General features: G+C 57.2%; 50 protein-coding genes (1 of these 50 running past the window's edge). 26 read left to right on the forward strand and 24 right to left on the reverse strand.

Features of this window, described 5'->3' with window-relative positions:
* Positions 1 to 86 precede the first annotated feature (86 nt).
* Positions 87 to 743, reverse strand: coding sequence for a CoA transferase subunit B (locus RX972_RS16325; protein ID WP_122396582.1), 657 nt, complete (start codon positions 741 to 743; stop codon positions 87 to 89).
* Between the two features lie 67 nt (positions 744 to 810).
* Positions 811 to 1,512, reverse strand: coding sequence for a CoA transferase subunit A (locus RX972_RS16330; protein WP_027902715.1), 702 nt, complete (start codon positions 1,510 to 1,512; stop codon positions 811 to 813).
* A gap of 125 nt (positions 1,513 to 1,637) precedes the next feature.
* On the opposite strand from RX972_RS16330, the gene RX972_RS16335 reads away from it, so the two are divergent.
* The 6 genes from RX972_RS16335 (at position 1,638) to RX972_RS16360 (ending at position 6,109) form a co-directional block, all read left to right on the forward strand.
* A complete protein-coding gene (locus tag RX972_RS16335; RefSeq protein ID WP_316876927.1) occupies positions 1,638 to 2,546 on the forward strand; it encodes a LysR family transcriptional regulator in 909 nt (302 codons plus the stop codon).
* Between the two features lie 160 nt (positions 2,547 to 2,706).
* Positions 2,707 to 4,077 (forward strand): gluconate:H+ symporter, encoded by a 1,371-nt coding sequence (locus tag RX972_RS16340; protein WP_316876929.1) that lies wholly within the window; start codon positions 2,707 to 2,709, stop codon positions 4,075 to 4,077.
* A gap of 214 nt (positions 4,078 to 4,291) precedes the next feature.
* Positions 4,292 to 4,687 carry a RidA family protein gene (locus RX972_RS16345; RefSeq protein WP_099269217.1) on the forward strand — a complete coding sequence of 132 codons (396 nt, stop codon included), beginning with the start codon at positions 4,292 to 4,294 and terminating at the stop codon, positions 4,685 to 4,687.
* Positions 4,688 to 4,779: 92 nt separating this feature from the next.
* Positions 4,780 to 4,956: a hypothetical protein gene (locus tag RX972_RS16350; protein ID WP_164706071.1), complete on the forward strand. Its 177-nt coding sequence runs from the start codon at positions 4,780 to 4,782 to the stop codon at positions 4,954 to 4,956.
* An 8-nt stretch (positions 4,957 to 4,964) separates the two neighbouring features.
* Entirely contained in the window at positions 4,965 to 5,399 is a 435-nt protein-coding gene (locus RX972_RS16355) for a DNA methylase (RefSeq protein WP_257153437.1), read from the forward strand.
* Positions 5,399 to 6,109 carry a DUF72 domain-containing protein gene (locus RX972_RS16360; RefSeq protein ID WP_316877166.1) on the forward strand — a complete coding sequence of 237 codons (711 nt, stop codon included), beginning with the start codon at positions 5,399 to 5,401 and terminating at the stop codon, positions 6,107 to 6,109. Before RX972_RS16355 ends, RX972_RS16360 begins: the two co-directional genes overlap by 1 nt.
* Here the strand turns inward: RX972_RS16360 and RX972_RS16365 are convergent.
* Positions 6,073 to 7,065 carry an alpha/beta hydrolase gene (locus RX972_RS16365; protein WP_164706070.1) on the reverse strand — a complete coding sequence of 331 codons (993 nt, stop codon included), beginning with the start codon at positions 7,063 to 7,065 and terminating at the stop codon, positions 6,073 to 6,075. The genes RX972_RS16360 and RX972_RS16365 overlap by 37 nt on opposite strands.
* Before the next feature lie 107 nt (positions 7,066 to 7,172).
* On the reverse strand, positions 7,173 to 8,039 hold the full coding sequence (locus tag RX972_RS16370; RefSeq protein ID WP_122704951.1) for a LysR substrate-binding domain-containing protein: 867 nt from the start codon (positions 8,037 to 8,039) through the stop codon (positions 7,173 to 7,175).
* Between the two features lie 100 nt (positions 8,040 to 8,139).
* On the opposite strand from RX972_RS16370, the gene RX972_RS16375 reads away from it, so the two are divergent.
* Positions 8,140 to 9,078 (forward strand): DMT family transporter, encoded by a 939-nt coding sequence (locus tag RX972_RS16375; protein ID WP_316876938.1) that lies wholly within the window; start codon positions 8,140 to 8,142, stop codon positions 9,076 to 9,078.
* Positions 9,079 to 9,236: 158 nt separating this feature from the next.
* Here the strand turns inward: RX972_RS16375 and RX972_RS16380 are convergent, their stop codons facing one another.
* Positions 9,237 to 10,175, reverse strand: coding sequence for a hypothetical protein (locus RX972_RS16380; protein ID WP_316876940.1), 939 nt, complete (start codon positions 10,173 to 10,175; stop codon positions 9,237 to 9,239).
* Positions 10,176 to 10,729: 554 nt separating this feature from the next.
* Between RX972_RS16380 and RX972_RS16385 the strand changes: the two genes are divergently transcribed.
* Both RX972_RS16385 and RX972_RS16390 read left to right on the forward strand, forming a co-directional pair.
* Complete coding sequence (locus tag RX972_RS16385; RefSeq protein WP_099269222.1) at positions 10,730 to 11,212, forward strand: GNAT family N-acetyltransferase; 483 nt, start codon at positions 10,730 to 10,732, stop codon at positions 11,210 to 11,212.
* 330 nt (positions 11,213 to 11,542) lie between these two features.
* A complete protein-coding gene (locus RX972_RS16390; RefSeq protein ID WP_027902706.1) occupies positions 11,543 to 11,809 on the forward strand; it encodes a DUF1652 domain-containing protein in 267 nt (88 codons plus the stop codon).
* Between the two features lie 272 nt (positions 11,810 to 12,081).
* Here the strand turns inward: RX972_RS16390 and RX972_RS16395 are convergent, their stop codons facing one another.
* Positions 12,082 to 12,396 carry a hypothetical protein gene (locus RX972_RS16395; RefSeq protein ID WP_141562218.1) on the reverse strand — a complete coding sequence of 105 codons (315 nt, stop codon included), beginning with the start codon at positions 12,394 to 12,396 and terminating at the stop codon, positions 12,082 to 12,084.
* A gap of 619 nt (positions 12,397 to 13,015) precedes the next feature.
* On the opposite strand from RX972_RS16395, the gene RX972_RS16400 reads away from it, so the two are divergent.
* A complete protein-coding gene (locus tag RX972_RS16400; protein ID WP_027898317.1) occupies positions 13,016 to 14,443 on the forward strand; it encodes a hypothetical protein in 1,428 nt (475 codons plus the stop codon).
* A gap of 249 nt (positions 14,444 to 14,692) precedes the next feature.
* Here RX972_RS16400 and RX972_RS16405 read toward each other — a convergent pair whose 3' ends face one another.
* The 3 genes from RX972_RS16405 to RX972_RS16415 form a co-directional block, all read right to left on the reverse strand.
* Positions 14,693 to 17,095 (reverse strand): TonB-dependent siderophore receptor, encoded by a 2,403-nt coding sequence (locus RX972_RS16405; RefSeq protein ID WP_316876945.1) that lies wholly within the window; start codon positions 17,093 to 17,095, stop codon positions 14,693 to 14,695.
* 83 nt (positions 17,096 to 17,178) lie between these two features.
* Positions 17,179 to 18,117: a FecR family protein gene (locus RX972_RS16410; RefSeq protein ID WP_316876947.1), complete on the reverse strand. Its 939-nt coding sequence runs from the start codon at positions 18,115 to 18,117 to the stop codon at positions 17,179 to 17,181.
* Complete coding sequence (locus tag RX972_RS16415) at positions 18,114 to 18,644, reverse strand: sigma-70 family RNA polymerase sigma factor (protein ID WP_099269225.1); 531 nt, start codon at positions 18,642 to 18,644, stop codon at positions 18,114 to 18,116. Before RX972_RS16415 ends, RX972_RS16410 begins: the two co-directional genes overlap by 4 nt.
* Before the next feature lie 201 nt (positions 18,645 to 18,845).
* Here RX972_RS16415 and RX972_RS16420 point away from each other — a divergent pair, with 201 nt between their 5' ends.
* On the forward strand, positions 18,846 to 19,781 hold the full coding sequence (locus RX972_RS16420; RefSeq protein ID WP_255878732.1) for a ketopantoate reductase family protein: 936 nt from the start codon (positions 18,846 to 18,848) through the stop codon (positions 19,779 to 19,781).
* 52 nt (positions 19,782 to 19,833) lie between these two features.
* Positions 19,834 to 20,076: a DUF465 domain-containing protein gene (locus RX972_RS16425; RefSeq protein WP_099269227.1), complete on the forward strand. Its 243-nt coding sequence runs from the start codon at positions 19,834 to 19,836 to the stop codon at positions 20,074 to 20,076.
* A gap of 212 nt (positions 20,077 to 20,288) precedes the next feature.
* On the opposite strand, the gene RX972_RS16430 is transcribed toward RX972_RS16425, so the two are convergent.
* The 6 genes from RX972_RS16430 to RX972_RS16455 form a co-directional block, all read right to left on the reverse strand.
* A complete protein-coding gene (locus RX972_RS16430) occupies positions 20,289 to 21,116 on the reverse strand; it encodes a DUF3618 domain-containing protein (RefSeq protein WP_316876950.1) in 828 nt (275 codons plus the stop codon).
* Positions 21,113 to 21,520, reverse strand: a complete 408-nt coding sequence (locus RX972_RS16435) for a phage holin family protein (RefSeq protein ID WP_099269229.1) — start codon at positions 21,518 to 21,520, stop codon at positions 21,113 to 21,115. Before RX972_RS16435 ends, RX972_RS16430 begins: the two co-directional genes overlap by 4 nt.
* Entirely contained in the window at positions 21,517 to 22,269 is a 753-nt protein-coding gene (locus RX972_RS16440; RefSeq protein WP_316876952.1) for a hypothetical protein, read from the reverse strand. The genes RX972_RS16435 and RX972_RS16440 overlap by 4 nt, the downstream gene beginning before the upstream one ends.
* A 294-nt stretch (positions 22,270 to 22,563) precedes the next feature.
* Positions 22,564 to 22,752 carry a carbon storage regulator CsrA gene (gene csrA, locus RX972_RS16445; protein WP_002554157.1) on the reverse strand — a complete coding sequence of 63 codons (189 nt, stop codon included), beginning with the start codon at positions 22,750 to 22,752 and terminating at the stop codon, positions 22,564 to 22,566.
* A gap of 610 nt (positions 22,753 to 23,362) precedes the next feature.
* A complete protein-coding gene (locus tag RX972_RS16450) occupies positions 23,363 to 24,715 on the reverse strand; it encodes a GntP family permease (protein ID WP_027898327.1) in 1,353 nt (450 codons plus the stop codon).
* Positions 24,716 to 24,826: 111 nt separating this feature from the next.
* Positions 24,827 to 25,321: a gluconokinase gene (locus RX972_RS16455; RefSeq protein WP_316877168.1), complete on the reverse strand. Its 495-nt coding sequence runs from the start codon at positions 25,319 to 25,321 to the stop codon at positions 24,827 to 24,829.
* A gap of 272 nt (positions 25,322 to 25,593) precedes the next feature.
* On the opposite strand from RX972_RS16455, the gene RX972_RS16460 reads away from it, so the two are divergent.
* A complete protein-coding gene (locus tag RX972_RS16460; RefSeq protein ID WP_316877134.1) occupies positions 25,594 to 26,610 on the forward strand; it encodes a LacI family DNA-binding transcriptional regulator in 1,017 nt (338 codons plus the stop codon).
* A gap of 19 nt (positions 26,611 to 26,629) precedes the next feature.
* Here RX972_RS16460 and RX972_RS16465 read toward each other — a convergent pair whose 3' ends face one another.
* Positions 26,630 to 27,784: a glycerophosphodiester phosphodiesterase gene (locus tag RX972_RS16465; RefSeq protein WP_027898330.1), complete on the reverse strand. Its 1,155-nt coding sequence runs from the start codon at positions 27,782 to 27,784 to the stop codon at positions 26,630 to 26,632.
* Between the two features lie 398 nt (positions 27,785 to 28,182).
* Positions 28,183 to 30,111 carry a transglycosylase SLT domain-containing protein gene (locus RX972_RS16470; RefSeq protein WP_122396562.1) on the reverse strand — a complete coding sequence of 643 codons (1,929 nt, stop codon included), beginning with the start codon at positions 30,109 to 30,111 and terminating at the stop codon, positions 28,183 to 28,185.
* Between the two features lie 215 nt (positions 30,112 to 30,326).
* On the opposite strand from RX972_RS16470, the gene RX972_RS16475 reads away from it, so the two are divergent.
* Positions 30,327 to 32,243, forward strand: a complete 1,917-nt coding sequence (locus RX972_RS16475; protein ID WP_099269234.1) for an ATP-binding cassette domain-containing protein — start codon at positions 30,327 to 30,329, stop codon at positions 32,241 to 32,243.
* Between the two features lie 222 nt (positions 32,244 to 32,465).
* Here the strand turns inward: RX972_RS16475 and RX972_RS16480 are convergent, their stop codons facing one another.
* Positions 32,466 to 32,906, reverse strand: a complete 441-nt coding sequence (locus tag RX972_RS16480; protein WP_027900624.1) for a universal stress protein — start codon at positions 32,904 to 32,906, stop codon at positions 32,466 to 32,468.
* Between the two features lie 110 nt (positions 32,907 to 33,016).
* Between RX972_RS16480 and RX972_RS16485 the strand changes: the two genes are divergently transcribed.
* The 7 genes from RX972_RS16485 to RX972_RS16515 all read left to right on the forward strand — a co-directional run bounded on the left by RX972_RS16485 (position 33,017) and on the right by RX972_RS16515 (position 41,589).
* Positions 33,017 to 33,454: a hypothetical protein gene (locus tag RX972_RS16485; protein ID WP_231677423.1), complete on the forward strand. Its 438-nt coding sequence runs from the start codon at positions 33,017 to 33,019 to the stop codon at positions 33,452 to 33,454.
* Between the two features lie 586 nt (positions 33,455 to 34,040).
* Entirely contained in the window at positions 34,041 to 36,188 is a 2,148-nt protein-coding gene (gene fadB / locus RX972_RS16490) for a fatty acid oxidation complex subunit alpha FadB (RefSeq protein ID WP_316877140.1), read from the forward strand.
* A 34-nt stretch (positions 36,189 to 36,222) separates the two neighbouring features.
* Positions 36,223 to 37,398, forward strand: a complete 1,176-nt coding sequence (gene fadA, locus RX972_RS16495; protein WP_027900627.1) for an acetyl-CoA C-acyltransferase FadA — start codon at positions 36,223 to 36,225, stop codon at positions 37,396 to 37,398.
* Between the two features lie 102 nt (positions 37,399 to 37,500).
* Positions 37,501 to 37,737, forward strand: coding sequence for a DUF1653 domain-containing protein (locus RX972_RS16500; protein WP_027900628.1), 237 nt, complete (start codon positions 37,501 to 37,503; stop codon positions 37,735 to 37,737).
* A 114-nt stretch (positions 37,738 to 37,851) separates the two neighbouring features.
* Positions 37,852 to 40,461 carry a type I DNA topoisomerase gene (gene topA / locus RX972_RS16505; protein ID WP_099269237.1) on the forward strand — a complete coding sequence of 870 codons (2,610 nt, stop codon included), beginning with the start codon at positions 37,852 to 37,854 and terminating at the stop codon, positions 40,459 to 40,461.
* A gap of 221 nt (positions 40,462 to 40,682) precedes the next feature.
* Complete coding sequence (locus RX972_RS16510) at positions 40,683 to 41,204, forward strand: DUF6586 family protein (RefSeq protein WP_099269238.1); 522 nt, start codon at positions 40,683 to 40,685, stop codon at positions 41,202 to 41,204.
* Positions 41,205 to 41,355: 151 nt separating this feature from the next.
* Positions 41,356 to 41,589, forward strand: a complete 234-nt coding sequence (locus RX972_RS16515) for a hypothetical protein (protein WP_027900631.1) — start codon at positions 41,356 to 41,358, stop codon at positions 41,587 to 41,589.
* Between the two features lie 21 nt (positions 41,590 to 41,610).
* Here RX972_RS16515 and sulA read toward each other — a convergent pair whose 3' ends face one another.
* Both sulA and lexA read right to left on the reverse strand, forming a co-directional pair.
* The gene (gene sulA / locus RX972_RS16520; protein WP_027900632.1) at positions 41,611 to 42,081 is read right to left on the reverse strand and encodes an SOS-induced cell division inhibitor SulA; all 471 of its coding nucleotides are present in this window, start codon (positions 42,079 to 42,081) and stop codon (positions 41,611 to 41,613) included.
* A gap of 9 nt (positions 42,082 to 42,090) precedes the next feature.
* Positions 42,091 to 42,699: a transcriptional repressor LexA gene (gene lexA, locus RX972_RS16525; RefSeq protein ID WP_027900633.1), complete on the reverse strand. Its 609-nt coding sequence runs from the start codon at positions 42,697 to 42,699 to the stop codon at positions 42,091 to 42,093.
* A gap of 247 nt (positions 42,700 to 42,946) precedes the next feature.
* On the opposite strand from lexA, the gene RX972_RS16530 reads away from it, so the two are divergent.
* From RX972_RS16530 to RX972_RS16540, 3 genes are all read left to right on the forward strand, one after another.
* The gene (locus RX972_RS16530; protein WP_316877146.1) at positions 42,947 to 43,663 is read left to right on the forward strand and encodes a TetR/AcrR family transcriptional regulator; all 717 of its coding nucleotides are present in this window, start codon (positions 42,947 to 42,949) and stop codon (positions 43,661 to 43,663) included.
* A gap of 86 nt (positions 43,664 to 43,749) precedes the next feature.
* Positions 43,750 to 44,748, forward strand: coding sequence for a beta-N-acetylhexosaminidase (nagZ, locus tag RX972_RS16535; protein ID WP_316877170.1), 999 nt, complete (start codon positions 43,750 to 43,752; stop codon positions 44,746 to 44,748).
* 9 nt (positions 44,749 to 44,757) lie between these two features.
* Positions 44,758 to 45,498, forward strand: coding sequence for an S-methyl-5'-thioinosine phosphorylase (locus tag RX972_RS16540; protein WP_231666220.1), 741 nt, complete (start codon positions 44,758 to 44,760; stop codon positions 45,496 to 45,498).
* 205 nt (positions 45,499 to 45,703) lie between these two features.
* Here RX972_RS16540 and RX972_RS16545 read toward each other — a convergent pair whose 3' ends face one another.
* The 3 genes from RX972_RS16545 to mfd all read right to left on the reverse strand — a co-directional run bounded on the left by RX972_RS16545 (position 45,704) and on the right by mfd (position 52,505).
* A complete protein-coding gene (locus RX972_RS16545; protein ID WP_099269242.1) occupies positions 45,704 to 48,445 on the reverse strand; it encodes a DEAD/DEAH box helicase in 2,742 nt (913 codons plus the stop codon).
* A 71-nt stretch (positions 48,446 to 48,516) separates the two neighbouring features.
* Complete coding sequence (locus RX972_RS16550) at positions 48,517 to 49,041, reverse strand: CsiV family protein (RefSeq protein WP_231672381.1); 525 nt, start codon at positions 49,039 to 49,041, stop codon at positions 48,517 to 48,519.
* A gap of 11 nt (positions 49,042 to 49,052) precedes the next feature.
* The gene (gene mfd / locus RX972_RS16555) at positions 49,053 to 52,505 is read right to left on the reverse strand and encodes a transcription-repair coupling factor (RefSeq protein ID WP_316877150.1); all 3,453 of its coding nucleotides are present in this window, start codon (positions 52,503 to 52,505) and stop codon (positions 49,053 to 49,055) included.
* A 216-nt stretch (positions 52,506 to 52,721) separates the two neighbouring features.
* Here mfd and RX972_RS16560 point away from each other — a divergent pair, with 216 nt between their 5' ends.
* Positions 52,722 to 54,185, forward strand: coding sequence for a glyceraldehyde-3-phosphate dehydrogenase (locus RX972_RS16560; RefSeq protein WP_027898081.1), 1,464 nt, complete (start codon positions 52,722 to 52,724; stop codon positions 54,183 to 54,185).
* A 227-nt stretch (positions 54,186 to 54,412) separates the two neighbouring features.
* On the opposite strand, the gene RX972_RS16565 is transcribed toward RX972_RS16560, so the two are convergent.
* Complete coding sequence (locus RX972_RS16565) at positions 54,413 to 55,705, reverse strand: MFS transporter (RefSeq protein ID WP_099269245.1); 1,293 nt, start codon at positions 55,703 to 55,705, stop codon at positions 54,413 to 54,415.
* 330 nt (positions 55,706 to 56,035) lie between these two features.
* On the opposite strand from RX972_RS16565, the gene RX972_RS16570 reads away from it, so the two are divergent.
* Positions 56,036 to 57,671: the beginning of a dermonecrotic toxin domain-containing protein gene (locus RX972_RS16570; protein ID WP_316877154.1), read on the forward strand. Its footprint extends 2,900 nt past the window's final position; the window shows 1,636 of its 4,536 coding nt (coding positions 1-1,636); its start codon is at positions 56,036 to 56,038; its stop codon lies off the right edge, out of view.

Consider the following 57,671-nt stretch of genomic DNA (forward strand, 5'->3'; position numbering starts at 1 on the left):
GCTGCGATGCGGTGTGTCAGTCACTCCGCATCGCAGCCTTCGGCAGCTCCTACAGTGGGTATGTGGTTCAAACGCTTGGATGCAGGTCAGAAACTCATCTCAACCACATCATCCGGCACGATCAATTTTCCGGCGGTTTTGGCGATGATTTCTTCAACGCTCACGCCCGGTGCGCGTTCGCGAAGAATAAAAGCACCGTTTTCGATTTCCAGATACGCCAGGTCAGTCAACACCTTGCGAATGCAGCCAGCACCGGTCAGGGGCAGGCTGCAGCGGGTGAGGAGTTTGGACTCTCCGTCCTTGGACGCATGGGTCATGGTGACAATGATATTGTCGGCACCGGCCACCAGGTCCATGGCACCGCCCATGCCTTTGACCAGTTTGCCGGGGATCATCCAGGAGGCGATATTGCCTTCCACGTCGACTTCGAAGGCACCCAGAACCGTTAGGTCCACATGGCCGCCACGGATCATGGCGAAGGACTGGGATGAGTCAAAAATCGATGCGCCGACGCGGGCGGTTACGGTCTGCTTGCCAGCGTTGATCATGTCGGCATCGATGGTTTCTTCGGTGGGGAATTCGCCCATCCCCAGCAGGCCGTTTTCCGACTGGAGCATGACGTCGATGTCGGTGGGGACGTAGTTGGCCACCAGCGTCGGAATGCCGATTCCGAGGTTCACGTAGTAGCCATCCTTGAGTTCGCGTGCAACGCGTTGAGCCATTTGTTCGCGGGACAGTGCCATGGTCTGAAGTCTCTTTGTTGTTTTTGTGCCGCTGCCTGTGCAAAGCAGCATCCGGAGCCGGATTGCGTCAGGCTTTTCTGACGGTGCGCTGTTCGATGCGCTTCTCGAAAGTACCGAGAATGACCCGGTCGACATAAATACCTGGCGTATGAATCTGCGAAGGCAACAGCACGCCGGGTTCAACAATTTCTTCGACTTCGACCACGGTGATCTTGCCCGCGGTCGCTACCACCGGGTTGAAGTTCTGTGCGGTATGACGATAGATCACATTACCGAAGTGGTCGGCTTTCCAGCCTTTGACGATGGCGAAGTCGCCAGTAATGGCTTCTTCCAGAATGACATTGCGGCCGTTGAACTGGCGGGTTTCCTTGCCTTCAGCGACCGGTGTGCCATAGCCCGTTGCGGTGTAGAAGGCTGGGATACCAGCGCCGCCTGCGCGCATTTTTTCGGCGAGCGTACCTTGGGGAGTGAGTTCGACTTCCAGTTCGCCGCTGAGCAACTGACGTTCGAACAGCGCGTTTTCGCCGACGTAGGAGGAGACCATCTTACGAATCTGACGATCTTCGAGGAGGATGCCCAGACCAAAGCCATCGACGCCGCAGTTGTTGGAAACAACCGTCAGGCCTTTCACGCCCATGCGCTTTATTTCAGCAATGAGGTTTTCCGGGATGCCACATAGACCGAAGCCGCCGCACAGCACTGTCATGTTGTCGGTCAGCCCGGCGAGGGCTTCCTGATAAGTCGCCACTCGTTTGTCGAGTCCAGCCATGATGATCCGCCTTTTATAGTTGTGGTCGACGGTCTGGCCGTCAGGGGAGCGTTGCAACATCTTCTCTTGGGGGGAGTGTTTTGTTAATTTTTTTTTTCTGATCGATTAATAAGAAAAGTAAATATATGAACGTCAAGCAGCTAAGGGCTTTTCTGGCCGTTGCCCAGCATTTGAGCTTTGCCCAGGCGGGGGAGCGGCTGCATGTGTCGCAACCCGCGCTGAGCCTGACCATCAAAAGTCTGGAGGATGATCTGGGCGGGCAATTGCTCAGCCGCACCACGCGCACCGTCAGCCTTACGCCCGAGGGTGAAACCCTGCTGCCGCTGGCCCGGCAACTGCTGGCTGACTGGGACAACGCTGAAGAACTGCTGCGTCAGCGCTTTACCCTGCAACTGGGCAAAGTGTCGGTGGCCGCCATGCCATCGTTTGCCGGTAACCTGCTGCCTGGCGCGCTGAAGGTGTTTCGCAGTCGCTACCCACGAGTCAATGTAGCCGTTCATGACCTGATCAACGAAGAAGTGCTGGAAATGGTCCGTCATCGACGGGTTGAACTGGGCATCGGTTTTGAACCTGAGTCCAGCAACTCCCTGGTGTTCACGCCGTTCTATACCGATCGCTTTGTTGCAGTGGTACCGCAGGATTCGCCATTGGCACAACGCAAGGAAATCACCTGGCAAGAACTCTTGCAGGAAGACTTCATCGCCTTGCAGCGCCCATCAGCGGTGCGTTTGCTGCTGGAACATCATCTGCAAGCGCAGCACGGCAAGCTGTCCGTTGCGTTTGAAAGCCACCAGTTGTCGACCATCGGCCGAATGGTCGCCAGTGGTCTGGGGGTAAGCGCAGTGCCGTCGTTATGCATTGAACAGATGCATGAACTGGGCGCGCATTGCATTGCGTTGGTGGGGCCTGCGATTGAGCGGCCCATCGGCCTGATGATGCTCGCCGATCACAAGTTGTCGGCCGCTGCTCAGGCCTTGCGCGAGGTGCTGATCGAGCATGCTCAGGCGCAGGTTCCTGGTCTGCTGCACGTCTAGGTCGGGTCTGTTGATCCAGGAGTGGATCACTCGAGGCGGGGGCGAAACTGTCACAAACTTCACATTCGCGCATCTGGCGTTCCGGTATCGTGCTGCAGAATTACAACTAAATGTTTCTGCAGTGCTCTCGACCGCAGGACCGACGATAAGGAAGAGTGCCTTGGATGTTTCTTCTGCTGCCTGGCTGGTGCACGACACCCGCCTGATTATCTGCTGCCTGATCGCGATTGCCAACATCATCGTGCTGATTAGCGCTACTAAACTTCCGCCATTTCTTTCGATTCTGATCGGCACGTTTATCGCCGGGATCGGTGCCGGTCTGCCTGCCGAAGAAGTCGCCAAGGCCTTCAGTAAAGGCGCAGGCGGGATTTTGGGCGAGGCCGGATTGATTATCGCTCTGGGCGCGATGCTCGGCGCACTGATGGCTGAATCGGGCGCTGCGGACCGTATCGCCACTACGTTGCTGGGGTTTGGCAAGGGCAGGTCGTTGCCTTGGGTGATGGCCCTGGTGGCCATGGTTATCGGTCTGCCGCTGTTCTTTGAAGTCGGTCTGGTACTGATGGTGCCGATCATTTTTGTCATGGCCCGACGCTCTGATCAGCCTTTACTGAAAATCGCGATTCCGGCTCTGGCAGGCATGACCACCTTGCATGCATTGATGCCGCCGCATCCGGGACCGCTGATTGCGGTCAGCGCGCTGCATGCCGACCTTGGGCTGACCATGCTGCTGGGCATCTGCATTGCGGTTCCGGCGGTGATTCTTGCCGGTCCTTTGTACGGCAACTGGTTATCCAGACGCATGGACATCAAGGAACCGGCCGAGTTGGGCGAATTATTCTCGACCAAACCTGACGTGACCCGTCAGCCGGGTTTTGGTATTTCGCTGCTGATTATTCTCTTGCCGGTGATCCTGATGCTGGGGAGCACGCTGGCCAAGATATTCATGGACCCGCACAGCTCGCTGGCGCTGACCCTGAAGTTTCTCGGCGAACCCTTGGTGGCGCTGAGCATTGCAGTCATTGCGGCGGTCATTTGTCTGGGCTGGGCCAATGGCCTGACGCGCGATCACGTGAACGGCACGCTACGCAAAAGTCTTGCACCGATTGCAGTCCTGCTGCTGACCATTGGTGCGGGCGGCGGGCTCAAGCAGACGTTGCTGGATGCTGGCGTGAGTCAAACCATCAGCAAGGTCGCAGAGGGCGCGCATATTCCATATCTGTTGCTGGCGTGGCTGATCGCAGTGGCGCTGCGTCAGGCTACCGGTTCAGCGACCGTCGCGACGACCACCACGGCGGGTATTCTTGCGCCGATGATGGCGGGGCTGGCGGCAACGCAAAGCTCACTGGTGGCCCTGGCGATTGGTGCTGGCTCGGTATTCTTTTGCCACGTCAACGACGCGGGTTTCTGGATGGTCCGCGAGTATTTTGGTCTTCAACTGAAACAGACGATCTGGGTCTGGTCGGTATTGCAGACCATTGTGTCAGTGGTGGGGTTGGTGGGCACGCTGCTGTTATGGTGGTGGTTGACGTAAGGCGGCTGCGGTCTCTGTGGGAGCGGTGCTTGGTCTGGGCGGCATTCCGACGATTCAGGCGCCTTGGTGTATCAGGCATATCGTGTAATCGTTCATCGCGAGCAAGCTCTGCTCCCACAGGGTTCTGTGTGTGAGCACCACGGCAACATGCGCTGGCTGGTGATTGCCCGGCCTCTGTACTCCATCATTTTCAGCGACCCCCACAGGTAATCCCATGCCAGATCGCGAAATCATCATTCCACCGTCCATGCGCAATATCGTCGAGCGCGCGGGGTACGTTCCGGCGGTCAAGGTTCAAAGCACGCTGTACTGTGCCGGGCAGATCGGACGCACGCCGGACCTTGAGGTCATTGCCGATCCTGAACAACAGTTCATCGCCTGCTGGGAAAACCTGCGCACTGTGCTTGCCGAGGGCGGTTGCAGCTTTGAGGACGTGGTAGAAATGACCACTTTTCACGTGTCCATGAGCGAGCACATGGCGGTTTTTCGTGACGTCAAAGAGCGCCTTTTCCCCCGCGGACTGTGTGCCTGGACGGCCATTGGTGTATCAGAACTGGCTGTCCCGGGGCTGCTTCTTGAGATCAAGTGCATCGCTGTTCAACGCGGCTGATCAGGCCAGGACCAATCATCAAATAAACCGAACTCGTGGGACGGTGTTGATTCCAAACAGGGTATTCATTCAACTACCTCGCGAGGAACATCATGAGTAGAGACCCTGTAGACAGCCAGGCCGCCCAGACTCCCGGTCCGAATCCCAACCCGAGCGAATCGGATGGCAGGTCCACGTCCGACAATGATGTGCGTGAGGCCGATATCAATGAAGTCGAGCCCGATGATCCCGATGTAGCGGGTGATGACGCTTCAGATAGCCCAAGCTGACACGTACCGTGGCGAGCAAGGTCATCACGGCCCAAGACCTGGCGATCGACCTGAAGAGCGGTGATGAAGTCGCTCTGTTCAAATGGTTTATCGCCAGTTTTCTCATGGGCAAGCGTATTCAGGCGGATATCGCAGCGCAGGCTTATCGGGTCATCGTCGATCAGCATGGTTGCGACACGCCGCGTAAAATGGCCAGCCAGTCCCATCGGCAACTGGTTGCGATGCTTGGTGAGGCGCACTACGTGCGTTATGACGAGACGACGGCAACACGTTTGACTGCCATGAGCAAAAAGCTTATCGAGGAATATGCCGGAAAGATTGGCGAAATCCATAGTCGCAGTGGAAGCCGCAGCGGATTCGAAAAGTGCCTTGCCGAGTTCGACGGAGTAGGGCCAAAGACCGTCGAAATATTCATGCGCGAAGCCGGCGAGGTGCTGTATTGATTCAGGTCGGCTGCGCTGGCTGGAGCTTGCCCCGCGAGCACTGGCCTGAGTTTGCCGAAGAAGGTACACACTTGCAGCGCTACGCCTCCTCGTTATCGGCGGTCGAGATCAACAGCTCTTTTTACCGCCCGCACCGTCCGCAAACCTGGCAGCGTTGGGCTGAGAGCGTGCCTGCGGGCTTTCGTTTCTCCGTGAAAATGCCCAAGTCAATTACTCACGAACATCGTCTTCAGGGCTGTGAGCATCTGCTTGAGCAGTTCCTGACTCAGTGCCTGCATCTGAAGGACAAGCTGGGCTGCCTCCTCGTGCAGTTACCGCCCTCACTGACTTATGACCCGACAATCGCAACGGCTTTCTTTGAGGCCTTGCGGAAGGGTTATGACGGCAGCCTGGTGATAGAGCCGCGTCATGCGAGTTGGCGCGATGCCGAGTCGTTGCTCAATGGTTTTCAGGTCGGTCAGGTGGCGGCAGACCCTTCACCCATTACCGGTGGAGATACGCCGGGAGGCTGGTCGGGTGTTCAGTATTGGCGACTTCACGGTTCGCCACGCCTTTATCACAGTGCTTATGAACTGGCGTACTTGCAGGAACTGGCGGTGAAATTGAAGACCGCTGCCGACGCTGGCCTGGAAACCTGGTGCATCTTCGACAACACCGCCAGCGGGCACGCCGTTCACGATGCGTTATTGCTGCGCAGATTGCTGGCTTGAGCAGACGGTTGTTCTTTCGAGTGAGTGCTTTCCGGCCTCGTTGCATTCGCAGGCACCGCACTGGATTTGAGTAAGGCCTGAATGGCCTGGCTGTACGCCTGACGGCCCACTCGCATGCTGTTGTTATGAGTCCCGCCCGGCACCAGCAATAGCTTCTTGGGCTCCTGCGCCGCGGCAAACAACTCCTCGCTGAAGCGCGGCGGTACATATCGGTCGTCCATGCCGTGCACGATCAACACTGGCATGTGGATGTCGGCGATCTTGTCGACGGAGTCGAATTTCTGTGACAGCAACCAGCGTACGGGTAATGAGGTGTAGTTAGTGGCCACTGCGGTGGCGACGTCGGCCAGGGTGGTGAAGGTCGATTCGATGATCAGCCCACGCGCCTGCGCCGGTTGAGTGCCGTCCTGAGTATCGCGCCCCAGTTCGGCAGCCAGATCCACAGCCACTGCCCCGCCCAGGGAATGGCCGTAAATCAGCCGACGGCTGGCGTCCGGTTGCAGAAGCTTGAGGCGCTCCCAGGCGATGCGGGCATCTTCATAGACGGTGCTTTCTGAAGGAAGCGGGCCACGACTTTCGCCGAAGCCACGGTAGTCGATTGCCAACACCGAGAAACCCAGCGCGTGCAGCTCTTCGATACGAAACAGTTGGCCGGTCAGGTTCCATCGTGATCCGTGCAAGTAGAGGACGGCTGGGGCATCTTTGCGATTGGCAGGCCACCACCAGCCGTGAATGCTTTGCGACAGGCCGAATTGCGGAGCTTTGAGTTCCAGTTCCTGCACATTGGCCGGTAGCCCGCTGTACCAACTGGCGGTGCCGGGTTCAATGCGGAACACCAATTCCCGCTCGGTGTGTTCCAGGACGGAGCAGCCCACGGGCAAACCAATGATGAACACCAGCATGCAGGTCCAGGTAAGCCAGCGCGCCCGGATACGAGCCAGAGAAAATATGGCCATGAATTACTTCCCCCGACTTTTCAAGCGAAAGGCTGACTGTAACGGCGTTGTCATGATACCGATTGATTGATCGGTTACAGAATATTGCGGGCGCAGTCGGTCTGATTTCATGGGCGGAAATGATCGTTGATCAGGCCGGTCATTATTTCGCAGGCGGCGCTGGGCACTCCTGGAGCCTTGACCAGTTGTCGTTCATGCAGCGGGAGGGGTGGCAAGCCTTCATCCCGACCGAGAATGCGCATCTGCGCGCCGACCCGGCTGCGGTCAATGATGCCGATAGCCAGTCCGGCGCAAATAGCCGTTTCCAGCGCGCTGGAACTCGCCGACATGACCACGGTGCGCCAGGCTCTGCCGATCTCATTCAGCGTGTTAACAGCGACGCTGCGGTAAGGGCAACCTTCGCCGTGCAGTGCCAGGGGTACGGGTTTGTCATGTGCCAGTTGGTAGCCTGGAGCGGCGACCCAGACGGGCTCGGTGGTCCCGAACGTATGCAATGGCCGGTCAGCGCTGGCGGTCTCGATTGGTACCACGAGCAGCGCCAGATCCAGCTGGCCGCGCTGCAATTGCTCATTCAGCCGACCGCTGGAGGCGGTTTCAACTTCAAGCTCTATTTGCGGGTAGCCGCTGGTCAATGGGCTTAGCGTGCTGTGTAACAGGCTCGCTGCATATTCTTCGGAGATACCCAACCGCACTCGACCGCTGATCGTCGGGCTCGCGAATCCGGCCAGCAGCCGATCATGCACGTGCAGCAGCTCGGCGCTTTGCAATGCAAAACGCCTGCCTAGAGAGGTCAGGGTGACGGTCTGATTATCCCGTTCCAGCAGGCGGCCACCGGCAATGTCTTCCAGGCGTCGAATATGCAGGCTCACCGCAGAAGGGCTGCGATTGAGAAAGGTTGCAGCAGCGAGGAACTGCTCGAAGCGCACAACCGCTTGAAAGGTACGCAGAAGCTCGATATCCAGCGTGCTTTGCATGGTTTATAAATCCTGCATCAGTGATGCTTATAATTTCGTTTGATTGAAGTGCCTGCCCATTCTTAACATCACGCTCATTCAGCGCAATAGGGGATGCTCAATGAATGGGCAGACGGTCGAAATTATTGATCAGGCCAGTACGCCAAAGACTTCATCGGTTTCTGGATCCAGGTGGGTCAGTGGTGTGCTGTTGGCTGCCATGGTGCTGAGCTGGAGTTCGGGTTTTATTGGCTATCGCTATGCCTCGGAGCACAGCGGGGTAATGTTGGTGACCTTCTGGCGATTCGTGCTGGCGGCGTTGTTGCTGTTCCCGTGGGTATTGGGCTCGTTGCGTGAGCTGACCTGGGCCATCGTGCGGCAGCAGATGCTGGTAGGGCTTTTGGCGATTGCCGGTTTCATTGCTGCGATTGCCTTGTCCATCGAACTTGGCGTGGCGCCCGGCACCAGTTCCCTGATTGCCAACTTGCTGCCGCTGAGCATTGTGCTGTCGGCCGGGCTCATCCCCGGCCAGCGTACTCGTGGCTGGCAATGGCTTGGCGTGGGGTTGTGTATCGCCGGAATGCTGATTGCCAGCGCCGCGAGTGTCGAGTTTTCCGATGCGCCATTGTGGGCCTACGGCTTACCGGCTTTGGCCGTCCTGTCGCTAACCGCAGCAACGATCTATCAAAAGAAGACGCATCAAAAGGAGACACCGTCCTTCACGGTACCCGCTATGACTTCGCTGTTTATACAGATATGCGCGGCCTTGCCGGTGTTCGCGGTGTTGTCGATGCTGGAAGGTGGGATTGCGCCGGTGTTGTCCTTTGGCTTTGGCGCCGCCGTGCTATGGCTGGTGATCTGCTCAACCCTCGGTGGATACGGCTTTTACTGGCTGTGCCTGAAGCGATTCAACATGCAAAGCGTCAGCGGAGCGCTGTTTCTGACGCCTCCCGCAACGATGATCTGGGCCTGGCTCCAATTCGGCAATCCTTTGAGTAGGGGGGCAATAGTGGGTGTGGCGCTGACACTGGTCGGGCTGCCATTCCTGCGCAGACGCTGAGTGACGGCCATGAAAGACGCCTATAAAAAAGCCGCCTGCCCGTGAGGGGAGGCGGCCTGGACCCGATCCGTTACATCAGGATCGCAATCAGGATGATGACCGGGATTGGGACACCGAGTAACCACAGAAGGATGGAAGGCATAGTCGTTCTCCTTGGCTTAAAGAGCCGTTGTTGTAGTGGTGTAAGGACGTTCGTCGAGATAAGTCACTGCGTCGCGACGGCGACCGCCATAAATGGCAGCGAAGCTGGCGAAGAAGGCACCGCACAGCAGCGAGACGAAGGTCCACAGGGCAGTCATCGCGGCAACTTTCGCAGCGGTGTCGGCAGCTTCTTTAGCAGCGACCTTGGCGTCTTCTACGGCTTTGCGAGCCTGACCATAGACCTGGTCAACGCGACGTTCGGCATCTGCCTGGCTGAGATTGGTGCGCTGAGCAATCATCTGTGCCAAGTAGGTACGATCTTCAGGGCTGATCTGACCGTCATTGCTCAGTGTGCGGCTGAAGATGCGCAGCACTACGCCATGGGCCGCGTCATCACTGACAGCAGCAGGGCGATCATCACGGAACAGGCTGTCGATGTAATAGCCGTAGTCCTGACTGCTGGCGTTGCTATTGCTCGCCGCGCTGCCTGCTACTTGAGTCACTGCACCTGCTGCACCCGAAGCGACACTGGCACCGGCCTGAACGCCCCCGCCAATAATGCTGCTGACCGAACTGGCGATCAGTGTTGCAGCGACCAGGGTTGCCACGGCCCACGACAGGAAACCGTGGGCGGTGTCGCGGAAATACACTTCATCGCCGTGCAGGTTTGCCCACTTCACGCGCAGTCGACCGGCGATATAGCCACCCAGACCGGAAGCGATGATTTGGGTAAATGCCAGCCATATGACCGTCGAGATACCCAGGCCCTTGGCGCTGATGCCTTCGTTGCCCCAAGTCGATACCGCCGAGAAACCCAAGCCGAAGCCCAGCAATATGAGAATCAAGGAAAGCGCAGCGGCGCCGGCGGCACCTGCAAAGATTGCCCCCCAGGAAACACCTGAGTGGTTGTTTGATTCTTGCGCGGCAGCATTGAAAGTGTCGGGGGATGAAATCATTATTTTTCTGCTCCATGAAGGATTTTGTTACAGCGTCCCTTAAAGCGTTGCAGTGGTTATGCCAGAAGTACCCTTAATTAAAATCCATATAATTCAAGGGTTTAAGTTATTTAAGAGTTTTCGAGTCATGCATTCTGCAACGACGCGCTATTTATTACAGGCGTTCTGCATGAGTGGGGAGTTAGTGACACATCAAAGTATTGGGTAACGTTTTTTAAGTACGGCAATGAATAGCGCTGACTTATTAATCCTTTATATATAAGTAACTGCCCCCGTCGTCCAGACGCCGCGCTATCGCGAAGCAGCCACCAGATCTGTAGGAGCGCACGAGCACCGCGAGGCCGCGATGGCGTTGTATCAGGCAGGACGCCATCGCGGCCTCGCGGTGCTCGTGCGCTCCTACAGGTCCGAATTCAGGCGATGCATTTGTTGGATATAAATGGCGAAGGGAGAGCAGTGCCGGAATTTTGTCAGGCGAACACGTGCACAGAGCGACAGTTCGCATATAGTGTTCACACGCTTGTTATTTCCATTCTTCAAGAGGTCACTGCCCAATGTTCTTGAACCGCCCACTGGAAGAAAAAGACATCCCGGCCATCTGTGCGCTGCCGCAGAATGTCGACGAGCTGTTTTATATGTTCCCTCGCGCAATATGGCCTCTCACACCGCCCCAATTGCTGGATGCGTTGCACAACCATTCCGACTCGACGGTTATCGAGATGGATGGCGAAGTCGTGGGATATGCAAATTTCGCTCGCAGTGACTTTCGCGGGCGCTGCTCCCTGGGCAATGTGATCATTGCCCCCAAGGCGCGTTCTCGAGGGGTAGGGCGTTACCTGATCGGTTGCATGATGGAACTGGCATTCGACAAGCATGAGGCTAGCGAAATGACAGCATCGTGCTACAACCATAATGTGCCGGGTCTGTTGTTCTATCCGAAACTGGGATTCCGGCCCTACGCCATCGATGAGCGCAGGGACAAGCAGGGCGGTCGAGTGGCATTGATTCACCTGCGGCTGCCACGTCAGGACGACTGAAGCGTGAGACTGACCGTCAGTCGCCAAAAGCGGCTGACGGGATACTGCTTAAGAACTGTTTGGGCACTTTATTGATACCAATCATGTAAACAAAGTGATGAATATTGTTAAGTGAACCGTTTCTGCTGATTGTTTATATAAACCGTTATGAACGGCTTGAAAAAGAGCGTAAAAATCCCCGTTGCTTCAAGGTGGTGCGAAGCGTATAAGTAAACATGCCTTCAATTAAATGACGACGTTTGTTTGGCGGCAATCAAAATAAACATTGATGTATCACTGTGTCCATCGTGGCAGGAACTCAGCCACGCGCGATTTAACAAGGAGAAGGACATGATCGCCTACAGACTTTCCACACTCGAGTTGAGAAGTATCGTCGAGAGTGCGTTTTTACCCCTGCGTTGCACCTGCAGCGTATCCCCGGACTCCATGACCGTTCAGATCATTGATCCTAATTCGGAAAAGGTTGAATTGTTGGTGACCGGGATTTCCCTGGATCGCCTCAATACCACCCGTGATATCTCCGAATTGGTAGCAGAGCTGCGCTACGACCTCGCACATACCCGGCATCACCATGGCAAGGCCCGCATCGCTGTTTGATTGAACTGAAAAAACGTCTGATAAAGCCGCCGTGGTAGACCTTCAGGGGACTCGATAGGCGGCTTTCGCATGTCTGGGGTTGTCTCGGCTTAACGGCGGACATAGTGATCAAGCCAGTCAGCGCGGGGATCAGTTTGCCATTTGTGGCATGAACGTTCTGTCGTCGGCATAACGCGATGTAATGTTTTGCAACGTGTTAATAAGCGCACGCCTATCGGCATATATCCTTATGCCAATACTTCAATGCGCGAACACCTAAGTTGTACGATAACTTAATGCATAGCCCGGCGATGTTCATTTTCGAACAGCAACTTGAACGGTTCTTCACTATTGCTGTTCACTTCGCAACAATCCCGTATCGGGCCCGCTTCAATTCTTCCTTCCAGTGCTACCCGGATAGCCGCAGATTTAAGCAGGTAGTCTGGAACCTCGCCCAGGATCGTCAGCTCACGCAAGCTTTGACCATTCTGTTCTACTGTGGTCAACCTCACCCTGCAGGTTGCCTGCATCGGGATCGGGCCGAACAGGGTTTCACGGGAATAGTCGATTTCAGCGATACTCGAGCGATTGTGCTTTCCAACGTTCATGTCTGCGACCTCTGCATCCATTAAGCTTTTTTTACATCTTGTGTCATTGATTCCCGCACTCGCAGATAGTTCTCCTTTGAAGACGGGCGGAGCAAGCCGCTGATCGGACTTCTAGCGGTCTCCGTACTGGAGCTGAAGGTCAGGCTTTGCCAGGCTGGATTTTCATGAATCGTCCGGGCCAATCCAGTGTAAAAACTGATAGGGGACTTTTGAAATAGCCGTTTAATGTCGTCAATAAATAATTACTCTATAAATCAATCGGTTATATAAAGCATGCTGAGGTGTAAAGCTTTGACGTGAAATTGACAGTTAGGCGGATGTTTGAAATTATCTATTACCCTTTCAGGGCGCCTCTGTCTGCGTCCGTCCCTTGCCAGTAGCCTCTATCTCACTACCCCGTTGAATCCCCTGCGGTAGCTTGGCCCTTCGATAACGATCCCGCTTTCCGTCAGATTTGTACCCGATAAAAGATCACAGCCCCGGCTATTCAGCTCGAGGCACGCAGTTGTGTGCGCCTGAAAATATTTCTCTGCCAACAACAGGCTATTGCCTGCTCAATCACTGGGTCCAGCCCTGGTGAGATCACGCTTGCGCCTCTATCACTTGAAGGAGCCTCACCATGTTTGGAGACTATCTGGAAACCAGCTGCGGTTGCGTAATAGCGGGGGCAGGACCTGCGGGCATGGGGTTGCTGTTCAATGCGTTGAAAAGCGGAACGTTGCCGGATCTCGCACGGGAGGGGTTGATCATCGTCGACTCGAGCCCGACCCCCGGTGTCGGGAGTCTCGGTGATTATCAAATCACGGCCAACTCTGTGGGGGACGTCTTCCTCGACTGCCTGCGCGATCCTGCTTTGCGTGACGTATTCGGGCCGCTGGAGCACTCACCGACCTATTGGCGTATTCGGCATCAGGCCCAGAGTGCGCCGCAGTTGTCTGATATTGGTGAATTGCTGGGGGAAGCCTCCAGGCTGATACTGGATTTTATTGTCCAGCGTTATGGGGTAACGCTCTGGCACAGCACGACTGTTACCGAAGTGGTCAAGGACGGTGACGAATTTGTGGTCTGGGTCGAGAACGAGGGACGTACCCGCCGCATTCGCAGTCGAACGCTGGTGCTGAACTTCGGCGGTCATCAGAACCCTGAATACCTGCGTGAAGGACTGGCTGCTGACGGTTTGCTGCTGCCTGCGTCGGCCGCCATCATGAGCTCCGACCATTTGCTGCGCCTGAACGCCGTGCAATTGCGTGATGCATTCGCCCCGGCTCTGGCGGGCTCGGGCAGGATTACCGTGGTCGGCGGTTCCCACAGTGCTTTTTCCATGCTGGAAAATCTCGCCGATGCATTGGAGTTTGCGGGCCTCGAAGAGGTCACGCTGGTGCATCGCTCTGCCATCCGGCTGTTTTACGAAAGTCCTGAACTGGCGGTGGCCGCCGGTTATGTTTTCCATCCAGTGCGCGATGTCTGCCCGGTGTCGGGGCGGGTCAACCGTTCCAGTGGGCTGCGTTATCGGGCGCTGGACGTTGGGCGTGAAGTGTTGGCCCGCAGCCGGGTCGGTAAAACCGGTGTGCGGGCGCACACCTTTCAGATTCAGGGCGGTGCTGAAGGTGAGCGTGAGCAGGCCGCTCAAGCGCTACTGGAGTCCAGTGTTGTCGTGCAATGCACGGGCTATCAGCCACGGCTGCCAGCTTTCAGCCATATGGATGGCACCGCGATTACCTTGCGTCAGGTAAAGGGTGGTGTTGACTCGGATCTATCGGGCTGCCCACTGGATCTTTCGGGGCAGCGTCTGCACGGTCTGCATTTGTTTGGCATCGGCGCGGGACTTGCGGCAGATGAGCGTATGGGCAGCGAACCATCGTTTGATGGGCGGATTTATGGGGTCTGGCAGTTTCACAACGACGCATCAAGCGCGGTAATCGACGCGCTTATGGCCCGTCTACAACACACCGCCCCGGAAGCGGCAAACCATAACCGCAGCCTGACGCAACGGCTGGAGGAGGGGTTGCCGTTTCTATTTCCGGGGTTGCTTGGCGTGGAGGGTTGAGGTGAGGTGGCTCTTTTTCAAGACCGCAATGGCTCCTTTGAAAAAGTCTGGAATGCATTTCTGCAGGAACCGTCCCGATCTTCCTGACACCAAGCTGTCGCCCTTTGAAACGCAGACCTTGTTGGCGAGGCCTGGTTTCTGACGATGCAGGTCCGACGTCTCGCCAACAAGTTGGCTCCTACAGGTCACCCGTTTGCTATGTGACAGCGCGGAGTCAGGGGCACCGGTACGACTTCTGGAGATAAAGACCTACCACTTGTAACTCACCGAGCTGACCACGCTGCGTTCGTCGCCATAGCGGCAGGAGTTGGCGCAGTAGATGTAGCGTTCGTTGGTCAGGTTCTGCGCCCGGACGCTGACTAGCCAGTTGGCGTTCACCTCGTAGCTGACTTTGGCGTCAAACAAGGTGTAGGCCGGGATTTTACGGTCGCTGACGCTGGGCGTAGTGTGCGTGGTGCCGTTGTATCGGGCCCCGGAGCCTATGCTCACTTTGGGCAAACCGAGCGAGGCAAGACGGTAATCCAGCCACAGTGCGGCGCTGTGATAAGGCGTGCCCTCAATACGCGAGCCTTCGAGGCTCTTGTCGTTATCGGCGATGACATGCGCGTCGGTGTACGCGTAAGAGGCATTCAGCGCCAGCATCGGAGTCAGTTGTGTTTTCGCTTCAACCTCGAAGCCTTTGCTGCGTTCCTTGCCGGTTTGTTCGTCGAAATCAGAGCCGGGTATGGAAGTGATGACGTTCTTTTGCGTCAATTGATAAACCGCCGCGCTGATCATTATTTCGCGGCCAGGGGGCTGGTAGCGAATACCAACTTCATACTGCTCGCCTTCGGTAGGCTGGAAAGCTTTGCCGTCGCTGTCGGTTCCGGCCGAGGGCAGGAATGATTGGCTGTAGCTAATATAGGGCGCCAGACCGTTGTCAGCCAGATAGACGAGGCCGATACGCCCCGTCGTTTTGTTATCGCGGACCTTGGCGCGGGAGTCGTCGATATAGTTGCGAGTATTGTTTTCGGCCCAGTCCTGACGCAGCCCGAACAGCGCAACCCAGTGCTCGTCGAACTTGACCTGTTCCTGCAGATAGACGCCGAACTGCTCGCTGTGCAGATCCGAACCGCGATCATTAGCGGTGTTGACCTGCGGCAGGTTGCCGTAAACCGGGTTAGCGAGATCCAGCGCCGGTGCGGTACCGCTGAAACGATGGCTGTCGTAGGTCTTGCGATAAAGGTCAACGCCGCCCAGAAGTGTGTGCTGCCAGCGGCCGCTGTCGAAATTCCATTGCACGCTCGTGTCGCTGGTCCAGCCAGTGGAGATGTCTTCGCGAGAGTTGTAGGTTCGCGACAGGCTGGACAGATTCGGCCCGGTGATACGGCTGTTGTTGAGGGTAATGTAGTCATAGTCGGCGCGGGATTCGTAATAACGCAGTGCGTGACGCAATTGCAGGTTGTCGCTCAGCCGCCGTTCGAACAGATAACCGAAGGTTTGCAGGGTGCCGTCGTAATCATCGTAGTCGGGCTCACCCGGGAACAGGTCATACGGCACCTTGTAGCCTGGCGTGGCGCTGAACGTGGTCAGGTTGTACTGGATTGGCGGCGTCAGGGTGGTTTGCGTACGTTGATGGGTAGCGAGCAGCGTCAGTCGAGTGTCGTCGTCCATTTGCCAGGTCAACGCCGGGGCGATGTATTGCTTGTCGTCGTCAATCTCGTCGAATTGAGTGCCGCTGTCTCGCCAAAGGCCGGTCAGGCGGTAGCTGAAACGACCTTCTTCATCGAGCTTGCCGCTGTGGTCGGTTGAAACCTGCTGGCGGTTATTGTTGCCATATTCGACGTTGATTTCGTGCAACGGCTCAAGTGTCGGTCGTTTGCTGGTGGCATTGACCATGCCGCCCGGCGCGAGTTGGCCGTACAGCACCGAAGAGGCGCCTTTGAGCACTTCCACCCGCTCCAGTCCGTAAGGCTCCTGGCCGCCTTCGAACTGGGTACTTTGCATTTTCATGCCGTCGCGCAGCACACCGCCTGTGCGCGGGCCGATATCGAAACCGCGCAATCGATAGTCGTCGGCGACCCGGCTGTAACCATTGGGTTGGCTGACCAGCCCCGCGGTGTAGTTGAGCACGTCGGCCAGGCTGTCATGTTGGCGCGAGGTCAGTTCTTCGCGCGTGATGACCGAGATAGACTGCGGCGTTTCTCGCAATGGTGTATCGGTCTTGCTGGCAGTGGCGCTGTTGGTTGCCACTTTGCTGTAGGTCGGGCCCCATGCGTCCTGGCCATAACCCTGGCCGTCGACGTTGATGTCCGCCAGTTCTAATGCCTGGCTGGCGACTATCGGCTCAATGCTGAAGGTGCCGCTGGCCGTAGTGCGCAGTCGCAAAGGTAAACCTTGCAGGACCTGACTCAATGCCTGCTCTACGCTGTAACGGCCATTGAGCGCGGGTGCGCGCAAGTCGCGGGTCAGCTGCGCACTAAACGCGATACCGCGTCCACTCTGCCGGGCGATGGCTGTCAAACTGGCATCCAGAGGGCCGGCCGGCAGGGCGAAGTCAATGAGCTGTTGTTGTGCCGCAGGGCTTTGTGCCGGTGCCGCCACGCTGTGCAAGGCACTCAGGCTCAGGGCTAGCGTCAATGGCGTAAGGGTCAGGCGAAGTGTGCGTTGCATGACAGCAATTTCCCCTCTGGGATAGTCGATGTCAGCTATGTGACGCGAACGGGGTCGATATTAAGGGGCAGACGAAAATATTTTCAGCGCAGGCTCAGTTGCGTCCACCAGTTGAGGTGATGCTCGACCTTGATCGGCAGGACTTCCTGCAACGAACGCAACGCCTCATCGCTTTTGTCCAGCGGGAACACGCCGCTTACCCGCAATCCAGAGGCCTGTGGGCTGATGCGCAAGATTCCGCGTCGGTAAGGCCGCAGTGCTTCGATGACTTCGCCAAGGGGCTGATCATGCACTTCGAGGAAACCATCCTCCCAGACGCCTTCGCCTGCCTGGCGCGGATCCAGTAGGTGCACGCCGGTTTCACTCAGGAGCGCACCCTGACCGGCGGTAAGTTCCTGACGAGCCCCTGAAGGCGAAGTCAGTTGCACGCGAGACTCCTGAACCCAGACATGTGCACCTTGCTCGCGAAGAGTGACGCTGAAGCGGGTACCTAATGCGCGGATATCCCCGTAGATTGTCTGCACGATCAGCGGGCGCTGCGGGTCGGCGGCTACTCGAATGCTCAGTGCGCCTTCGCGCAGGATCAACCGTCGCTGACTCTTGGTCATCACCAGATCGGCGCGACTCTGGGCGTTGAGCACGACGCGGCTGCCGTCTTCCAGTACGAATGGACGGCGTTCAGCAAAACCGCTTTGCAGGTCATTACCCATGCCGGGTAGTAGTCCTGCGCGTTGTACCCACCAGCCGCCCAGGCCAACGCTTGCCAGTCCTAGCGCGCCGCGCAATAGATTACGTCGACTGCGGCCCGCTTTGCTCAGCGCCTGGTGCGACACCTCTGGCAGGTTGCTAAAAATCGTACCCAGTCGCTGTTCCAGCGTGTGCCAGGCAACGCGGTTTTCCTCGTTACTTATCAACCATTGTTTGAAGTGCTGCTGCTCAGTCTCGCTCATCTGTCCTGAACGTTGTCGGGCGACCCATTCAATAGCCTGTTTAATGGAGGGCGACAGGTCATTGCTGTTCATCGGGTTTCCATCGCCAGGTAACACAGGCTCAAGGCTTTGACGATGTACTGGTGAACCCGTGGCGCCGAGATGCCCAGGCGCTGTCCGATTTCGGCATAAGTCAGCTGATCCAGCTGGCTATACAGAAAAGCACTACGCCCGATCGGCGACAGGCCATCCAGAATCTGATCCAGCGCACTGAGTGCTTCCAGCGCCTGGGCCTGTTCTTCAGCAGAGGGTTCGTAAGCCAGAGGTTGCTGAGCAAGGCTTTCCAGATACGCGCGCTCCAGATCCCGACGTCGCCAGGTGGCGAAGACTAACCGTTTGGCGATAGTTGTCAGCAAGGCGCGGGGTTCGTTGATGCAGGACGGATCAGGCAGGGCGACTACCTGAGCGAAAGTTTCCGCCGCCATATCATCGGCGTCATGACGACAGCCCAGACGTGCACGCAACCGTGAAAGCAACCAGCCGTGATGGTCACCGAACAGTTGGCGCAAGACACGATTACGGCTTGTCAGTTGCTGAGCGTTTAGAGCATTGGGAGTCATGTTTTGAAGGTGCTAATGACAATTATTATCAAATGATGACGATTAGATATGCCTAATGCAACCAGCCAATGAGCGTCCGTGCCGGGTCATGTTATTGATGCATGCAAGAACATCTTCTACGCTCAACGTTTAACCGCGCTGTGAGTCCGCTGAGCGAGCCGGGTTTTCGGTGTGCAATAGCGTCACGGGAGGTCGATATCAATGCGTATTCTGATCGTTGGAGCGGGGGCCATTGGTGGTTACTTTGGTGGGCGACTACTGGAGGCGGGGCGCGACGTTTCGTTTCTGGTGCGGCCGGGTCGAGCCGATGAGTTGCAACGCGATGGACTGATTATCCGCAGCCCCCAAGGCAATATCCTGTACCCCTCGCCGCCATGCGTGCTGAGTAACATGCTCGACGGTCCTTATGACCTGATCGTCCTGAGCTGCAAAGCCTACGACCTGGACTCGGCCATGGACGCCTTTGCGTCGGCGGTAGGGCCTGACACGGCAATCCTGCCGCTGCTTAATGGTATGGCGCATCTGACCCGTCTCACGCAGCGGTTCGACAGCTCCAATGTGTTGGGCGGCCAGTGTCTGATTTCCGTGGATCGCAGCACCCTGGGCAGCATTCTGCATCTCAACGACCGGCATCAGTTGTCGTTCGGCGAACTCAATGGCGCGTCGACGCCTCGTATTCTGCGAGTTGCCGAAGCCTTGGCTGATGCGGGTTTCGAAGCGAATTTCAGTCAGCACATTGTTCAGGACATGTGGGACAAGTGGTGTTTCATTGCCACCCTCGCTGGAATCACCTGTTCCATGCGCGCGAGTCTGGGGGATGTCCTTGAGGCGCAGGGGCTGGCGCTGGTGGTGAAGCTGTTCGCCGAGTGCTGCAGCATCGCTGACGCTCAGGGCCACCCATTGCAGGAGGCTGTTCGTCAGCGTTACCTGAGCATGCTGACCGCCCCTGGATCGAAGCTGAGTGCATCGATGTTGCGCGACATGGAGCGCGGCGCATCGATAGAAGTCGAGCACGTACTGGGTGATCTATTGGTGCGCCGGGATGCTCAAGGCCTGACCTCGTCATTATCTGTACTGGGTTTTGCCTATACACATTTGAAGGCTTACGAAGTACGCCGTCTGCGTGAGCAAGCGTAGCGGTCCATGGCGAATTTTCGCCAATGAGTCATCGCCGTCAGAGAGGTGTTCCATGCCGGTCAAACACGATCTATACGCGGATCTGAAACTCACTCGGGAGCAAGTGGCCGAGCGCCGCAATGCGGATAAAAAGCTCAATCAATTGCTGGATGATTATGCGCGGATTGATAGCGAGGTCCTGGCCGCGGAGTCTGGTCCTGCTGGCGGGATTGGTGATGAAGAATTGAAAAAGCTCAAAGAAAAGAGGTTGGCGATCAAGGACTGGATTGTTCAGCGTGTTGAGGTTTCAGAATAAAAACCTGGCGGCTGTATCGTCCGGATGTGGATTAATGCCCTGCCTGGAAAGGATGCGCTAGCTGTTGGAGCGAGGCTTGCCCGCGAATGGCGCGACGCGGTAATTCAGGTACACCGCGGAATCGTTCTTCGCGGGCAAGCCTCGCTCCAACAGGAGATAAGCGGTGCTTGGTCTGGGCGGCATTCCGACGATACAGGCACCGCAAATTTCGACTAACCCAGCCCGGAAGACATGTCCACCGTCGAACCCTGCTGAGCCGTGCTGTCAGACGAAGCCGATTTCACCTCATCGACCATGCCCTTCGCTTCCTGCGCGACCTTTTCATAGCCTTCGCTGGCGGTCTGTTTGACCTTCTCCGTCAGGGTGTCGCTGGCCTGGCCCATCATCTGATTTTCCCGCTCGGTCGAAGGCAAGGCTGCTCCCAGAGCCGCGCCTAACGCAATGCCGATAGCGGCCAACGCCAGTGGCTGTTCGCGCAACATGTAAGTGAGGCCTGATTGAGCTTTGCGGCTTTGTTCACGCAGGGAATCAGTCGCGTCGTGGCTGCCTTTATTCAAGCGCTCACCCGTGGCCGAAAGTTTTTCACTGACGTCGTCTGACACCTGTCCGGCTTTTTCTTTCATGCGTTGCGCGGTTTCCCCGATTCTGGATTTGGCGCTGTCGAAGGTGTCCGTCACGCTGTGCGCCATCTCGCTGATGCGCTCGCCCAGAGGGTTGAGGCTTGAAGGGCCGGAAGATGTCGATGGGCTACGGTTTTGCCCCATCATCAACCACAACAGCCCCACCGAGGTCAGTACTGTGGGCAGCGGGTTGGTTTTCACGGTATTACCCAGGTTGCTGAAGAACTCACCGCCTGTGCCTTTGCCATAGCTCAATGCCTGGTCCAGCAATTGGCCGGGTGAGAATTTGCCCTCCAGCGCATCAACGATATTGCCGATGCTGGAGCGCTGTGCGTCGATTTCCCGTTCCAGGGTTTCCGGGCTTTTGTAGGAATCATTGTCAAATCTTTCGGGTGTGTCGAAAGTGCTGTCGATGCTCATGAGACTTTCCTCTGAATGGCGTCCTTGTCTTTTTGCAGGGAGCTGACGGTGCGCTCTGGCGTCAGGTTTGACGCGTCGAATTGCTTCTTGCCGGACTGGATCATGATGAAGCCGACCACCATGGCGATCACTCCGACGATCAAGGCGGCAAGCCATGGCTGCATGATATTGGCCAGGGCATAAACTGCCGCCAGCAGCACAATCACCAGCCCGGCCAGCATGACCACCGCGCCGCCGCCCACCGCTGCAATACCGGCTTTTGCCGCTGTGATGGACTCCCGGGCTTCAGCTTTGGCCAGTGCCAGTTCTTTACTGAGCAATGCAGGGACTTCGTGCGCCAACTGGCGAATCAGACCGAGCGCTGAGGTATCGCCTTCCGGCGGTGTGTTGGGAGGAATGCTCATGACACATCTCCCCGGGACTGGCCTTCTCTGGTTTGCGCATCTGCAGGCAAGTCGTCATCGAACAGACTCCCATCAGGCACACCTGGTACCGATGAACCCGCCGCCGCATCAGGCGTTGCGCCGCGGTCGACTATGCCGGGCCTACCGCTGTGGTAAACATCGCCCATGTGCGCATGTTTGACGGGAGGCACGTGATCAGCCTCAACAATCGGGCTGGACTCCGACTGATAATTGCTACCCAATTCGTCGTCTGGCCGTACCGGTTGTGTGCCTGTTGACCCGGTGGGTGGCTGAGCCGGACTGGAGGTCTGGGTTTCGCCCTGTGGCTGTCCTGAGTTAGATGCCTTGAGGAAGCGTGACAGACCGAAGCCTAGTGCAACGCTGCCGCTAACAAACAAGGCCGGATTATCCCGTGCCAGTTTGCCCGCCTGTTGCAGCAGTTCATCAATGCTTTTACCACGCAGATTACCGGCCAGAGTGGTCATGTTCTGGGCGAGGTCGGTGACGTAATGAGACAGCCCCAGCGTGTCACCGTCCTGCATCTGCTCGGCCGCCGTTTGTGCGCTATGGGCAAGGTTTTCGATCTGGTCGACAGCCGTGTCGCGATACTGTTCGAACTGGGCCGAGCCATGCTCTTTGGCGCTGGCAACGGCTGCCAGGGCATCTTCTTGCAGGTTGCGCAGATGGTCTTGTGGTGGATCATTGTTCTGGTCAGTGGAGCCGGCCGGATTTTGCGACGTTGTGTCCATGTTAGTCACCGTCTTTGCTATTCATGAGAATGAAGAGCGTGCTTGGCTCACTACTGACTACGGGCTTTGCATCGATCCTGTGTTCAGGGGGTTGAGTGAAGTTTTTCGGCAGGAGTTCTGGGTGGCGGACAAGTGGTCGTCAGCGGCAAATAGCCACATGCCGGGCGGCGTTGTGACCTTTGCAAGGGATGGGGGGCAAATACACCAGGCATAAAAAACGGCGTCCGAAGACGCCGTAGCCAACTCGCCCAATTCCAGGCGGGTCGCTTTGAATGCGGGGAGGTAACGATCAGGTCATTGTGGGTCTTGGTTCGGGGCAAGTTCTGCCTGAATGCGTTTGTAGATTTCTTCGCGATGCACAGAAACATTTTTCGGTGCGTTGATGCCCAGGCGTACCTGAAGGCCCTGAACGCCCAGAATCGTGACGGTAATCTCGTCACCAATGTTTATGCTTTCGCCTACTTTGCGGGTGAGTATCAACATAATCGTTTCCTTGATGGCCTCTCAGCAGGAGGCTGGCGTGTGCCTTTGCGTAGTAATAGTTGCCGAGTACATCCAAATGCGTCCATCAATATGACGTTACAGGTGTGAATTTAATTCCCTCGGTACATTTTTCTGTCATCAAGAGCGGTTACCGACCCGATGAGCGCGCCAATTCTGCCTGTTTTTGTGAGCAAAAGCCCGTATTTAGCTACGCATCTGGACACCTTTCTGTTCAATGCGTGAAGCATGTACCCGATCGGCAGCGTTTTCACGCAACAGATTACGCCTTGCTACGGCACATCCCTGATTGCCTATCAGCGTAGGCGTTACTTAAGAGATGCGCTGGACTCTTCTGAAAATATTGATCGAAATCGCGACATGACACGTAGGACGGAAGGGCGGGCCTGGTCGGATGGGTCTGATCTTGAGAGGGGATTTGCGTCATACAACATAACTGGGCTCCACGAGAAGTAAACGTGGGCTGATTGGGGTGGGAGGCGTTGCGGCTGTTCAGGCAGTAAGAGGAAGAATTTATACATCACACGCTTGATGGCCCGGTTCACTCAATTGCGTGCATTGAGTGAACCGGCTCATCAACAGTAGTGCTGGATCAGATCACCATCGACAACAGCATGATGAAGATCAAGCCGACCACCGACAGAATGGTTTCCATGACCGTCCAGGTTTTGAACGTCTCGGCCACTGTCATATTGAAATACTGCTTCACCAGCCAGAAACCGGCGTCGTTCACGTGGGAAAGAATCAACGAACCTGCACCCGTCGCCAACACCAGCAACTCACGGTTAACGCCCGGGATCAGACCAATCACCGGAGCCACGATGCCCGCACCGGTAATCGTTGCCACCGTCGCCGAACCCGTCGCAATACGAATCACTGCAGCGACCAGCCAGGCCAGCATGATCGGGTTGATCTGCGCCTGCACTGCCATGTTACCGATCAGGTCGCCCACGCCGCTGGCTACCAGCATCTGCTTGAAGCCACCGCCCGCACCTACGATCAGTACGATAGCAGCGACCGGCGTCAGGCTTTGATCCAGCAATTTCATGATTTTAGTGCGATCAAAACCACGCGCTGAACCGAAGGTGTAAAAGGCTAGCAGCAAGGCCGCGAGCAGGGCGGTGATCGGGTGGCCGATGAAGTCCATCCAGATGCGGAAGGTGTTGCCTTCGGGCAGCACCACATCAGCGAAGGTCTTGAGCAACATCAGGAACACGGGCAGCAGGATGGTGACCAGCGTGATGCCAAAACTTGGCAAGTTGGTCGCGCTCGACTCTTTGCCAATCTGCTCCATCAACTCCTGCGAAGGCGTGCCCGGTACGTATTTGGAAATCCACTTACCGTAGACAGGACCGGCGATGATTGCCGTAGGCAGCGCCACCAACAGGCCGTAGAAAATAGTTTTGCCGATATCAGCGCCGAAGATCCCGATGGCCAACAGCGGACCCGGGTGTGGCGGAACCAGACCGTGAACGGCGGACAGGCCCGCGAGCAACGGGATGCCGATCTTGACGATCGACACGCCGGTACGACGAGCAACGATGTACACCAGCGGAATCAACAGAACGAAGCCGATCTCGAAGAACAGCGGGATGCCTACCAGAAAGGCGGCAAACATCATCGCCCAATGCACGCGCTGCTTGCCGAACGAGCGGATCAGCGTCTGTGCGATCTGATCAGCGCCACCGGAGTCCGCCATCAGCTTGCCGAGCATGGTGCCCAGGCCAAGGATGATACCGACGAAGCCCAGTACACCGCCGAAGCCGTCCTGGAAGGCTTTCATGACTTTTTCCACCGGCATGCCGGACGTCAGGCCAAGGAAGCCTGCGGCAATCGTCAGTGCGACGAAAGGGTGAACCTTGAATTTGGTGATCAGCAGAATCAGGCCGATGATCGTAACCACCGCATCGACCAACAGGTACGTCTCGTGTGTCATACCGAACATGGGTGTCTCTCCGGTTATCTTTATTGTTTATGGAGCTTCGGCTAAACGCTGTCGTTCCACATTTTCAGCACATTTATGTGCAAGACAGCGCTGTCTTTCGCGCCCACGCCTTTAGCTGGCTTTCGACGCTTTCCACCAGTTCGCTGCTTGAGTGCTGATCTCGTCTATAGACGCATTACCAGCATCAACGACCAACGTACGATCTTCACCGTAAGGTGGTTCCAGCGTTGCGAACTGGCTGTCAACCAGGCTGGCTGGCATGAAGTGACCGGGGCGATGGGAGCAGCGATCAACCGCCACCTCCTTGGTCAGTTCCAGAAATACAAAGCCTAGACCAGGCACAGCGTTGCGCAGGCGTTCGCGGTAAATCAGTTTCAGAGATGAGCAAGTGAGGACGGGGTGTTCGCCATTACTCAACGCTGCGGCCATTTCTTTACCCAGCGTTTCGAGCCACCCGGCACGGTCTTCGTCGTTGAGTGGGTGGCCGTCGCTCATCTTCTTGATGTTGGCGGGGGGATGAAAGGCGTCGCCTTCGATCAGGCGGCCTCCGCTCTTGGCGGCAATCTCGGCACCGACGGCGCTCTTGCCGCAGCCCGAAACGCCCATGATCACGAGAGCGGAAATAGCAGAGTTCGCAGTTGTCACAGTAGGCCACCTTAGCTGGAGACAGCGCTGTCTTTGTCGACTTGGACATAAGTACAGCAAGAGCTGGTTCCAGTTCTTGTCATTGTTTTGAATGAATCGGTCTTCATCGGACGTTACTCGAAGTCAATAAAATGACTGAAAGCATTGGCAGGGTCCACGAGACAGCGCTACCTTAGAGCCCATCCACCGCCTTTGGCAACCCCCGATGTTTATCCCTGTGTAGTTGGCAACGAATGACACGCATTGGTTCCCGCTCGACTGGCCGTCCTACCCTGAACGAAGTTGCTCGTCAGGCGGGCGTTTCACCCATCACGGCATCCCGCGCGTTGCGGGGTGTCAGTACCGTTACGCCCGAGTCAGTAGAACGAGTCCGCGCGGCGGCGCTCGACCTGGGTTATGTCGCTAACCCGGCAGCGCGAGCGCTGGCTTCGTCCCAGAGCCAGACCGTTGTGGTGCTGGTGCCGTCACTGTCGAACCAGCTGTTCATCGAGACGCTGGAAGCGATCCAGAACGTACTGCGCACCCGTGGCCTGGATGTGGTGATCGGCAACTACCATTACTCCCCGGAAGAAGAAGAGAACTTGCTGCGCAACCATCTGGTGAATCGACCACGAGGGTTGCTGCTTACCGGTTTCGATCACACGCCGGCATTGCGCCAGCTGTTGGCTGCGAGCGGAGTCCCTTGCGTGCACATGATGGAGCTGGACACTGTGCGCGGCGCGTATTGCGTCGGGTTTTCGCAGATTCAGGCCGGTGCCGAGGCGGCGCGTCATTTACTGGGACGCGGACGCAAACGGCTGGCGTATATCGCTGCGCAACTCGATCCGCGCGTGATGCAGCGGGGTGAAGGGTTTCGTCAGGTGCTGGAAGAGCAGGGGCTTTACGATCCAGCCCTGCAAGTGATGACGCCGCAACCGTCTTCCATCGGTCTGGGAGGTGAGTTGTTCATGCAATTGATGACGCAGCATGCCGACGTGGATGGGGTGTTCTTCTGCAACGATGACCTTGCCCAGGGCGCGGCGCTTGAGGCGTTGCGTCGCGGTATCGAGATTCCCGGGCGCGTGTCGCTGGTGGGCTTCAATGATCTGCCAGGGTCGGCGCACATGGTCCCGCGGTTGACTTCTATTCGCACACCTCGTGAGGAAGTCGGGCAGCGTGCTGCTCAATTGCTGTTGGGGTTGATCGATGGTGTCGCTCAGAAACCCCAGGTAGACCTGGGGTTTGAGCTGGTCGTGCGGGAGAGCTCTTGAGCAAGAGCTCCGGGGCGGATCAGTAACCGTTGCGTTTGAGGATGGTATCCAGGCTTTCTTTGGCCGGACGACCGTAGAACTTCAGCAGTTCAGAGGTGCGATTGGTGAAGAAGCCATCGACGCCGTCATGACTGATCTGTTTGAAATCAACTTCCTCATCCACCGTGTAGGGGTGCACCACCATGCCTCTTTCGTGCGCCACGTTGTTCATCCACGGTTTGACCAGGTCCATGTAGCTCTGGTCGCCGCCGTTGGTGAGCTTCGCTGACGGACCGGTACCGATTGCGCCATGCGCCTTGGCCCAGTCGACCCAGGCAACAAATTCTTCCTGGGTTTTCGGTTTCTGCGCGCCGTAATAAGTGGCTTTGTCTTTGGCGCCGGAGTCTGCGAAGGCGACGTCGGACTCGGGTTCGATGGAGCCTTTGCCGATCCACAGCAGCAATACTTTCGGCACTTGTGGCATTTCTTTCTGCAGCAGCACCAGGCTTGGCTTCTCGAACGTTTGCAGAACAACGCGACCGGGCATGTGCGCAACGTTTACATAACCGGCGGCGGCAGCGGGGCGGCTACTGAGCCAGCCGCGTTTGGCGAGTACTTTCTTGAGGTCCGCTTCGATGCCGGGAAACTGGCTCGGCGCTTTGGTTTCGATGTACAGCCCGGGCTTGTTTTTGCCGCCTTCTGCGATATCAATCACTTCCTCCAGCGTCAGGATCTGCAGACCGGCGTAAGCCTCACGTGCGCGGTCCGGGTGAGCCTTGTTGAACCAGCTGCCGGCATCCAGTTGCTTGATCTCTTCGAGGGTAAAGGTGTTCAGCGGATCTTTGACTCGCTTGGGGAAGACTTGCGCGATGTTGGTCGTGCGCTCCAGCGTGTCATCGTGCAGGGCGATCAATACGCCATCCTTGGTGCGCTGAATATCCATTTCCAGATAGTCCGCGCCCTGATCCCGCGCCACTGTGTAGGCGGGAATGGTTTCTTCGGGGGCGTCATAGGACGCGCCGCGGTGGGCAATCACCGCAGGCCAGGGCAGGCCGATTTTCGCGCTCAGTGCCTTGCCAGGTGGCTCGGCCGAGACAGCTGGCGCTGAGGCCATCATCAAGCCTGCCAGCACGCTGCCGGTCAGAAGGCTGCTCAAGGGCGTCTTGAAGAGCAGCGTTTTTGAAATTCCTTTCAGCATGGTCTCGATAATCCTTCTTTTTGTGATCGTTGACGATGAGGTCGATCATGGTCTGCAAAACCTGATGCAGAGCTTTAGCAGCCTCTGGTTGACCCGGCAAGTGCTGCGTCGTTCTGTGACTGTTGATGTCGTTAGCGAAGCTGACGATTCCGCTTTTTCTGTAGGAGCGCACGAGCACCGCGAGGCCGCGATAGCGGTGTATCAGACAGGACGCTATCGCTGCCTCGCGGTGCTCGTGAGCTCCTACAGGGTGAGCGGGTTATATATGCGGAAGCTGTGAGGTCCAGAATCAGGCACCAGTTGATCAGCCTTTTGTTGCAGCGCAATGAAGTCGGCATCACAAACAAAAATGCCAGTCAGGTGAGCTGACTGGCATCGGGTATTGCAGTGGTTACTTACAGATCATCAAAGAACCGCTCATGCCAGTCCACCAGCGGTTGTGGCGAGTTGAGCTTCTGGCCGTAGATCACCGAGTAGGACAGCACGTTCTGCACGTACTGACGGGTTTCGTCGAACGGGATGCTTTCTACCCACACATCAAAGGCCAGGTGATTGGCACCCTTGAGCCACTGTCTTACGCGGCCGGGGCCTGCGTTATAAGCAGCGGAGGCGAGCACCCGGTTGCCATTGAACTGGGCATGGACCTGGCTCAGATAGGCTGCGCCCAGCTGGATATTTTTATCCGGGTCCAGTACCTGTTGTGGCGAAGCCAGCGGGATGCTGAATTTGCGCGCAGTTTCCTTGGCGGTAGCGGGCATCAGTTGCATCAGGCCACTGGCACCAACGCCGGAACGGGCATCGTCCATGAAGGCGCTTTCCTGTCGCGTGATCGCAAAAACCCAACTGGAATGCAGGCCGCGAACGTTGGCTTCACGAACCAGCGTATCGCGATGCGCCATCGGGAAGCGGATATCCAGATCATCCCAGTACTGCGCCTGGCTGATGGTACGAATGGCTGGGAAGTACCATTTCAGGTCGTAGGCCAGTTTAGCCTGGGCAACCATTTCATCACGGTTGAAGTGGCGGCTGACGTGGTACCACTCGCGACGACCATCGACGATCTGCCCGCGTGCATGGAACTCCAGCGCGCGGCGAACGCCCGGTGTATTGCGAACCTTATTGATCAACGCCTGGCTTAGTACCAGCGGCTTGTTGTTGATCTGATAAGCGCTTTGGGTCCGGTCGGCCGCCAGGAAACCATAGAAATCACGTTCCTTGGCCACGTCTTTGTAGAGTGCCGGAATCAGAGGACTGTGTGGTTGAGCCAGCTCCAGCGAGCGGGCTTCCCAGTAGCGCCAGCGATTGGTTTCGGCCAGGTCTTTGGGCAGGCGACGGCTGAGTTCGTAGGCATCTTCCCAGCGACCGAGGCGCAGCAACAGGCGCAAGCGCCATTCGGTGACCGTGTTGTCGCGCAGGTCCGGGTCGTATTTGGTCATGACCTCCAGAGCGCGACCGTCGTAACGGCGTGCCAGAGTGAGGCCGATCTCCTTGGCGATCTGCACTTGCTCTTCATGAGAGAAGTGCATCTTGGCGGAGTAACCATCGAGCATCTCCATGGCTTTCTGCGGATCTTGCTTGGCCAGTCGGCGCAGTCCGAGGCCAACCACGTCAGACATCGCTTCATCCACGGGGGCGAACTGTGCCGGGTTGTTGAGCATCTCCGGTTTTTTAGCAATTTCCAGCAGCAGCTTGCCCTGGGGTGCAAGGCTGTTGAGGCTGTTGACCAGTGTGGTTGCCAGCGGATAGTTACCAGCCTGGGCTGCGAGCTTGGCCCGCTGCCAGCGCTTCTGCTCCGGGAGCTGGCCGTCTGCGGCCCATTGGGCAAAGAAACCGTCACACGCAGCGGGCAAACTTTTGCCTGTCATCCAGAGCTTTTCGGCGCTGGCGTAACCCTCGGCCTTTTTGCCATGCCCCAGCAAGTACTGGCCATACAGGCAGTCGAGTTCCACGAAGTTCATCTTCGGGTCGTAATACTTGACGAAGGTTGCCCAGTCGCCTCGTTCGGCAAGCCAGCGCAACCAGCGCAACTTCATCCAGTTGGCTTGCGGCAGGTCGCCGTGCTCGGCGAGAAACTTCTCGATTTCCGGATTGCTCGCGGTCTTCAAGCGGGCAGTGAGCTCGTCGTAAGCCAGATACGGCTCCAGCGGATAATCCGCGAGTGCTGCGGCATAAGCCCGATAGGGGCCGGTATCGCCCTTGGCCAATGCGCTTTTGGCCACATCGTAATACTGACGCTGTTGATTGAGATCTGCGGCGTAGACAGTTTGAGCCGCAGTAGCAGAGAGGAGCATGCAGGAAAAAAGGCTGAACAAGCGACTGCGCATGAGACTTCCGAGCAGATGAATCGTGAAAAGTATCGCTAGCTTAGCCTTTTGCCAGCTCCGGTTGAAAGCGTTGCGGACCGAGGGTTCGCAACTGGAAACAAATGAGGACGACTCAAGGTGCGTTGTTGCGCATTCCAGACAGCGCGCTTGTCATTGAAACCCGACATATGGCTTCTATCTCAGGTAGAATGCGCCCCCGGTTTTTGGAGAAGCTCATGACCCTGCTCAAATTCAGCGATGTGTCCCTTGCGTTCGGCGCTATGCCGTTGTTGGACAAGGTATCCTGGCAGATCGCCCGTGGTGAGCGGGTGTGCATCATCGGTCGTAACGGTACTGGCAAGTCCAGCATGTTGAAGCTGGTCAAGGGCGTACAAAAGCCTGATGACGGCGCAGTCTGGCGCGCGCCGGGCCTGAAAATCGGTGAATTGCCTCAGGAATTGCCAGTAGCCGACGACCGGACAGTGTTCGACGTGGTCGCTGAAGGTCTGGACGGTGTGGGCGCCTTGCTGGCCGAGTATCACCACCTTGCGCAGAACTGCGTTACCGAGGAAGACCTGAACAAGCTGATGCATGTTCAGCAAGACCTTGAAGCCCGCGATGGCTGGCGCTTGCAGCAACTGGTCGACAGCACCCTGAGCCGCCTGCAATTGCCCGCCGACAAGACTCTTGCCGAGTTGTCCGGTGGCTGGCGTCGTCGTGTCTTGCTGGCCCAGGCGCTGGTTTCCGAACCGGATCTGTTGCTGCTCGACGAGCCAACCAACCACCTGGACATCGGTGCGATTGCCTGGCTGGAAGACGCCCTCAAGGAATTTCAGGGCGCCGTGCTGTTTATTACGCACGACCGTTCTTTCCTGCAAAACCTCGCAACGCGCATCCTCGAGCTGGACCGTGGCGGTCTGATCGACTGGAACGGCGACTACGCCAGCTTCCTGGTTCACAAGGAAGCCGTGCTGGCGGCAGAAGAAACGGCCAACGCGCTGTTCGACAAGCGGCTTGCCCAGGAAGAAGTCTGGATCCGTCAGGGCATCAAGGCCCGTCGTACCCGTAACGAAGGTCGTGTGCGTGCACTCAAGGCGTTACGCGTTGAGCGCAGCGACCGTCGCGAGCGTACCGGCAAGGCGAATATCCAGCTGGATACGGCCGACAAGTCCGGCAAACAGGTCATGGTTCTGGACAACGTCAGCTTTGCCCACCCGGGTGGCCCTATGCTGATCAAGGACTTCTCCATGGTCCTGCAGCGCGAAGACCGCATCGGTCTGCTGGGTGCCAACGGTACCGGCAAGACCACGCTGCTCAAGCTGATGCTCGACAACCTGCAGCCAACCAGCGGCTCGGTAGATGTCGGCACGCGTCTGGACGTGGCTTACTTCGACCAGTTGCGTCACCAGTTGGACCTCGAGAAAACCGTGATCGATAACGTCGCTGAAGGTCGCGATTTCATTGATATTGATGGTCAGAGTCGTCACGTACTGAGCTATCTGGGCGACTTCCTGTTCAGCCCGCAACGTGCCCGTACGCCGGTCAAGGCGTTGTCAGGTGGTGAGCGTGCGCGTCTGTTGTTGGCCAAGCTGTTCAGCAAGCCAGCCAACCTGCTGGTTCTCGACGAGCCAACCAACGACCTGGACGTGGAAACCCTGGAGTTGCTTGAAGAGGTGCTGTTGACCTTCAAGGGCACCGTACTGATGGTGAGCCACGATCGGGCATTCCTCGATAACGTGGTGACCAGCACCCTGGTTTTCGAAGGCGAAGGCAAGGTCCGCGAATACGTCGGTGGTTATCAGGACTGGTTGCGTCAGGGCGGCTCGCCAAAACTGTTGGGTGTGACTGACTCCAAGTCGGGCAAGGCTGAATTGGCCACGGCAGTGGTAGAAGCTGCGCCGGTTGAAGCCAAGGAAATGCCGGTGGCGAGCGCCAAGAAGAAACTCAGCTACAAGCTGCAGCGCGAGCTGGAAGCACTGCCTGAGCAGATCGATGAAGTCGAGTCGCAGATCGCTGCCCTAACTGCTGAAATGGCCGAGCCTGGCTTCTATCAGCGTCCTGCGGAACAAACGGCTGCGGTACTGGCGCAACTGGAAAACCGTCAGGCTGAACTGGACGGTTTGCTAGAGCGATGGGCCGAGCTGGACGCCTGATACTCAAGGCCAATAAAAAGCCCGGATCAGTGATCCGGGCTTTTTATTGTGTGGCAAGCCACTGAATTGATATGCGCTCTCCGTAGGAGCTGCCGAAGGCTGCGAAGCGTTCAACCTGACACACCGCCATCGCAGCCTTCGGCAGCTCCTACAGTCCAATGTCGATAGCGAGACAGCGTTTTGTCATGGACGGGGAGTGCGCTTACTAATCCTGTCGTTGAATCACTCCGCCTTTTTCAGGCGGACTGCGAGTACATCACAGGGTGCGCCATGCAGTACGTCGTTAGCTGTTGAGCCAAGCAACAAGGCCAGGCCATGACGGCCATGACTGCCCACGACGATCAGGTCGCATTTTTCCTTGATCGCCAACTCATGGATTTCCTGGCGAGGCTGGCCATAGACCAGATGCGCTTCACCAATGTGAGTATCTGGATACTGAGACTTCAGTGCGGCAAGCTTCTCCTTGGCTTGATCAAACTGCTGCTGCTGAAGTTGCGAGAGATCCATCGGCACGTCGCCGCCGAAAGCCATGGCCATCGGCTCGACGATATGAACCAGTGACAATTTGGCCCCGTTGCGCTCGGCAATTTCGCGACCGCGGGAAAGGACAGGGTTGCACTCGTCAGTCAGGTCAACGGCGACCAGAACGTGTTCATATTTCATGAGGAAGTCCTCCTTAAGGTTGCGATGCATTCAGTATGGCTCTTTCAGCCCGATCTGGGCAGGCCATTATTTTCATCTTTGGGTAAGCGGATAAAAAGGCAGCAAGCAATATGACGTTCTGGATAATTCTGTCAATCGTTGGCGTAATGCTTAGCCCTTTGGTCTGGCTGCGACCGTCCCGTCAGCAGGGCGGCAGAATGGCCCTACGGATGGAGGCACGGCGGATGGGGCTTGCGATGCAGTTGTCGGCTCAGGACTGGCCGCACTGGCTGGCCAAAGAGCCGCCAAGCCCCTGCGCTCAATACCATCGGCCCCGACGCGGCAGTAAACCTTCCGTTTGGGCTTACTGGCAGGCAGAGCCCGGCGTCTGGCTCAATCAGTGGCGTGAGCCTTGCGAGGACGCTGCGTTACTGGCGCACTTCAATACCCTGCCGGCGGACGTCTACAAGGTCGAAGCGGACCAGCAGATGATCACCTTGTATTGGGGCGAGAAGGGCGAAGCAGAGGTGTTGCAGCGTATTGCTGCAGTGCTGAAAGCGCTGGCATAGCGTTCACAGCATCAAATTTCAGGCATTAAAAAGCCCGATAACAACATCGGGCTCGGGTTGGCCAGGCAGGCCGGTAATTCTGTGGCGCTTTGCGGTGCAATGCCCAAAGCGGGTGACGAAAGCCTCGACGGATATGGAAAACTTCACATCGTGCTGTCGTGCGCTGAATGTAGACGCTTTGCTCTCATTTGTCGCGCTTTCTTGTATTTATTTTTATGCGTGACCCTATGTGGTGCAAAAACAGGCATTCGCAAGTGTTCACTTTTTGCCGATAAACACAGTGAATAGAGGCTGATCACGCTCGGCTTGAGGGCTCCTGGGCGTGCGATGCTTTAGGGGATGACCCGCATTTGTCGGTGATTCGTCGAATTGACAAACCGCAGGATTTGCATGAAGGTAGGCGCACCCAAATCAAACGGGCGTATGAATTGAGCGTTTGGTAGTAAGACAGTTCTTACAGATCCCGGCTACCGCATCGACGGGTGTGCCTGAAGATTTGGCGTTTCACCGACGATAACGTCGTAGCCGCGCCAGATTTCAGCGTCCGGTGTGTATTGTTCAGCTTCCATATCGTGGAGATCAGTTGATGATTTACGAAGGTAAAGCCATCACGGTTAAGGCTCTTGAGAGCGGCATCGTCGAATTGAATTTCGACCTCAAGGGTGAGTCCGTCAACAAGTTCAATCGTCTCACCCTCAACGACCTTCGTCAGGCCGTGGATACCATCAAGGCTGATGGCTCCATCAAGGGCGTGATTGTCACCAGCGGTAAGGACGTCTTCATCGTCGGTGCCGACATCACTGAGTTCGTCGACAACTTCAAGTTGCCGGATGCAGAGCTGCTGGCGGGCAATGTGGAAGCCAACCGGATTTTCAGCGATTTCGAAGACCTTGGTGTACCTACCGTGGTGGCCATCAACGGTATCGCGCTGGGTGGCGGTCTGGAAATGTGTCTCGCCGCGGACTACCGGGTAATGTCCAGCAGCGCCAAAATCGGCCTGCCTGAAGTCAAACTGGGTCTGTACCCTGGTTTTGGCGGTACCGTGCGTCTGCCACGTATCGTAGGCGCCGACAACGCTATCGAGTGGATTGCTTCCGGCAAGGAAAATCGCGCCGAAGACGCCCTGAAAGTCGGTGCAGTCGATGCTGTGGTCGCTCCTGAAAAACTTCAGGAAGCTGCGCTGGACCTGATCAAGCGCGCTATTTCCGGTGAGTTCGATTACAAGGCCAAGCGCCAGCCAAAACTGGAAAAACTCAAGCTCAACGCCATCGAGCAAATGATGGCGTTCGAAACCGCCAAGGGTTTCGTCGCCGGTCAGGCTGGCCCGAACTATCCAGCCCCGGTCGAAGCGATCAAGACGATCCAGAAAGCTGCGAACTTCGGTCGCGACAAGGCGCTGGAAATCGAAGCTGCCGGTTTTGTCAAAATGGCCAAGACCTCTGCGGCACAGAGTCTGATCGGCCTGTTCCTGAATGATCAGGAACTGAAGCGCAAAGCCAAGGTTTACGATGAAGCCGCCAGAGACGTGAAACAGGCTGCAGTGCTGGGCGCAGGCATCATGGGCGGCGGCATTGCCTATCAGTCAGCTTCCAAAGGTACGCCGATCCTGATGAAGGACATTCGTGAAGACGCCATTCAGTTGGGTCTGAACGAAGCCTCGAAACTCTTGGGCAACCGTGTTGAAAAAGGCCGTCTGACTGCTGCCAAAATGGCCGAAGCGCTCAATGCGATTCGTCCGACGCTGTCCTACGGCGATTTTGGAAACGTCGACCTGGTGGTCGAAGCCGTTGTCGAGAATCCGAAGGTCAAGCAGGCGGTATTGGCTGAAGTCGAAGCTCAAGTGGGCGAAGACACTATTCTGGCTTCCAATACCTCAACGATTTCCATCAGCTTGCTGGCGAAAGCCCTCAAGCGTCCGGAAAACTTCGTCGGCATGCACTTCTTCAACCCGGTGCACATGATGCCGCTGGTTGAAGTCATTCGTGGCGAGAAGTCCAGTGAGCTGGCAGTTGCCACCACCGTGGCCTACGCCAAGAAAATGGGCAAGAACCCGATCGTGGTCAACGATTGCCCGGGCTTCCTGGTCAACCGCGTGCTGTTCCCGTACTTCGGCGGTTTCGCCCGCCTGATCAGTGCCGGTGTGGATTTTGTGCGCATCGACAAGATCATGGAGAAATTCGGCTGGCCTATGGGCCCGGCGTACCTGATGGACGTGGTCGGCATCGACACCGGCCACCACGGTCGCGATGTCATGGCCGAAGGCTTCCCGGATCGCATGAAGGACGACCGTCGCTCTGCTATCGATGCGCTTTATGAAGCGAAGCGCCTGGGCCAGAAGAACGGCAAAGGTTTCTACGCTTATGAGACCGACAAGAAGGGCAAGCCGAAGAAAGTCACCGACTCTGCTGTGCTCGAAGTCCTCAAGCCGATCATCTACGAACAGCGTGAAGTGTCCGACGAAGACATCATTAACTGGATGATGATCCCGTTGTGTCTGGAAACCGTACGCTGCCTGGAAGACGGTATCGTCGAAACGGCCGCTGAAGCTGATATGGGCTTGATCTACGGCATCGGTTTCCCTCCGTTCCGTGGCGGTGCGTTGCGCTACATCGACTCTATTGGTGTCGCTGAATTCGTTGCCCTGGCCGATCAATATGCTGATTTGGGCGCTTTGTACCACCCGACCGCGAAGCTGCGTGAGATGGCCAAAAACGGCCAGAGCTTCTTCGGTTGAGAGCTTCGGTCAAGCGTCTTTCAGGAGTGAATGTATGAGTTTGAATCCAAGAGATGTGGTGATTGTCGACTTCGGTCGCACACCCATGGGCCGCTCCAAGGGTGGCATGCACCGCAATACCCGTGCTGAAGATATGTCCGCGCATTTGATCAGCAAGCTGCTTGAGCGCAACAACAAGGTTGATCCTGCCGAAGTTGAAGACGTGATCTGGGGCTGCGTCAACCAGACCCTGGAGCAGGGCTGGAACATCGCGCGTATGGCGTCGTTGCTGACACAGATCCCACACACGTCAGCGGCGCAGACGGTCAGTCGTCTGTGTGGTTCCTCGATGAGTGCGCTGCACACTGCCGCGCAAGCGATCATGACCGGTAACGGTGATGTGTTCGTGGTCGGCGGCGTTGAGCACATGGGGCACGTTGGCATGATGCACGGCGTTGATCCAAACCCGCACATGTCTCTGTATGCCGCCAAGGCATCGGGCATGATGGGTCTGACCGCAGAAATGCTTGGCAAAATGCATGGCATTACCCGTGAGCAGCAGGATGCCTTTGGCGTGCGTTCCCACCGATTGGCCCACAAGGCCACGCTGGAAGGCAAGTTCAAGGACGAGATCATCCCGATGCAAGGGTATGACGAGAACGGTTTCCTCAAGGTCTTCGACTATGACGAAACGATTCGCCCCGAGACAACCCTGGAAAGCCTCGCAGCCTTGAAGCCAGCCTTCAACCCGAAAGGCGGTACTGTGACGGCGGGCACATCTTCGCAAATCACCGACGGTGCTTCGTGCATGATCGTGATGTCCGCCCAACGGGCTCAGGACCTTGGTATTCAGCCATTGGCGGTGATCCGTTCCATGGCCGTGGCAGGTGTGGATCCGGCAATTATGGGTTATGGTCCTGTTCCGGCGACGCAGAAAGCCTTGAAACGCGCGGGTCTGAGCATCGCTGATATCAACGTCTTCGAGCTCAACGAAGCTTTCGCTGCACAGGCCTTGCCAGTGCTGAAAGATTTGAAAGTGCTCGACAAGATGGATGAGAAGGTTAACCTGCACGGCGGCGCGATCGCCCTGGGCCACCCGTTTGGTTGCTCGGGCGCTCGTATTTCCGGCACTTTGCTCAATGTCATGAAGCAAAATGGCGCCAATCTCGGTGTTGCAACAATGTGCATCGGTTTGGGGCAGGGTATCGCTACCGTCTTCGAACGCGTCTGACGCGTTTGTTTGATGCGAGCCGGGGCCAGGTGCCCCGGCTTTTGTATTTTTGTATAAGCCATTCCAGAAAAGTTTTTCAGTTTTTTTCGCGAGGACAGCAACATGAATTTACAGCCAGGTCTCTATCGCCATTACAAAGGCCCCGAGTACCGCGTATTCAGTGTTGCCAGGCACTCCGAAACCGAAGAAGAAGTGGTGTTTTACCAAGCGCTGTACGGCGATTTCGGGATGTGGGTGCGGCCGCTGAGCATGTTTCTCGAGTCCGTCGAGGTTGACGGCGAGCAGGTCCCGCGCTTTGCTTTGGTTCAAGTCGAACCGAGTCTCTTTTCCAGGCCGTGAGGCGAGTTCGATCACTATCCCGTGCTTGACCTCCTCTTGTAGCCACTATATATAGCGGGGCCCTGACAGGTTCCAACCGTCTTTCATTTTCAGTATTCAGGAATTTTCTGATCCATGGGCAAATCGCTGGTCATCGTGGAATCCCCGGCTAAGGCCAAGACCATCAACAAGTATTTGGGCAACCAGTACGTGGTGAAGTCGAGTATCGGCCATATCCGAGACCTGCCCACCAGCGGTTCGGCTAGCGCCAGTAAAGAACCCGTCAAACGTGGCAAGGCCGCGGTTGGCGAAGGGCCGGTGCTTACGCCTAAAGAGAAGGCGAAGAAGCAGCTGGTCGCCCGCATGGGCGTCGATCCGGATCATGGCTGGAAAGCCAAGTACGAAATCCTTCCCGGTAAAGAGAAGGTGATCGAAGAGCTGCGTCGGCTCGCCAAGGATGCTGACACCATCTATCTCGCGACGGACTTGGACCGCGAGGGGGAAGCCATTGCCTGGCACCTGCGCGAAGCCATTGGTGGGGATGACAGCCGCTACAAGCGCGTGGTGTTCAACGAGATCACCAAGAAAGCCATTCAGGAAGCGTTCTCCAAGCCGGGCGAGCTGGATATCGCCCGCGTCAACGCTCAGCAGGCACGCCGTTTCCTCGACCGGGTCGTGGGTTACATGGTGTCGCCGCTGTTGTGGCAGAAGATCGCTCGTGGCCTGTCCGCCGGTCGTGTGCAGTCGGTTGCCGTAAAGCTGGTAGTGGAGCGTGAGCGGGAAATCCGGGCGTTCAACCCTGAAGAGTATTGGGAAGTGCACGCTGACCTGGGCACTGCCAAGGGCGCCAACGTGCGTTTCGAAGTTGCCCGGGAGAACGGCGAAGCGTTCAAGCCGCTCAACGAAGCTCAAGCCATGGCGGCGCTGGAAAAGCTCAAGGCTTCCAGCTACAGCATCGCCAAGCGTGAAGACAAGCCGACCAGCAGCAAGCCTTCGGCGCCTTTCATCACCTCGACCCTGCAGCAGGCTGCCAGTAACCGCCTGGGCTTCGGCGTGAAGAAAACCATGATGATGGCCCAGCGTCTGTACGAAGCGGGTTACATCACTTACATGCGTACCGACTCGACCAACTTGTCCGCTGACGCGGTAAGCATGGCGCGCGATTACATCGAAGCCGAGTTCGGCAAGAAGTACCTGCCGGAATCGCCAAACGTCTACAGCAGCAAGGAAGGCGCACAAGAGGCTCACGAAGCGATTCGTCCTTCTGACGTGAACACGCATCCGAGCAAGCTGAGCGGCATGGAGCGCGATGCTGAGCGCCTGTATGAGCTGATCTGGCGCCAGTTCGTTGCATGCCAGATGCCTCCGGCGCAATACCTGTCGACTACTGTCAGTGTCGCGGCCGGGACCTTCGAGTTGCGTGCCAAGGGTCGTATCCTCAAGTTTGACGGTTACACCCGTGCCTTGCCGCAGATGACCAAGCCGGGCGATGACGACGTATTGCCGGACATGGCTCAGGGCGAAACCCTGAAGCTGATCAAGCTCGACCCGAGCCAGCACTTCACCAAGCCGCCTGCGCGTTACTCGGAAGCGAGCCTGGTAAAAGAGATGGAAAAACGTGGCATCGGTCGTCCGTCGACTTATGCGGCAATCATCTCGACCATTCAGGATCGTGGTTATGTAGCGCTGCACAATCGCCGTTTCTACTCCGAAAAAATGGGCGATATCGTTACCGAGCGGCTGTCCGAGAGCTTTTCCAACCTGATGGACTATGGCTTCACGGCCGGTATGGAAGAAAATCTCGATGACGTTGCCCAAGGCGAACGTGACTGGAAAAACGTGCTCGACGAGTTCTACGGTGATTTCCGCAAGAAACTCGAAGTGGCTGAAGCGCCGGACAGCGGAATGCGTTCCAACGAACCGGTGATGACTGATATTCCGTGCAAGGTGTGCGGCCGCCCGATGCAGATTCGTACTGCATCTACCGGTGTGTTCCTTGGTTGCTCGGGTTACAGCCTGCCACCGAAAGAACGTTGCAAGGCTACCGTCAACCTGACGCCGGGCGATGAAATCGCCGAAGACGACGAAGGCGAGTCCGAGTCCCGTGTCCTGCGCGGCAAGCATCGTTGCCATATCTGCAGCACGGCAATGGATGCTTACCTGCTGGATGAGAAGCGCAAGTTGCACATCTGCGGTAACAACCCGGATTGCGTTGGCTTTGAAGTGGAAGAGGGTAACTACCGGATCAAGGGTTACGAAGGTCCGAGCCTGGAGTGTGACAAGTGCGGTAGTGAGATGCAGCTCAAGACGGGCCGCTTCGGCAAGTTCTTTGGTTGTACCAATCCTGACTGCAAGAACACTCGCAAGCTGCTCAAGAGTGGCGACGCAGCTCCACCGAAGATGGATCCGGTGAAGATGCCTGAGCTCAAGTGCGACAAGGTCGACGATACGTACATTCTGCGTGACGGCGCATCCGGGTTGTTCCTTGCGGCCAGTCAGTTCCCGAAAAATCGTGAAACCCGCGCGCCGCTGGTCATGGAGATTGCACCGCACAAGGACGAGATCGATCCGAAGTATCACTTCCTGTGTGATGCACCGAAAAAAGATCCGGACGGACGCCCAACAGTGATCCGCTACAGCCGCAAGACCAAAGAGCAGTACGTTCAGACTGAAGTGGAAGGAAAGCCAACCGGCTGGAAAGCGTTCTACGACGGCAAGGCCTGGAAGGTCGAAGACAAGCGTTGATTTAACGCCTGACTGAACACAAAGCCCTCGGTATGCTGGTCGTGCCGAGGGTTTTGTTGTTTTGGCTGGGTGAAACTCCGGTAGGAGCGAACTTGTTCGCGAGCCGTTGTGGCTGATACACCGCTTCGCGAACAAGTTCGCTCCTACCGGGAAGCATTTAATTGAGCTAATTTGACAAGGCCTGGCTTCAGGTCTTGCTCATCGCTACGGAGACTGCCGCCATGGCGCACGAACTGTATACCCGCACCAATCAAAAGATTTATTTCGCCGGTCTCGCTCTGGAGTCCATGGGCAAGGCGCAGGAAGGCCGTGCCATGAACGCTCAGGCGCTGTTGCAGGCGGAGCGCGAGTCGGCGTTGTTCCATCTGTATGGCGCTTTGCTGGGTTTGTGTCACGAGATCGCCGGTTACTATCGTCTGCCGCAAGCCAATGCGCCACGTGCCGAGATGCTGCTCAATCAGGAAGTGCTGGATGCCCTGGCGATTCCGGAAATGGCCGAACTGGTCGAGTTGGCTCAACACCGGGAAACCTGGCTGGCTCAGTTGCTGGCAGCGTACAACGCCTTGTTCGAACCGCCGCGTGCGCCGAAAAAAGTGAAAGGCGATGTAACACAGCCATTGATTGTGGCGGTCAACCTCGATGAAGAGCCTGAGGTTGAGCTGACCCGCGAAGAACTGGAAAGCTGGCGCCAACAGCTCAAAGGGCTGGCGATTCGCTTCCGCGAAGGCCTCAGCGAGTGCTGAAGTGCCGTGATGGATGGCTCAATGCCTTCGGTTTTCAAGCCGGCTACTGCAAACAGCTCCGGCAGTACGGCTTGTCATAAAACGGGAACAGACCCTAGGGGCTGGGTCGACAGGCTGCTACAATGTCGGCCTTTCGTGGAGTACTGCCCTGATGCCAACATCGTTTCTTGAAATTGTGGAACTGCCTGACGGCCGTATAGAACTGCGTCGTGCCGATGATGAGGGGTCGTTGGTGACGTTGGATTTCTCCGCTGATGCCAAAGAGTTCCTGCAAGGGCAACACGTCGAAATCGCCAAGGCAATGTTGAGTGTTGGTGTACAGATGGCGGGTCGTCTTGCTGAAGGCGAGCTGGAAAAAGATACCGGCCCGCGAGTCCTTCACTGAAGCTGACTTCGCCCGTAATACCTAGCCCAGACGAATGTTGAGGCTCTGTGCATCACCCATTTTTGCCGCGCTGATCAGTTGTTGACGCAGTCCTGTACCGAGCGGATTGATCCAGCTGACAACCGTGTGGCTGCGGCCGAGGCGAAGTGCCTCGCGCGTCAGTTCAAATGCGCTTTGCGTCCCGCGTGGCTGCAGCAACAAGATCCGTTCGCGGTTGAGTCCTGCATCACGCAGCCAGCTTTGGGTAAGGCTGGACGGTGGTGCGATCAGGGTCAGCCATCGAGCGTTGGACTCTTCGCTCAGTTCACGCAGGATTGGCGCCAGTAGACTCAGGCAGTTTCCAGCGGCACCACGCAATGACAGCTCACTGAAGACTTCAGGTTCATTGTTCCATGACGGTACTGCGGCTTCTTTGAGCATGGGCGCAATAGGCTGCGCGAGGAATGCTTCAAACAGCGGAAGTTGTGATTGCGGGGCCTGGACGAACTGCATGATGTCTCCTTAGCGACGGATAACGCCGACGCTCAAACCTTCGATAACCAGTTCCTGATCCTTGAGATTCACTTCGATGGGCGCGAAGTCCGGGTTTTCGGCAATCAGCCAGACTTTGCTGCCTTCACGCTTGAATCGCTTGACCGTCACTTCGTCGCCAATGCGCGCTACCACGATCTGGCCGTTGCGTGCCTCACGGGTGGTGTGCACGGCGAGTAGATCGCCATCAAAAATGCCGACATCTTTCATGCTCATGCCTTGCACCCTTAACAGGTAATCGGCACTTGGGTGAAAAAATGCAGGGTTGATGTTGCAGGATTCTTCAATGTGTTGCTGAGCCAGTATCGGCGCACCTGCAGCGACGCGACCGATGATGGGCAAACCACTTTCTTCGGGCTTTGCTTCAAAGCCTGGGATGCGAATGCCCCGGGAAGCGCCCGGCGTCATCTCGATAGCGCCCTTGCGAGCGAGGGCTTTCAAATGTTCTTCTGCGGCGTTGGGCGATTTGAAACCCAGTTCCTGAGCGATCTCCGCACGGGTAGGCGGGTAGCCGTTGTCTTCAAGACAGCGCTTGATGAATCCCAGAATTTCAGCTTGGCGTGGCGTCAGTTTAATCATGTTGATCGCTCTGTCTTTTTATACAGTGACTGGGATTATATACAGTGCGAGCGAGTTGGCAATCGTCCTTTTCTCAGACTTGTTTTCGAGCTCCGGGGGCGGCGCGCCAGGGCGGACCAAGTGGGTGGCTACAGCCCGCGGTTTATATGGTTAAATACGCCCCTGTCGGCCCATGGAGTATCGCGGACTTGACAGATACATAATCTGAAACGTATGTTTCAAACAAGTGTTTGTCAGGCAGAGAACCATGGCCCAGTCGGAAACAGTTGAACGCATTCTTGATGCTGCCGAGCAGTTGTTCGCGGAGAAAGGCTTCGCAGAGACGTCGCTACGGTTGATTACCAGCAAGGCGTCGGTCAACCTCGCGGCGGTCAACTACCACTTCGGCTCCAAGAAGGCGCTGATTCAGGCTGTGTTCTCGCGCTTCCTCGGGCCTTTCTGTATCAGCCTTGACCGTGAGCTGGAGCGCCGTCAGGCCAGGCCTGATCAAAAGCCGACGCTGGAAGAGTTGCTGGAGATGCTTGTCGAACAAGCCCTCGTGGTGCAGCCACGCAGCAATAATGATCTGTCGATCTTCATGCGTCTGCTTGGTCTGGCGTTCAGCCAGAGCCAGGGCCACTTGCGTCGTTACCTGGAAGACATGTACGGCAAGGTTTTCCGCCGCTACATGGTGCTGGTCAACGAGGCTGCACCTCGCATACCTCCCATTGAGCTGTTCTGGCGTGTGCATTTCATGCTCGGTGCTGCGGCGTTCAGCATGTCCGGCATCAAGGCGCTACGGGCAATTGCCGAAACCGACTTCGGCGTCAACACCTCGATTGAGCAGGTCATGCGCCTGATGGTGCCGTTTCTGGCCGCTGGCATGCGTGCTGAAACCGGCGTGACCGACGCCGCAATGATTGCTGCGCAACTCAAGCCGCGCACCAAAAGCAGCTCTGCTATCCCCATTACCGCCAAGGCCTGACTGTTCGCGCATTGCGCCAGGCTCGATGATCAAGCACCATTGCCCGGACTGGATATCGGCAATGGTGTTTTTTTATGAGTTCTGGCCTGCAAGGCTCTTTAATGGTGGATGTCGCGGGCACCTGGTTGACCGCCGAGGATCGCCAGTTTCTGCGTCAGCCCGAAGTGGGCGGCCTGATCATTTTTGCCCGCAACATCGAGCACCCTCGCCAGGTTCGTGAGCTGAGTGCGGCGATTCGTGCGGTACGGCCTGATTTACTGTTGGCAGTGGACCAGGAGGGCGGGCGCGTGCAGCGCCTGCGTCAGGGTTTTGTGCGACTGCCTGCCATGCGTTCGATTGCTGACCAGCCCAATGCCGAGGCGCTGGCTGAGCACTGCGGCTGGCTGATGGCGACGGAAGTTCTGGCGGTAGGCCTGGACCTGAGTTTTGCGCCTGTGCTTGATCTGGACTACCAGCGTAGCGCTGTTGTCGGTACCCGCGCTTTCGAGGGTGACCCCGAACGAGCAGCGTTGTTGGCAGGCGCTTTCATTCGGGGCATGAATGCCGCTGGCATGGCCGCCACCGGCAAGCATTTTCCAGGGCATGGCTGGGCTGAGGCTGACTCCCACGTGGCGATACCCAACGACGAGCGCAGTCTTGAGCAGATCCGCGCCAATGATCTGGTGCCGTTTGCCCGGCTGAGCCAGCAACTGGCGGCAGTGATGCCTGCGCATGTGATTTATCCGCAGGTCGATCCCCAACCCGCTGGTTTTTCCCGGCGCTGGTTGCAGGAGATTTTGCGCGGTGAGTTGAAGTTCGACGGCGTGATTTTCAGCGATGACCTGTCCATGGCGGGTGCCCATGTGGTTGGCGATGCTGCCAGTCGTATTGAAGCCGCATTGAGCGCTGGTTGTGACATGGGGCTGGTCTGTAATGACCGAGCGGCCGCAGAACTGGCGTTGACTGCTGCACAGCGGCTCAAGGTCAAGCCGTCGCCCCGTATCGCCAGGATGCGCGGTCAGGCTTTTGCCAGCACCGAGTATCGTCAACACCCGCGCTGGCTTGCCGCGCTTGAAGCCTTGCGCACCGCGCAATTGATCGACTAAGGATTTCTCATGACTGTTTACGCGATTATCGGTGGTACCGGGCTGACTCAGCTCGAGGGCTTGAGCATTCGTCAGTCTTTGCCGGTGAATACACCCTACGGCGTTCCTTCCGGCGAGATTCAGATCGGTGATTATGCCGGTCGCGAAGTGATGTTTCTGGCGCGTCACGGCCATCCACATCGCTTCCCGCCCCATCAGGTGAATTATCGCGCCAATATCTGGGCCCTGAAGCACGCCGGTGCCGAGGCCATTCTGGCGGTCAACGCGGTGGGCGGGATTCATCCGGCCATGGGCACCGGGCATTTTTGCGTGCCTCACGACCTGATTGATTACACCAGTGGTCGTCAGCACACGTTCTTTGCTGATGATCTGGAGCAAGTGACCCACATCGACTTCAGCTATCCCTACAGTGAAGCGCTGCGCGGACGTCTGATTGCGGCGTTGGCGGCTGAGGGTTGTGAATTCAGCGAGCGGGGCGTTTATGCCTGCACACAAGGGCCGCGTCTTGAAACTGTGGCCGAGATCATCCGTCTTGAGCGCGACGGCTGCGACATCGTGGGAATGACCGGCATGCCGGAAGCTGCGCTGGCTCGTGAGCTGGAACTGGAATATGCCTGCCTGGCGCTGGTGGTCAATCCAGCGGCGGGCAAGTCGTCGGCGGTTATCACCATGGCCGAAATCGAACAGGCCTTGCATGACGGGATGGGGAAAGTGAAGGCGACACTGGCACGGGTGCTGGGTGCGGTTTGACAAGGTTTACTGTGTAGGAGCCGAGCTGGCTCGCGAAGAACGATGACTCTATATTCACGATAAACCGCAGTGTTTGAATCGCGGGCAAGCCCGGCTTCCACAAATATCGGCGATCCCTGTAGGAGCTGCCGAAGGCTGCGAAGGCGGTCTTGTCTGACACACCGCCTTCGCAGCCTTCGGCAGCTCCTACAGGGGCGTAATGCCCTTACTTCTTGTCCTTCCTGGTCTGCGCCGGCAATGGCGCAAACAGGGCGGCAATGTCTTCGCTTTGCAGCTTCCAGTCGCCCGTCACCCGGCCATCGAGCACCCCGGCTGCGAGTGCTGATTTTTCTTGCTGCAGGCGCTGGATCTTCTCTTCCACGGTGCCTCGGGCAATCATCTTGTAGACGAATACCGGTTTGTCCTGGCCAATGCGATAAGCACGGTCGGTGGCCTGATTTTCTGCTGCCGGATTCCACCATGGGTCGTAATGGATCACGGTGTCGGCTGCTGTCAGGTTAAGACCGGTGCCGCCTGCTTTCAGGCTGATCAGAAAGATCGGCAGCTTGCCCGCCTGGAACGCTTGCACGGGCGTGCGTCGGTCTCGGGTCGATCCGGTAAGCAGGGCGTATTCAATGCCGCGCTGCTTCAGTTCGGCTTCGATCAGGGTCAGCATCGAGGTGAACTGCGAAAACAGCAGGATCTTCCTGCCTTCGGCCAGCAGCTCTTCGAACATCTCCATCAGGCTTTGCAGTTTGGCGGAGTGGCCCTGACGCGGGTTGGCCGGGGCGCTGTTGACCAGACGCAAGTCGCAACACACCTGACGCAGCTTGAGCAACGCCTCAAGGATGATGATCTGACTGCGTGCTACACCTTTGCGGGTGATCTCGTCGCGGACTTTCTTGTCCATGGCCAGGCGAACAGTTTCGTATACATCGCGCTGGGCTTCGTTAAGTTCGACCCAATGGATGATCTCGGTCTTGGGCGGCAGCTCGGTGGCGACCTGTTCTTTGGTTCGACGCAGCAGGAAAGGTTTGATCCGCGCGTTCAGATGCTGCAGGCGCTCCATGTTGCCGTGCTTCTCGATGGGGTTACGGTAGTTGCTGTTGAATTCCTTGCTGCTGCCCAGCCAGCCGGGCATCAGGAAGTGAAACAGCGACCACAGTTCGCCCAGATGATTTTCCAGCGGCGTACCACTGAGGCACAGACGTTGCCGGGCATTCAGGCTGCGAGCAGCCTGAGCGGCTTTGCTGTTCGGGTTCTTGATGTATTGCGCTTCATCAAGGATCAGCGTGTGCAACTGCAGCTTCGCCAACACTTCTTCGTCACGAGGTAGCAGGGCATAAGTCGTCAGAATCAGGTCGTACTGATTCAGGTTTTCGAAGTCGGCGTGGCGATTGGCACCATACAGCGCCAGTACCCGCAATTGCGGCGTGAAGTTCTCGGCCTCGTCCAGCCAGTTGGGAATCAGGCTGGTGGGCATCACGGCCAGCGCCGGACGATCCAGGCGGCCGGCCTGTTTCTCCATGAGCAGGTGTGCCAGGGTCTGCAGGGTTTTACCCAGACCCATGTCATCGGCCAGCACGCCACCGACTTCCAGTTCACGCAACGACTGCATCCAGCTCAGGCCTTCGTGCTGGTAGGGCCGCAATGTGGCGTTAAGCCCTTCGGGTACGACGACCGGAGCGTCCTTGATATTGGCCAGCCGGTCCGCGAACTGGCGCAGACGATCGCCGCCTTGCCAGCTCAGGGGCAAGTCATCCAGCTCACCGAGGCGCGTGGCGTCGGCAGTGTTCAGCCGTAACGAGTTGCTGCCTTCTTCGCGCCAATAAAAATCGCCCAGGGTGGCCAGTACCGGTTTCAGACGCCCGTAGGGCAGGGCGATCTGCACCGGCCCACCGCCATTTTGGGTGAAGTGATTGAGCTGCACGAGCAGTTGTTCATCGTCGCCGCGCTTGGCGATCCCGGCCGCGCTCATCAATTCCGGATGACTGCGCAGCAGATTGATCAGGATCGGCAGAAGGCTCAGGCGTTCGCCGTTGACGATGATGCCCAGTTCCAGATCGAACCAGTCGCGCTCGGCCTCTTCGTCAATGACCGCGTACCAGTCGTCCACGGGCGTCACGTCGAAGGCAAAGTCGTCAGTGATAACGATTTCCCAGCCTTGTTCTTCAAGGCGCGGCAAGTCGTTGAGCACGAAGTGCAGCCAGGCCTTGTCGTTGGGCAGGTCGAACATATCACCGGCGGTGTCCGGCAGCGCTTTGCTTTGCCGCGTTGCGACCCGGAAACCCATGTCCTGCAGAACCTGGCGTTGCTGGCGTTCCAGCTCGCCCTGACGGCGGATACGCAGGGTCTCTGTTTCACGGTGTTCGATGATGTCGCTTTTCTGGTTAACCAGATCGCTGCCCAGAGAGCTGACCAGGATGCTGACGTTAGCCGTGCCGGTGGCGTAGTGTTTGTCGTAGCCGAAGGCAAGGGCGGCGCGATGCTGGATGTGCCGTTGCATGCGGCCGTTACGCGGTTCGTAGGCGCTGAACTCGACGCTGGCCAGCATCAGGCGTGGCTGCGGCTTGATGTCATCGACCAGTCGTTCGGGCAGGGCTGGCGCTTTTTCGATGCGCGGTCGCTGCACAGACGGAGTGGTGTCCAGCGCAGCCTCCAAAGCGTTGCTGTTCTGCGGTGCATGAAGATAAAACAAGGCCGCCACACAATGCTTGCAGTTCTCGCGCATCGGGCAAGTGCATTTGCATATCAGGGCATTGGCGAAGCGGTCAGGGTCTCTGAACTTGAAAGTCTGTGTATAGACTTCCGAACCTGAGCCTCGGCATGTCGTACGTGCGGAGTCAGGGTTGAGTTCCTCAAGCTGAATACGGTCTTCGTGGGCATAGTCAAACCCCCGTTCAACGGTTCTGCTGGTAAATAAATCTGTCCACGACCAAGCGAGGACCTTTTCAAGATTGGACGACACAGTTCAGGACAGCCCTACGCCGTAGCGATGCTTGAATGGAAAAAGAAGCACGTGTTGCGCTACTTGAATAATTAAAGAGGCGATACTTTCACCAGCATGGCCAGACTTCCGTGGTCCATATAGATCAATTCGCCGTTCTTGACCCGGGTGGTCTGTTTCAGGCGTTCGCTGCTGGTCAGCACACCATGGGCATCAAGCTGGTTGACCCAGAAGTCTGCCGCGATATCGGTGAAGCGTGCAATGCCTATGCTCAAGGTGCCTTCAATCGGGAAGTGTCCCCACCGTTCCTCACCGCTGCTGACGGCGACCTTTCCCGGCTCCGCACTCAGGCTCTGCTGCCAGGCGCGGTGCAGCAATACCTGATAAGTACCGCTGGCGTTGAGTTTGTCAGCCAGGTCCTTCAAGGCAACGCCGCGCTCACTCTGTGCATCAATCTTCTGTGCGTTGGCTGCCCAGTTCTCGGGTGCGACCTGACGCGTTGCAGCCGGTTCGCCTTGCTGGCGGAACAGGATCATTTCGACCTGAAAGTTGCCATCGGCAAAGGCTGCTGGCGCGATGAGCGTCAGCAGCAGGATGAGTGAGTGAAGCACACGCATGGATGAATCCTTCAAGCAGTTTTCGGGGTCAGGCGCTCGAACAGCGCTTCAATGGTGTTAAAGCGTTCTTCCGGACGCTCCATGGGCACCATGAATTTGAACAGCGTGGCACCTTCGAACTTATAGCGGTTAGGTTGGCCCTGAATCAATTTGATCAGGGTCAGTGGATCAACCGGCGTGTCGGCAGCAAATTCGATGCGCCCGCCTTGTGGGCCTGCGTCGACCTTCTTGATGCCCAGTTGCTCGGCCTGCAATTTGAGCAGGGTAATGCGCACCAGGTGCTTGGTTGGCTCGGGGAGCAAGCCGAAGCGATCGATCATTTCCACTTGAAGATCCTTGAGGCTGTCTTCGTCAGTGGCATTGGCGATGCGCTTGTAGAGAATCAGGCGGGTATGCACATCCGGCAAATAGGCTTCCGGTATCAGGGCTGGCACGCGCAGGTTGATCTCCGGTCCGCCGCCCAGTGGCTGATCAAGGTTCGGTTGTTCGCCCTTGCGGATCGATTTCACCGCACGTTCGAGCATTTCCATGTACAGCGTGAAGCCTACTGCCTGAATCTGCCCGCTCTGGCCGTCGCCCAGCAGCTCGCCCGCGCCACGGATTTCCAGGTCGTTGGTGGCCAGTACAAAACCGGCACCCAGATCCTGAGTATTGGCGATGGCCTCCAGACGCTTTTCTGCATCTGGGGTGATTTGCTTGCGTGGCGGTGTCAGCAGGTAAGCATAGGCCTGGTGGTGACTGCGTCCAACCCGGCCACGCAATTGGTGTAGTTGCGCCAGACCGAATTTATCAGCGCGCTCGATAATGATGGTGTTGGCACTTGGTACGTCGATGCCGGTTTCGATAATGGTCGAGGCGATCAGAACGTTGAAGCGCTTGTGATAGAAGTCGCTCATCACCTGTTCGAGGTCGCGTTCACGCATTTGCCCGTGACCGATACCGATACGCGCTTCCGGCACCAGTTCGGCCAGATCGGCGGCGCATTTTTCGATGGTCTTCACATCGTTGTGCAGGTAGTACACCTGACCGCCGCGCAGCAGTTCACGCAGCAAGGCTTCTTTGACCGTCGGCTTGTTCTGTTCCATGACGAAGGTGCGCACCGACAGGCGTCGGGCGGGCGGCGTGGCGATGATCGACAGATCGCGCATGCCCGACACTGCCATGTTCAGCGTGCGCGGGATCGGTGTCGCGGTCAGGGTCAGAATATCGACTTCGCTGCGCAACGCCTTTAGCTGCTCTTTCTGACGCACACCAAAACGGTGTTCTTCGTCGATGATGACCAGGCCCAGGTTCTTGATCTTCACGTCGTCCTGCAGCAGCTTGTGCGTGCCGATGACGATGTCGATCTTGCCCTCAGCCAGATCCGCGACCGCGGCACTGACTTCCTTGGCGGACTTGAAGCGACTCATCACTTCAACGCTCACCGGCCAATCGGCGAAGCGGTCGCGGAAGCTGTTGTAGTGCTGCTGGGCGAGCAGGGTGGTCGGCACCAGAATCGCCACCTGACGACCACCATGCACGGCAATGAACGCTGCGCGCATGGCCACTTCGGTCTTGCCGAAGCCCACATCGCCGCATACCAGCCTGTCCATGGGTTTTGGCGCGAGCATGTCGGCGCGTACGGCATCGATCGTGGTTTGCTGGTCCGGTGTTTCTTCAAACGGAAAGCCCGCGCTGAACGTGGCGTAGTCGGCTTTGGGGTCGGCGAACGCGTAGCCTTCCCGGGCTGCGCGGCGGGCATAGATATCCAGCAGTTCGGCCGCGACGTCGCGCACTTGTTCGGCGGCTTTGCGTTTGGCTTTCTGCCAGGTTTCCGAGCCCAGTCGGTGCAGCGGCGCCAGAGCGTCATCGCTGCCGGTGTACCGGGCGATCAGGTGCAGGTTGGCCACAGGGACGTACAGCTTGGCGTCCTCGGCGTAGGCCAGCATCAGGAACTCGGCGACCTGATTTTCCACTTCCAGCGTCGCCAGCCCCAGATAGCGACCGACGCCATGGTCGATGTGAACGACCGGAGCACCTTCACGCAGTTCGGTGAGGTTTTTGATGACGGCGTCATTATTGCCACCGTCGGTGCGTTTCTCACGACGCCGACGCTGCATCACGCGTTGCCCGAACAGCGGGCTTTCAGCGATCAGGGCGATAGCAGGTTGTTCGAGCAGCAGGCCGTCATCCAGTGGAGCGATGGTGATCGACAGGCGATCGTTGCCCTCAACAAAGTCATTCCAGCTGTCGACCGTTTTAGGTCGCAGCTTCAGACGTTCGAGCAGTTCCAGCAGCACCTCGCGGCGACCCGCTGACTCTGCGGTAAACAGGATGCGGCCGTCGAACTCTTCAATGAATTTCGACAGGGCGGCCAATGGCTGACTGGCCTTGGCTTCGATCGCCAGCTCCGGCAGCAACTGCGCCGGAAAGCGCTCACGGCCGACGCCGGTGTCGACGTCCTGCTGGCTCGCCACTACCCGAGGCCAGCTTTTCAGGCGGGCAAAGCAGTCTTCCACAGGCAGGAACAATTCAGCGGGAGGCAGGAGAGGCCGCTCGGGGTCTACGCGACGCTCCTCGTAACGGTTGCGTACGTCATTCCAGAAGTTTTCTGCGGCCTGTTCAATGCCCGGCAGGGAAAACACTTGAGTGTCCTGAGGCAGATAGTCGAACAGCGTCGAGGTCTCTTCAAAGAACAATGGCAGGTAATACTCGATACCGGCCGGTGTGATGCCGCTGCTCAGGTCCTGAAAGATCGGGCTGCGACGGAAATCCACATCAAAGCGCTCGCGGAACCGTGCCTTGAAGCGTGTCACTTCTTCCTTTTGCAACGGGAATTCACGTGCAGGCAAAAGACGAACCGACTCGACTTTATCGATGGAGCGCTGGGTTTCAGGATCAAAGGTGCGCAGCGTTTCGATTTCGTCATCGAACAGGTCGATCCGGTAAGGCAGTTTGCTGCCCATCGGGAACAGGTCGATCAGGTTGCCGCGTACCGTGAATTCGCCGTGCTCGTAAACCGTGTCGACATACCGGTAGCCGCTGGCCTCCAGGCGTGTGCGCATCGCCTCGATATCAAGCGTCTGGCCAATGTCCAGAACCAGACTGCTGCCCAGCAGGAACTTGGTCGGTGCCAAACGATGTAGGGCTGTGGTGATGGGCACTACCAGAACGCCATGCACCAGCTCCGGCAGGCGATAAAGGCTCGCAATCCGCTGGGAAATGATGTCCTGGTGCGGTGAGAACAAATCGTAGGGCAGAGTTTCCCAGTCCGGGAAATGCAACACCGGCAGGCTGGGCGCAAAGAACTTCAGCTCTTGCTCGAGTCGCTCGGCACTTTGGCTGTCGGCGGTCAAAAGCAGGGTGAAGCGCTTGGCGGCACTGGCAGCCTCGGCAATCGCCAGGCTCAGCGCGGCACCGGGAAGGTTGCCCCAGTGTTGTTTGCCTGCCGCGGCAGGGAGTAGCGGTAGACGCAGAACAGGCACGGAAGATTGAGCTCCAAGCGTTGCGACGAGGGCCGCGATTGTACCGGGGGAAGGGTGCAAATGTCAGGTCTAAGACTACGCTGTGATTCAGAAGTGCACGCCTTGGCAATTTCTGAAGTGCAGCGGAACAAAATGTAGTGCTCGCTGATCTGACTACGGCGCATTGCCCTTAAACAAAGGCGGCGGCATAATGTAGCCCCTTTTTTCAGCCCCTACATGTGGAAGGTTCCCGTGACTCAGAAGCCCGACCAGTGTCTTGGTGAATGGATTGATCGTGAAGCTCTCGCCGAGACGATGATCCCGCTTATCGGTCAGCTCTACCGCAATAATAATGTGGTGAGTTCGATCTATGGCCGCAGCCTGATCAATCGATCGGTTATCGCGATTCTCAAAGCTCACCGCTTTGCGCGTCACCGCCAGTCCGATGCAAGCGAGTTGTCCGTACACGAGACTTTCCCGCTCGTTAAGGCCATGAGCGAGCTCAAGCTGGGCTCAGCCTCGGTGGACCTCGGCAAACTGGCCGTCAAGTTCAAGACTGAAGGCAACGGCCGCACCGCCGAGCAGTTCGTTCGTGAAGAGCTGGCCGAGCTGGTGGGGCAGCAGAACGCTTCGCCACGCAAGGGCACTGATGTTGTGCTGTACGGTTTCGGCCGGATTGGTCGCCTGCTGGCGCGCATCCTGATCGAAAAAACCGGCGGCGGCGATGGCCTGCGTCTGCGTGCAATCGTCGTCCGTAAAGGCGCCGAGAACGATCTGGTCAAGCGCGCAAGCCTGCTGCGCCGCGATTCTGTGCATGGTTCCTTCGATGGCACCATCACTGTTGATGAAGCCAACAGCACCATCACTGCGAACGGCAACCTGATTCAGGTGATCTACGCCAAGAATCCGACCGAGGTGGATTACACCCAGTACGGTATCAAGGACGCACTGCTGGTAGACAACACCGGTGTATGGCGTGATGCCGATGGTCTGGGTCAGCACCTTGGGTGCCCGGGCATCGACCGCGTAGTGCTCACCGCTCCAGGCAAAGGCAAGCTGAAAAACATCGTGCACGGTATCAACCACGGTGAAATCACTGCTGACGACAAGATCGTTTCTGCGGCTTCCTGCACCACCAACGCCATCGTGCCGGTGCTCAAGGCCGTCAACGACAAGTTCGGCATCGTCAACGGTCACGTTGAAACGGTTCACTCGTACACCAACGACCAGAACCTGATCGACAACTTCCACAAGGGCGATCGCCGTGGCCGTAGCGCCGCGCTGAACATGGTAATCACTGAAACCGGTGCTGCCACTGCTGCTGCCAAGGCACTGCCTGAGCTGGCTGGCAAGCTGACCGGCAACGCGATTCGCGTACCGACGCCGAACGTTTCCATGGCGATTCTCAACCTGAACCTTGAGAAAGCGACCACCCGCGAAGAAATCAACGAGTACCTGCGCTACATGGCGCTGCACTCGGACCTGCACAAGCAAATCGACTTCGTGAACTCCCAGGAAGTGGTTTCCACTGACTTCGTCGGCTCGCGCCACGCCGGTGTAGTGGATGCTGAAGCAACCATCGCCAACGATAACCGCGTTGTTCTGTACGTCTGGTACGACAACGAATTCGGTTACAGCCACCAGGTGGTGCGCGTGATGGAAGACATGGCGGGCGTTAACCCACCAGCGTTCCCGCGTTAAGAGCAGTTACAAGCTTTAAGCGACAAGCTACAAGCAGAAACGAAAACGCCCCGACCGGGTAACTGGTCGGGGCGTTTTTTGTTGTGCGCTGTTTTTGATGTTCTGTATTGCAGAGATCAGATCTTGTAGGAGCGCGCTTGCCCGCGATAGCGTTGAATCAGGCGATAGTTTCTTGCATGAACTAACGCTATCGCGGGCAATCGCGCTCCTACTGCGGCGACTCCGGATTATCCGGCAGTCACAGCTTCAGGCGCTTGCAGCTTCTGGCCGCCTTTGCGGAACAGCACCAGTGTGGCGACCAGCCCAAGAATTGCTGCGCCTGTCAGCCAGATGCCCGGTGCAGCCTTATTGTCCAGCGCGTGAATCAGGTAGGTGCACGCTGCCGGGGTAAAGCCGCCAAAGGTCGCAGTTGCCAGGCTGTAGGCCAGGGAGAAGCCGGTCGTGCGCACTTCTACCGGCATGATCTCGGTCAGGGCAACCACCATCGCGCCGTTGTACGAGCCGTACAGGAATGACAACCAGAGCTCGACCATCAGCAGGTTACCGAAGCTCGGGTTGGCGACCAGCCAGGACAGGGCAGGGTACGCCGTCGCAATGGCCAGAACGGTTGCGGCAACCAGCAAAGGTTTGCGGCCAATACGGTCAGACAGCGCGCCCATCACCGGCAGCCAGATGAAGTTCGAAATCCCGACGAAAACCGTGACGATCAAGCTGTCGAGGTCGGACAGGTGCAGCTCGTTTTTACCGAAGGTCGGCGTATACGCAGTAATCAGGTAGAAGGACACGGTGGTCATGATCACCAGCGCCATGCCGCCGAGCACCAGGCCGAAGTTCTGGCCAATCGAGCGCACCACTTCTTTCAGCGTCGGGCGATGAGTGCGAGCTTCGAATTCCGGGGTTTCTTCCATCGAGCGGCGAATCACGAAAATCACCGGTACGATCAGGCAACCGATCAGGAACGGCACGCGCCAGCCCCATTCGCCCATCTCTTCCGGGCTCAGCCAATGGTTCAGGGCAACACCCAGCAAGCCGGCGAAGACCACGGCGGCCTGCTGACTGGCGGACTGCCAACTGACGAAGAAACCTTTACGGCCAGGGGTAGATATCTCCGCCAGATAAACCGAGACACCTCCCAGTTCCACGCCAGCAGAAAAGCCCTGTAGCAAACGACCCAGCAGCACCAGCAACGGCGCAGCGACGCCGAGGGTTGCATAACCCGGCACACAGGCAATCAGCACTGTGCCCATGGCCATCATCGCCAGGGTGACAACCAGACCTTTTTTTCGGCCGTGGCGGTCAATGTAAGCGCCAAGGAAGATCGCCCCCAGCGGACGCATGAGGAAGCCAGCGCCGAACGTTGCCAGTGAAAGCATCAGTGAGGCGAATGCGCTGTCGGCAGGGAAGAAGGTTTTGGCGATGGCGGTGGCGTAGAAGCCGTAGACCATGAAGTCAAACATTTCAAGGAAGTTGCCGCTGACAACGCGAAATATCGCCTTGCCTTTGCCGGTGTTCGAGGTCATTGAAAATTACTCGCTTGGGCTATCTGGTCAGGACCTTATGCACTTGCAACATCAGCCAGAAGGCTCTGGCCCGGTTATGTCGAAGCGACAAAGGCCCCAAAGGATCCGTTGTATTTTTATGTCCTGCTGCACCGCTCGAGGCTCCTGCCTGCACGCGCTGCACAATTGTAACGATATGTGTAAAACGCCTTAAAGACAACTCTTGATACTTTGTAAGTGCATTTGGCAGACCGTTGGCAGGGGCCGGATTGCATTACTTTTGTATGTCATTGCCGGCCCGTCGAAGGTGTTAACTCCGGTGAGATATTTCAATCACCAAGAGTTAAATCCATGACGATCAAACTGGCCGTGGCGGAGCAATTCGCCTCCCGTCCTTCTCTGCGTGAGCTGGCTACGAGCAGCCTGCGCAGTGCTTTAAGTGTGCGTTTTCCAGACCTGGCCATTGACCCTGAGGCGGTTTCGGTCGTGCCCCGGACCTCAGGCGACCCGGATATGTCACCCAAATCAATAAGGTCTTCTCTGGTGGATAGCCTTTTTGAATATTTTCAGCGCCGGGCAACACCGCAGTGGACGAACACTGGCTTTGCGCTTATGGCCGATCACGGTGCTTCATCTGAGCAGCCATTAGCTGTGGATATGGAGGAAATCAGTACCATCGTCGACCAGTCAGCATTGGCGCTGATCGGCGACTTCAAACAGTCGATTGCTGATTTCTGGAGCCGGCCCTGCGCCATCGGCGGCAGGCTTACGACTCGCTGGGCCTGGCTTTCGCAGTCGATCAGGCGAGATGTCATGGGTCGGTTGGCGGCGCTTGATGCGTCTCGTTCAGATCAGCGTGCCATGCTCCGTACCATCACTACTCTGTGTGGCAAAAACGAACAGCCGGGGGGTCAGGCGGGTATTGCGTATGTAACGCTGATTCAGGACGGTGTTTCGGAAACGCGGGGGATACCCGCGTTAGTGGCACTTGAACAGTCGACGACCGGCCCTGAGGTATTGGTTTACCGTCTTTTCGGGGAGTGTGAACGCTACACGCTGGCTGGCTGGGTGACGCGCCTGCGGCAGGACTTCATTCAGGACCCCAGGCATCAATCTCTGGAGTGGGGTTTCTACGAGCCTGATAACGATGTGTTCGAGGATCTGGGTCGTGCCATTCTGGAAAATCAGATCAGGGCCGTGCATTACTTGACTCATGCTGCCTATCTGGAAGTTGCGACGCTTGAGCGTTACCTGGATGCGTCGACAGATGTTGGGGCTTTGTTCGTCAAACAGCCAAAGGCTGATGCCGAGTCGCTTCCTGAATGGCTAAGCAAGGCAAGCGATTCGGACCGAATCTCTTACAGCCGATCCATGACCGCTTTGGCTGTATTGCAAGCCAATACGCAAGGCAGGACATTTAACGAGGGATTGCCGCCCATCGCGGAGTTTGCGTCTCAGGCCCTTGTGAGGCAGATGCTTGAGGATCATCCAGACGCCACACAGGTACCTTTGAGCGAGATAGAGCTGGTCATCGACAAAGTGACCGCTGTGGCCGCCGGGTCTGGCGGTCAGGTGTTTGCTCAGGGGGAAGTGGAAAATGTTCGCATGACACTGTCTGAGTTTGCGCTGGAGAATCTTGTCGGCTTACCTGTGGGTACGGTGACGCTACGCCGGAGCACTGATCAGCCTTTGCCGGACTGGCTGACCGTAGGTTATGCCAAGCACCTGGTTCAGGCAGTCAACGTCGGCCAGACCTACCCAGAATTGCTGCGCAGACTGCTGATTACCGATGCCAATGAAGCTGACAGGCGTCGCTTGCTGTTCTGCAATCAGTTGCGTATCCAGCTTCCGCTGAAGGCTCTGGAGCAGAAGCTCAAACGGGAAGGGGCGATAAGTGATGCCGGTTGCCGGTTGATTGCTGCCTTGCTGAACGATTTGTGGCCCATGCGCGAAGAAGACGAGCAGTCTGTAGTTCTGCGCACTTTGG

Origin of the sequence: Pseudomonas syringae group sp. J309-1 (genome assembly GCF_032582135.1) — a bacterium.
Lineage (GTDB): Bacteria > Pseudomonadota > Gammaproteobacteria > Pseudomonadales > Pseudomonadaceae > Aquipseudomonas > Aquipseudomonas quasicaspiana.

Coding starts and splice junctions, on each gene's coding strand:
- RX972_RS16370 (WP_122704951.1), bottom strand. CDS start 8,039: ATGCAAAGCACGCTGGATATCGAGCTTCTGCGTACCTTTCAAGCGGTT.
- RX972_RS16565 (WP_099269245.1), bottom strand. CDS start 55,705: ATGACCTCGAACACCGGCAAAGGCAAGGCGATATTTCGCGTTGTCAGC.
- sulA (WP_027900632.1), bottom strand. CDS start 42,081: ATGCAGTTCGTCCAGGCCCCGCAATCACAACTTCCGCTGTTTGAAGCA.
- RX972_RS16325 (WP_122396582.1), bottom strand. CDS start 743: ATGGCACTGTCCCGCGAACAAATGGCTCAACGCGTTGCACGCGAACTC.
- RX972_RS16400 (WP_027898317.1), top strand. CDS start 13,016: ATGTTTGGAGACTATCTGGAAACCAGCTGCGGTTGCGTAATAGCGGGG.
- RX972_RS16450 (WP_027898327.1), bottom strand. CDS start 24,715: ATGTTCGGTATGACACACGAGACGTACCTGTTGGTCGATGCGGTGGTT.
- RX972_RS16540 (WP_231666220.1), top strand. CDS start 44,758: ATGACTGTTTACGCGATTATCGGTGGTACCGGGCTGACTCAGCTCGAG.
- RX972_RS16425 (WP_099269227.1), top strand. CDS start 19,834: ATGCCGGTCAAACACGATCTATACGCGGATCTGAAACTCACTCGGGAG.
- RX972_RS16485 (WP_231677423.1), top strand. CDS start 33,017: ATGACGTTCTGGATAATTCTGTCAATCGTTGGCGTAATGCTTAGCCCT.
- RX972_RS16460 (WP_316877134.1), top strand. CDS start 25,594: ATGACACGCATTGGTTCCCGCTCGACTGGCCGTCCTACCCTGAACGAA.
- RX972_RS16380 (WP_316876940.1), bottom strand. CDS start 10,175: ATGATTTCATCCCCCGACACTTTCAATGCTGCCGCGCAAGAATCAAAC.
- RX972_RS16375 (WP_316876938.1), top strand. CDS start 8,140: ATGAATGGGCAGACGGTCGAAATTATTGATCAGGCCAGTACGCCAAAG.
- RX972_RS16510 (WP_099269238.1), top strand. CDS start 40,683: ATGGCGCACGAACTGTATACCCGCACCAATCAAAAGATTTATTTCGCC.
- RX972_RS16480 (WP_027900624.1), bottom strand. CDS start 32,906: ATGAAATATGAACACGTTCTGGTCGCCGTTGACCTGACTGACGAGTGC.
- RX972_RS16550 (WP_231672381.1), bottom strand. CDS start 49,041: ATGCGTGTGCTTCACTCACTCATCCTGCTGCTGACGCTCATCGCGCCA.
- RX972_RS16390 (WP_027902706.1), top strand. CDS start 11,543: ATGATCGCCTACAGACTTTCCACACTCGAGTTGAGAAGTATCGTCGAG.
- RX972_RS16330 (WP_027902715.1), bottom strand. CDS start 1,512: ATGGCTGGACTCGACAAACGAGTGGCGACTTATCAGGAAGCCCTCGCC.
- RX972_RS16515 (WP_027900631.1), top strand. CDS start 41,356: ATGCCAACATCGTTTCTTGAAATTGTGGAACTGCCTGACGGCCGTATA.
- RX972_RS16430 (WP_316876950.1), bottom strand. CDS start 21,116: ATGAGCATCGACAGCACTTTCGACACACCCGAAAGATTTGACAATGAT.
- RX972_RS16365 (WP_164706070.1), bottom strand. CDS start 7,065: ATGGCCATATTTTCTCTGGCTCGTATCCGGGCGCGCTGGCTTACCTGG.
- RX972_RS16560 (WP_027898081.1), top strand. CDS start 52,722: ATGTGGAAGGTTCCCGTGACTCAGAAGCCCGACCAGTGTCTTGGTGAA.
- RX972_RS16440 (WP_316876952.1), bottom strand. CDS start 22,269: ATGGACACAACGTCGCAAAATCCGGCCGGCTCCACTGACCAGAACAAT.
- topA (WP_099269237.1), top strand. CDS start 37,852: ATGGGCAAATCGCTGGTCATCGTGGAATCCCCGGCTAAGGCCAAGACC.
- RX972_RS16415 (WP_099269225.1), bottom strand. CDS start 18,644: ATGACTCCCAATGCTCTAAACGCTCAGCAACTGACAAGCCGTAATCGT.
- RX972_RS16385 (WP_099269222.1), top strand. CDS start 10,730: ATGTTCTTGAACCGCCCACTGGAAGAAAAAGACATCCCGGCCATCTGT.
- fadB (WP_316877140.1), top strand. CDS start 34,041: ATGATTTACGAAGGTAAAGCCATCACGGTTAAGGCTCTTGAGAGCGGC.
- RX972_RS16420 (WP_255878732.1), top strand. CDS start 18,846: ATGCGTATTCTGATCGTTGGAGCGGGGGCCATTGGTGGTTACTTTGGT.
- RX972_RS16405 (WP_316876945.1), bottom strand. CDS start 17,095: ATGCAACGCACACTTCGCCTGACCCTTACGCCATTGACGCTAGCCCTG.
- lexA (WP_027900633.1), bottom strand. CDS start 42,699: ATGATTAAACTGACGCCACGCCAAGCTGAAATTCTGGGATTCATCAAG.
- csrA (WP_002554157.1), bottom strand. CDS start 22,752: ATGTTGATACTCACCCGCAAAGTAGGCGAAAGCATAAACATTGGTGAC.
- RX972_RS16435 (WP_099269229.1), bottom strand. CDS start 21,520: ATGAGCATTCCTCCCAACACACCGCCGGAAGGCGATACCTCAGCGCTC.
- RX972_RS16500 (WP_027900628.1), top strand. CDS start 37,501: ATGAATTTACAGCCAGGTCTCTATCGCCATTACAAAGGCCCCGAGTAC.
- RX972_RS16335 (WP_316876927.1), top strand. CDS start 1,638: ATGAACGTCAAGCAGCTAAGGGCTTTTCTGGCCGTTGCCCAGCATTTG.
- RX972_RS16345 (WP_099269217.1), top strand. CDS start 4,292: ATGCCAGATCGCGAAATCATCATTCCACCGTCCATGCGCAATATCGTC.
- RX972_RS16395 (WP_141562218.1), bottom strand. CDS start 12,396: ATGAACGTTGGAAAGCACAATCGCTCGAGTATCGCTGAAATCGACTAT.
- RX972_RS16350 (WP_164706071.1), top strand. CDS start 4,780: ATGAGTAGAGACCCTGTAGACAGCCAGGCCGCCCAGACTCCCGGTCCG.
- fadA (WP_027900627.1), top strand. CDS start 36,223: ATGAGTTTGAATCCAAGAGATGTGGTGATTGTCGACTTCGGTCGCACA.
- RX972_RS16410 (WP_316876947.1), bottom strand. CDS start 18,117: ATGAACAGCAATGACCTGTCGCCCTCCATTAAACAGGCTATTGAATGG.
- RX972_RS16470 (WP_122396562.1), bottom strand. CDS start 30,111: ATGCGCAGTCGCTTGTTCAGCCTTTTTTCCTGCATGCTCCTCTCTGCT.
- RX972_RS16455 (WP_316877168.1), bottom strand. CDS start 25,321: ATGGGCGTTTCGGGCTGCGGCAAGAGCGCCGTCGGTGCCGAGATTGCC.
- RX972_RS16475 (WP_099269234.1), top strand. CDS start 30,327: ATGACCCTGCTCAAATTCAGCGATGTGTCCCTTGCGTTCGGCGCTATG.
- RX972_RS16530 (WP_316877146.1), top strand. CDS start 42,947: ATGGCCCAGTCGGAAACAGTTGAACGCATTCTTGATGCTGCCGAGCAG.